Source organism: Paenibacillus sp. MMS18-CY102, assembly GCF_009789195.1.
Taxonomy (GTDB): Bacteria; Bacillota; Bacilli; order Paenibacillales; family Paenibacillaceae; genus Paenibacillus_T.
Genome location: NZ_WSTC01000037.1, coordinates 1 through 54,530, shown reverse-complemented (window position 1 = coordinate 54,530; position 54,530 = coordinate 1). Strand labels below are relative to the sequence as shown.

The window sequence follows — 54,530 nt, the reverse complement described above, 5'->3', positions numbered from 1 at the left end:
CCTTCTTTCCCGATTCCCTCATGCGAGAAAATCGCGTATCCGGTATTAGCATTCGTTTCCGAATGTTATCCCAGTCTTACGGGCAGGTTGCCTACGTGTTACTCACCCGTCCGCCGCTAAGCATCAGGAGTGCAAGCACTCCATCAACTCCGCTCGACTTGCATGTATTAGGCACGCCGCCAGCGTTCGTCCTGAGCCAGGATCAAACTCTCCATAAAAGTTAAGTTTGTAGCTCATTTCGTTACTAGCTTTAAAAACATATCGCTCATTGTTCAGTTTTCAAGGAACAAATCTTCTTTTGTTGCCCCGTCGTTTGCGACAGGATCTATAATATATCACATGTTACTTTCGAGTGTCAAACACTTTTTTTAATTTATGTATTTGAGCTTTCTCGTGATTGTTTACCGTTTTGGCGGCGAGATACATCTTATCATGCATCTCTTATAATAATCAACAACTAATTTTATCCAATTTGTTTTATTCCTTCGTTACTGGACAAGCCATGTGCTATGCATTAGTAAAATACACATGCTGGTTTCTAAACTTATAAAGAAGGTCCGCGCGAAACTTTATGCAGACGCCGAAGAATGCGGACAACTAAACGATCGGTTACTGCTTACCCGACGAACTATACCTCTATATAGATTATTGCCAATACTCACTTCCCGCTTTCCCACTCCAACCCGAATTGTTTCAAATATTGCTCCATAAACGCATGCCTTTCCTCAGCAATCTCCCTTGCAGAAGATGTATTTATTCGATCCTTAAGCTTTAGCAGCTTCTCATAGAAGTGATTGATCGCTGTACTCTTTTCCTTGCGATATTCCACCGCACTCATCGAGTGGCGTGGCGCTATGCCAGGGTCATGGATCGGTTGGCCAATCCAGCCTGCATATACAAACGTTCTAGCAATCGCTATTGCCCCTATAGCATCAAGGCGATCCGCATCTTGGACGACTTTGCCCTCAATTGTACGCATAGGCGGATTCGTTCCCGCATTGTATGACATGGTCGAAATGATTTCAATAATGTGCTCGCGCTCTTCATCATCAAGCGGCTGGCGTTCAAGCCAATCACTGACTTTTTTTAATCCGCTCTCCTTAGAATCGTTGAGCTTCTCATCTGCTACATCATGAAGCAAAGCAGCAACCCTACAAATAAAAACGTTCGCGCCCTCGTTTGCAGCTAATCGTTCTGCCATTCGCACAACCCGATAGACATGCCACCAATCATGGCCCGTAGAGTCATTTTCTAACTCTGATTTCGCAAATTGTTCCGCTGCACTTATGATGGTTTCCTTGTTTGATTCCATAACTAATTCGAACCTTCTTCCTAATTGCGCACTGGTCTTATTCACTCATAAAAAATACAGAGCAACGGAATCCGCTCGCCGTGCTCTGTATTAAACTTCCTAAACCTTTGCCTCTACTCAAGGAAGTTGAACGATCTTGGCCTTGTAATACCACTTGCCTGTTGAATCAATGTAACCATTGTCTGTTGCTGTAGCGACCCAAGCAAACTTATTGGCATACGGCCGAACCTCAACAAAGTTAAATGATGTCACCAATCTGCCCGAACTGTTGATTATCGCCCAAAAACCGTTTTTCTTCACACTGGCTAAGCCCTCTTGAAAAGGAACTGCATCTTCATATTGAGGAGATACCGCCACCTTGCCTTCAAGATTGATATAGCCCCACTTTCCTTTTATTTTTACAGGGGCCAATAGGGTATTTGAAAATGCTTTTGCATCCTCATACTGAGGTTTTATCACCCAAGCTCCAGTCTTATTGAGATAGCCCCATTTACCGTTCTGGCTGACTGCAGCCACTTGTCCCGTAAAGTCTCCTACGGTTGTGTATGCCGCCTTAATGGCGACCTTTCCTTTCGCATCGATAAATCCCCATTTCCCATTCACTTTCACAGCCGCCTGGCCATTGGAGAACGACTTTGCCGATGAAAACTGTGGAGCAATCACCATTTTTCCAGATAGATCAATATAGCCCCATTTCTGGCCGACTAACACGGGAGCAAGCCCATTGGCAAAGTTGTCTGCGTTCAAATAGCGATTCTGGCCAATAAATTCACCCTTTGTATTGATGAATTGCCAGCCCTTCTGATCCTTAACTGCCGCCCTGCCTTGATGAAAATCTTTGACGACCGTATATTTACCCGAAAATGCCGGCTCACCGTTAACCGTAATAAAAGCCCATAAATTATCATAGGCCCGATGAACAGCTGCGAATCCTTCCGAGAAAGGTTTTGTTCGATAATAAGTTTGACTGTCTTTTACGACCGAACCCTTATCATCCAAATAAGTCCATGCATAAGTCCAATCATTGGGATGCCAAGGAATTGGCAATGCGTAATTTACAACTTGGCGAGCCATAGGAACCGGGGTAGGAGGCATTACATATGCGGATTCGCTAGAAATTTGCCCATTATCGTTATTTCCCCACTCATATAGCTTGCCATCTCGCGTAAGGGCAACCGTAACTTCCTCTCCGCTCGTAATAGCTGCGACGTTGTCAATTTTGCTCAATATAATAGGGCTTGGCCGAGTTTCCGTCGTTCCATCGCCTACTTGGCCATAGGTGTTTGGTCCCCATGACCACACATGCCCATCTTTTGTCACCGCACGCGTTTTCGAAACCTGAACAATATCTGTTAGGGCAGACAATGGGGTTGGATTCGGAAAGTAACCAAAATCCATCGTTCCAGTTCCGAGACTGCCTAGGTAATTAATGCCCCATTTTACAACAGTGCCATCTTGCAGAAGCGCTATACCATCCGATAGGGATTTTACGCCACTTAAACCCTCAAACCGAACAGGCGTTTTTTCGATTTCCTTCTTACATGTAGTCCCGCTGCATTTAAACACTGCACCCCATCTCCATACCTGCCCATCCGAAGTAACGGCGAAACTTTCTTCGAAAGAAGCTGAGATTGCAGTAACTTTAGACAGTGATTGCACTTGAACCGGTAATGCTACGTTATCGCCGTTTTGACTGTTCCCCAGCTGGCCGACAGTATTTCTTCCCCAACCCCATACCGTGCCGTCCTTGCGTAGAGCCAAAGTGTAGTAGGCGCTGTCTGCTATATCGATTACTTCCGTTATTCCATTCACTTCTCTAGGCTGTGAGTCTCCCGCGCTCCATACCCACACTGTGCCGTCTTGTTTGACAACGGTTGAGTGATCATACCCCGCATCAATAAGCTTAACGTTCTCGAATCCTTTGATCCGTACGGGTACGGCATGATAGCCACTGTTGCCTTCGCCAAGTTGGCCTGCAATATTATTCCCCCAACCCCACACGTTTCCCTTATCGTCTAAAGCCAAGAAGTGATAATACTCACCTGCAACGTCTGTGAATGTCACGTTCTGGCTGCTCGCGGCAGCTGTGGAAACCCCAGCATAAGACGACGCACATAACAGCAAGCTGCAGATAACAAGCAGATAAAATCTAAACTTAGAATATACGGATTGCATTTGAATATCTCCTCACAGTCTAGGAATAGTAATTAGAATCAAATTTCGGCAAAGTGGGTGGAATTCCCTTCAGTAATATCCAAGTCTAAACCGCCCAGTAGCAAACCCGCCTTTGTCCAAATAAAAATAGCCGATTTTATTTGCCCATTGAATAAGCGCAAACGGCTCAGCCTGCAACTGAGGAGAAGCCAAGCCAGGACGAGCCGTCCAAATCGAATGAAGCCGGGACAAAAATATTCAAGGATTGGACAGGACATGAAGTGGAGGTCCCTGTCGCACCTAAACGGGTTATTTTTCACGGGGAGACCACAGGGGATTTGCTTGCTCTGGGTGTTAAGCCCAAAGGAAAAATTCAATTGCGCGAAACGGCAACCGTGTTACTCTACCATCGCGGGCGCCGTTTATTCATCATGGGGACAGGCGGTCTAGCCGGATTGCTCTATCATGCCTCCCTATTCGGGACTACCGCTGCTGTTCGCCAAATGCTGGAGCAAGGCGAATCGTACCGCGAAATGACGGCGAAGCCATCATAATTAGAGAGATTTTACTGCCCAGTTAACCCCCCAGTCACGCATTCGTACAAGTACCTCGCTATACGCCATTCCGCTCTCCGTTAGTGAATATTCGACGGTTACCGGCACGGTTGGAAACACTTTACGAGAAACAATGCCGTGTTGCTCCAAATGGCGAAGCGTGTCAGTCAGCGACTTGATGCTAATGCCAACTAAACTGCGATGAAGTTGATTGAACCGTTGTGCCCCTTGGCATAGCTGAGAAATAACAGAATATGACCACTTACCGCTAATCACTTCGATTGCGGCGACAATTGCTGGATAGCAATGTTGCTGACTAAGCTCAGTCATGGCAATCCCTCCTTACAAAACATTAGTTGAACTAGAAAAGTAGAGTATGGCAAAAAAAATTGCGTTCTTTTCGAGAGAACAGTGCCTAGTTTATGCTCTTTCCAGGGTTCCTAAAACTACCCTAGGAGGCGGAGAATGCAAATGAAAATCGGAATTATTGGGGCCGGCAACGCCGGTAAGACGTTAGGATCTGCTTTAGCGAGGCAAGGCCATTCTGGATGTGTCTTTGCCAATTGATTTTACAGAAGGGCGAATGAAGCTATTTACGTCGACCGGGGAGTCGCTAGGCGAACGCATTCAATCAGCATTTCCTGAAGCTAAAGTGGTCAAAGCAATGAACTATATCGCCGCCGGAGTAATGGTGAATCCCAATATGGTCGCTCGCGGGGATCATGATCTATTTATGTGTGGAAACGATGGCGCAGCCAAGCAAACCATCTCTGGCCTGCTTAAACATGCGTTTGGTTGGCAACGGATATATGGTCTTGGTGATATCTCCGCTGCGCAAGCGACAGAAGGGCTAGCCTCGCTGGATTCTCGTGTCGCTTCTGTCCTTGGACATGGAATGATAAACTTTAAAGTCTCGCACTAGGCCTGACTTCACTATATAATAATTGGCTCAATATAGAAAATGCAGGGCAACGGCGTGCAGCCTTGCCCTGCTCTGTATAATGCTGTGCACGTTATTAAAATAAACTGTTCGATCCACTTACCCTGGAACGCCAATCCTCCCAACTCATTTCCATGCCAGCCACCCCGCCTACACGGCCATCCTCACGGGCAAGATGCTGGAATGCGGAAGCCAGGCTATCTACAAATTTCAATTGAATTGACCCATGCCGCTGAACCTGTCTAGCAGCTGCAGTCTCTTTGATGGCCTCGGGCAGCACGACAACAATCCATCGTAAATGTGCATGTTCGAGGATCGGCAGAGCTTTCAACATCGAATCCAGAGTGGCGACCGTATTTTCGGCGATATTGCGATTATCAATCAAAAGGTGAAAGGGCTGCGTAGCCTCTTGCAAAGCCATCCGCGCATCCGTAGCGATATTTCGGAAATCCTCCATCGTTACAATTGGTTCAAAATGCGTCAGCGCCAAAATATGATTTTGCACCAGCCAGCCTGCTTTATAACGCATGAATAATCCCCCTCAGTTATGTGGTCAGATATGTTGCCGGCTATATGCCCATAGCGCCTCGGCTTCTTGGCCTTCAGGCAAGGAATCGCGGAAACGCATCGGACGGTCCCGCTTCCAATGCACCCCCGAATGCTTCTCCAAGATAAGACGGCCTAGATACGAGCTGCCTTTGGCTATTGGCTGGCCGAATAGTCGAGACAACAATCGGAACAGCAGTGGCGCCTCTTGGAACAGATTCGTTCGAACCATTCCCGGATAGCAGGCATGCACGCGCAATTGCGGATACCGTTTGGCTAGATCGGCAGCATAGAGATCGACAGCAAGCGCCGCCTTCATCGCTGCCTGTAGACCTGCATGAGGTGCCGTCCAATTCGTTGAAACATTCTTATGGGCGCCATTGCCTCCCACCATCGCGATGCATCCACCGGATACGATTTTGTTCTGCTGAAGCAGCATCTCTGATAACGTAAATTTACTCAAATAGTTTGTTGCAAATGTCGTCTCCAGCCCTTCACTCGTCAGCCGCACCTCTTTGCCGGTATAAACGCCTCCCGCACACAGCGCTAATGCATGAATAGGTTCTTCGAGCTGTTCCACTAATCGGCGTACATCCGACATGAGGGACAGGTCTGCATAGAGGTAATTCACCCCCAGCTCGGCGGCAATCTTTGCTCCTTGGGTTCGATTGCGGCCGATGATCGTTACCTCCCAACCGCGTTCCACGGCTAAACACGCCACCCCGTAACCAATTCCGCTTGTTCCTCCTGTAACTATGATTCGCATGATATTCACCTCAAATTAATTAGGATCCTAGCTATATGACAACCTTTATGAATGTTCCTCCCTATAGATGTACCACTGCACTCACCCCCTCATATCGTTAGGATGCTAGCTATATGTGAAGGCTGAAAGCCCCTATTAATAATATTCCTTATCCCCTAGATTTTTGGCTACTCGCTGCAGCCACTGTCCCAGCAAATCTCTCTCGGCTTGCGTGAACCCTTTAAGCATTTCGTTCTCGAATTCCAAAATAAGATCCACCAGCTTACCGAACACCTCGTTGCCCTGCGGTGTAAGCGTCACAATATTAGCCCTTCCGTCGGTATGGCTAGGCTTACGGGTAATGTATGACCGGGCCTCTAGCTTATCTAATATGCCGGTCAACGTCGCGGATGTAATTCCGCTGTGATGCTGGAGCTTCTGCTGCTCCAATCCTCCGGATTGAGCCAGATAGCCCAAAATCTCGAATTGCGAAGTCGTCAGGTTGAAGGCGCTCAATCGCACGTCCAGCTCTTTGCGCATAATAATATAGGTTCTTTTCAAATAAAGGACAGATTGGGACATGTGGTATGGCTCCATTCAACAATTTAACTAGCATCCTAATTATATGTCGGGCGTTTCCAGGGTGTCAATTGGCTTTGCTTTATCTTTAATTCAACAATTCGATCCTTTGAAAGATACGATCTGCGTTCTCGGTTGATATCCATTCTGTTTCTATAGGATCAAACTCTCCAATAATTCCAATAACCATAAAAATTCTCCACTCCTCAACGTGCACTCAGGCGGACTTCCACCCATAAAACTTACACAAAAAACAGAGCCGCGGCACCTAACTCGCCGTGCTCTGTATTCATCTTCATATGCTAACATCTGCCTGCTAACTGTAATCCTCAATTACCGATATTTTTCCTTCTTGAAACTCAAATACAGACTTCCCCTTAAGCTGAAGCTGATCTCCTTGTTTTAATCCATTAGGCAAATCTTCCGACAAGATGGCTTTATAATCAACTTGGATCTCGGCTTTATTGGCAATAGCGCTATAGCTAGTAATCGTTTGGCACCGGCTGGAGAAAATTTTTGCAGACTTTTCCGCTAACCCTCTAAATTGTTGTATTCCCCTGGTCTCTGCATTCACTTCTCCATTGGAATAATTCCTGAACAGAACATCTTGATGCAAGAGGCTAAGCATGCCTTCAATATCAAATGAATTGTAGGCCCCAATATAATGTTCAATGATACCTTTGTTGTTCTCGCTCATTATTCAATGTCCTCCTATCGACAAGATGTAGGCACTGCATTATATTCAACAAAACCCCTTATTCACCTTCTATTGCAGTGCTCACATCTTATTCTAATAAGCTCAAACGGATTCTTTCATGCTTCTGAGGCCCTGTACGATCCGCTCCTTGCGAGTCTCCCGCAAAGCGTAAGTAACCGGTGCCGAAGGGATGTCGAATTTCAGATGGGAGTGGGGAATTTCCGTGAGTAGGGTGCCACTCGGGTTGCCTTGCTTATCATGAATGACGTTCCAGAATATTCTCGACCTGTTGTCTTCTGAGCCCCATTTTTCAAGGGAGTTGCGGAAAATCAAGCGCTGGGCGATCACAAAATCACTTTCTTCGAGCTGCTCCATCGTGCTAAATCCAGCATCCTCTAGGTGCACGAATATAACCGGCATAAGCTGATCCAAATAAAGGCCGTAGGCTGCATCTTCGATTTCAGCAAAAGCAGCCGTCAATTGTTCATGCATGGATTCGTACAGGGGCCTCCACTCAGACTCAATATAACCGTTGGCCACCTCACTAATCTCTTCGATCAACATGTCTTGCCGGAAAATCGGAAATCCTTTCTCCACTAGCAAACGCCTCCTTATCTTCATTTCAACTCCATTGTACAACTTACAAGCCAATTGGAAGGTTGAACAAATATTTAGAAGGAAAACCGCCTCATTTTACAGAAAACCTTATAATAAAGTTTAACCTTTATCTATTGTCATGAGGAGAGCGATGCCGAGTTGACGAACCCCAAAAAAATGGCGGCCGCATTCAATATTAGTGCCAGCACGATAAGGAATTACGAAGCTAAAGGCCTAATCCCTCCCGCTGAACGTTCAGCAACTGGCTACCGTATCTATACGGACCTGCATGATGCCTATCTATCGTGTATTCAAGCCATGGCCCCAGCATTCGGAATGGAAGTAACCACCGAGGCACTGCGTTGTCTCCATCAGGACCAACCGCAGGATGCAATGTGGATCATAAGGGAAAAGGAAGTCGCTTTGTACGAGGAAAAAGTGAAGTTAGAGGAGTTAATTCAGGATATTCGGATATATGCTAATGACAATAAATCTCCCTATGCCGAGGGGCCATTCACCATCAACGAAGCCTCCACACTGACGCAGGTTCCCAAATCGGCGATCCGCTACTGGGAGCAAGCAGGATATGTAACGGCGGATCGCCATCCTGACAACCAATATCGTCAATACAGTGGCGCCCATTTGCTCAAAATCAGGTTGGTTCAAATGCTGCAAAGCTCCGTCTATTCGGAAGATACCGTGAATTTTAAACGATCTATCGCCGAGGCCGCACATACGGATCTGCAGGGGATTTTGCATGTGGCTGAGCATGTTAGGGCTTATTTGGATGAGATTATTGAGACGCAGATGTGTGGGGTGGCTTGTTTGTATCGGTTGATGACACTTATAAAGAATGAAACAATAAACTCTCTTCGCTTTGATAATTTTTAAAACATATCTCCATGGAGAGGATTCCTATGAGAAAAATAATAAAGTTAACAGCCTTAGCATTACTATTGGCTGGTTGTTCAAACGCTACTAGCCAGGGAGAGCAGCAAGTAAAAGTTGAAACAAATGCTGCCATAAATAACTGGGATTATAACAACGGTTTTGTGATAGCAAAATCATCAGGCAATAAGGTTATTATTGTTCGAGACAAAGTGGCTAATCTGCATGCTCCGCTTCAAGATATAATGAGCGAAGCAAGTCCATATATCTTAGAGCTTACAGTCGTAGATCAAGCAGAGTATGAGCGTGTACGTGTAGGGGATCAAGTAAAAATAACGATTCCTGGAACGGTAAACTTCTCAGTTCCAGCTACAGCACAAGGGCATGTGATTAGAACTGCAGAATAGTTATTTTATGTAGCAATCCAAAGAGGGCTGTACTGCATCTGTTCCCGACACGGCCTCCTATTTCCCTAAACCTCGCCACCACATTCTCCCCTTCGTGCGACCCCCACCATGAAAAAAGCACCTCCAAAGGGTGCTTGCCGATTAAAACGACTTTTTGCGTCAAATAAACGATGGAAGGGTGTCCATAAACAATAACGCAAAGATAGCCGCTACAATAACAACCAATAATATTAACCTTGGAATAACGTGCCACATGGAGGATCGCCACTGATTCGCAGAAGGATCGAACCGGGCTTGAAGTTTGCCGGAAATAGAATTGTTATCTGGTTTGCGAGTATTGTAGACGATTTCCACGCCATTTCTGTTCTTAAGGCCAACAGCATACATAAGAAACTTCGAGTATCTGCGATCATTCAACATGAAACTATAACGGTACAGAGATACCTTACCCGTGAGACCTGAAGTCATGTCATAGCTTTCTTCAGTTTGCTTAACAACCACCACTTTGCGGAACTCCCCATATCTTAAGAGCGCTAAACGTTTCATTGCCCGATACCCCGCCCATAGTGCGAGCATGCCTACAATGGCCATGAAATTGTTGCTGCCTGATTTGTCGGCATCATCTAATTGTTTGAGATCGTAAAGCGTTGTTACGATACCGAAAAGCCACAGCAATAGCCAAAACGAACAAGCCACTCCAACTACTGCCGACCAATGTAGACTTCGTTTAACCGTTATCATCTACTCCCTCCATTCGGAATGGTTATCTTCATAGAGTTTAAAACTATTTTAATCTTGTTGGCAATCACTGTACTTAACAATGTAGCGCTTATTGGCTTTCTCCAATAAAAAATACAGAGCAGCGACAGCTTTCCTGCCGTGCTCTGTATTGAACTTCAATACTTCTATGCACATTTCCGCCACTTGCTCAGTTGTTCTTCATCCCCGATAGCTATAGGATTCTCCCATAACTAATCCAATCACTCCAACTGTCTACGTATCTAACATTCGGAAGTATAGTCCACTAGAAAAGAGATCGCTGCTTGGCTTGTTGTATTGTATATTGCCTTGCTACTATATAACCAAGCTAATCTACATTATACAACTATCGGATCCAGCATATTATTTAAGCTATCATTTTTAATAAACATAGAAGGTACAATTATGTCTACCTGTCCCCCCACAATAGGTACTAGTTTAGATTTCACACATCCAACAACTTTTTTCCCATGCCTATAACGGTCTTTATTACTAAAGTAAAGTTGATGAGCTTCGGTAGCTATCCTACCAGGATTTATATTGTTGGGACCGACTCTTGCAATTTCTAACTTAGTCCTTGAATTAATAAATTTCTCTAGTGTTTTATCTTCGACTTCAGCTGTTGCCTGCTCGAGGATTATTGCTGCCTGTTCTTCGGAAATTTGAGAATATATACTATTTATATGTTTAGCATTTAAAAAATGGGATTCCATATCAGTTCCATCAGTAATAAAACAATTCATGCCCGCATTTTCTATTTTCTGTTTATAATTAAATATTTCATCATCATTAAGGTAATCTCTATCCCGATGTAAAATCACTTTAGTATTAGGTGCATGTTTTCTTATAAATGCATTTAATACATGAGCGGTATCTACCTTAGCACAGCCTTCATATGACCAAATATCAACTTCTTCAATATTGAAGCCTGAAGCAATCAATAATACTCGAACACCATCTATATTGGAATCCTCTGTTAAAAATACATATTTTATAGTATCTCTGAGAACCCGTTCTCCCTTATCAAGAGCACCAATATCCGTTAATATCCGGACGGTATCATAATCATCCTCAACATTAATTTTACCATCTTGTATCCAATGCATTTTACTACTTTCCATTAGCTCGTCAATTAAATGGCGAGAATGAGTAGATAACAATATTTGAAGATCGCGTTCCTCAGTTAGTGAGCGTAGAACTGTTGCAAGTTTCCTTTGATTATTCGGATGTAAATGTGAGTCCGGTTCATCCAATATAAGCATTTTGGGTTTATACAAATTAACATAACTTAATATTTGAATTGCTTGTAAAACCCCAGTGCCCGCAGAATCAATTGGTAGTTCGTAATCGTTAAATCTAGCTGTGGCATTTATATGCTCGTCCCTGTCTGGAACGAACGTTACATTTAATTTCAAGTTTGAAAATACTTTTTTCAGATCCGAAGTAAACCTATTCCAACTTTCCTCATTTTGCTTTAATAGCCACAGAATATTTCTAAATACATTATTCGCATCACCACGGGCTGCGGCCTTCCTGACAATTCCGGGTGTTTTGTACTCTTCAACTGCCGGTATACCAGCCAAGCCAGGAACAAATATACTATAAGGTTCATTAATGTTCTGAAGCCTTTCTCCTAAGCTTTGACCCGAAATTCTAACAGTTAAGTTCTTATTTCTTCCCTTTCCAACAAGAACACTAGTTTCAGCATCACTTCCGTCTTCAATAAATGTTACGCTAATCCCCTCACCTCGAGGTTCTCTGAGAATTCCACCTGGCGCAAGAGCATAAACATCTCTTAGTGGGGTATACACAAGTTGATTAGGAGAAACCGAAGTGTTTAACGCTTCTCCAATCCACCTGGTGTTTGGCTCAAGTGTAGTAGTCTGAGCAGCCGATATTGCAAACTGTACAGCTTGAAGTATGCTGCTTTTCCCTGCATTGTTTGAACCAACGAATACATTCATATTTCCTAATTCAATATTAATATCAACTAAATGCTTAAACCGCTCAATCGCAATACTTCTTATCATTATCAATTTACCTCTATAAAATTATTTTTCTGTAATAAGTATTATTGTAATAGAGTCGTAAAAAATTTTCCACCAACTCCTTCCTTAAATTGAACAACTCGTATGATATGGAACAGAGCTGAAAACTTTCGTAGCACTTGTTGATTCTTCGTTGATTAATCCAATTATGTTTTCCGTTGTTGATTCAACTGATAACTTTATGCTAATCATTTAGAATGTACTAGAAACTAAGATATTAGACTCATAATTTAGCCAATTGTTGACTCCGTGTTGACTTTAAGATAAAAAAATACAGAACGCCAGCATCCTTCACGCCGTGCTCTGTATTCCAATTCATTTTACTGCTATTCTCCTTTAGGCGCTGCTTCCTCCCCCACAGCAACCGCATTCCCCCCATAACTAATCCAATCACTCCAACTCCCAGCATACAACCGCACCTTCTCAAACCCAGCTTCCTGCAGCGCCAGCACGTTCGGGCAAGCCGTCACGCCAGACCCACAGTACACAATCGTCTGCTTCGCACGATCCAGCCCTTCGAACCGCGCCGCCTGCTCGTCCGCGCTCTTCCACTTGCCGTCCGCGCCGCGGCCTTCTGCCCAGAAGCGGTTGATCGCGCCGGGGATATGCCCCGCTACACGATCGATCGGCTCAACCTCGCCGCGATAGCGCGGCGCTTCGCGGGAATCGATCAGCGTGATGCTTTCATTGCCGAGGTTCTCGCGCACTTCGTCAACTTCAACGAGCATGCTGTGCTGAACCGTTGCGTAGAACGGCGCTAGAATGCTAACCGATGGCTCATTGGACACCGGATAGCCCGCCTTTTCCCATGCCGCGAAGCCTTCATCCAGTACATACACTTCTTCATGCCCGAGGTATTTCAAGAGCCACCACAAGCGCGATGCCATTGCACCGCCTTGGTCATCATACGCAACAACTCGTGTGGCATTGCCAATGCCGGCACGGCTTAAAGTTCCCGTCAGCTGTGCGATGTCCGGCAGCGGATGGCGTCCGCCATTCTCCTCAACCGGCGAGGACAGGTCCTTCTCCAGATCGAGATAAACAGCCCCCGTAATATGCGATGCTTCATACGCTTCGCGGCCAGCATCCGGCTCGCTCAGTTGGAATCGGCAATCGACGATAGCGACATCTGCGTCTTCCTTATGATCAAGCAGCCATTGCAACGATACGATATTTTTCATTCATTTCATCCGCCTCTCTAAACTTGTCCTTATAGCAGAATTATACAACATTCCAGGTGCTAGTTTGCAAAAAAAGGACGGCCAAACATTGGCGTCTGGCCGTCCTTCCGATCTCATAATTTTAAACATCCCTATACATAAGCCGTTATTATGCAGCCGTCGCTTCCGCCAGCTTACGCGTCTTCCGCGACGCGATTATTGCCCAGGCAATGACTGCCAGCATTGCGATAGCGAAGCCAACGAACAACCAACGCATGTCAGCGACGCCATTACGGTCAATGAACCAGCCCGTCAGCTTCGGCATGAATGCCCCGCCGACGCCCCCGAACATCATCAGGAAGCTGATCGTTTTCTCGTTCGAGCCCGGCAATGCCCGGCTGGAGAACACTATTGCAATCGAATACATTCCCGACATGACCAATCCCATGCCGAATGCGAGAGCGAACATGCCGCCGGTGCTTTCGGTTATGCCTAGAATCAGGAATAGAACCGCACAAGCCGAACACGTTACCAACATATACGGCGCACCGCCCCAACGGTCCGCGATATGGCCAGACACGAGGCGTCCAAGCACCATCGCACCCCAATATACGCTAAGCGACAACGACGCAGATGCATCACTCAAACCATTCTTAACGAGCAACGACGGAAAGTAATGCACAAGGCTAATCTCGAACCCGACATATACAGCGATGAAAAGCCCACATGCGATCATAATAATATTTCTGCGCGACCGGCTGATGCTGGCTTGTGCCTGCGCGCTCTTAATTTCAGCTTCCTTCGCTTCTTCTTTCGATTGATCGAGCTCGCGCGGCCAGAACAACAGCCATAGAACAAGCGTAACGATGGCAAGCACACTTACAACAGCGAAGCCGGTCATCCAATTGCCGCTAGATATAAGCGGCGCTCCTGCAAACGGCATGAGCAGCGCGCCTACGCCGAACGAAACCTCGACCCGGCTCATCGCAACGTTGGCGTTATTGCCTGCGGTTAGAATAATAAACGAAGCTACAACCGCTTCAGTCGTTCCAAAGCCAAAGCCTGCGATCGGTCCCGTAATGAGCATCATCAGCCATGGCGGCTGGAACGCATAAATGCCTTCAGCAAGCACCATGCAAGCAAGTGCCGTTAACAGCAGCTTCTTTTTGCCCAATAACTTCATCAGCCACGGCGCTAACAAAACGCCCGCTACGCCTCCGAGAAACTGGTTCATGACGAGCTGCCCGCCATCCCCATACTGTACGCCATATGCGTGAACCATCGGTTCCATCACGGTGCCGACGACGAGTTGTCCAAGCCCAACGACCAAGAATGCAATACAACCCAAGATGACTAGTCTGGTCATCACCTTTACCCCTTCCGCTTGTCTGCGCCTAGAATAGATAACTAACAACCACCCTATCCTAACACACTTCTTTCACGCTAGGGTCGTATGCGGCAACATCACCAACGAAGGAGTAGTATACGCCAAAATCGCACAATTCATCGCCGCCGCATCTCCCACCTACTGGGATTTTAGCCACAAAAGCATAAAAACCGGCATCCCTCACTCCCGAGAGATACCGGCTTTCTATTGGCCTTCGCCCTATCTGTAAAATGAAGCTTTTAGCTCGCCTTCAAACGCTTGCCCGCCAAGACCATCAGCAAGAACACGGCAACCATGAACACAGCCATGCATGCAATCGACCACATCGTCGCTGTCGTGCCGTAGCTATCCATAAGCCAGCCCGAAATCCGAGGGAATAAGGCCCCGCCGATTCCGCCTGCTGCGACCATCAAGCTCGTCGTTCTTTCCGTCATCCCGGCCGTCGATCGGCTGTTCACATACACAAGCCCCACAGCGAACATGCCTGACATCGTTAATCCCGCTAGGCAAGTCCAGATGACAAGCCCGCTGAAAGACATCGTCAGTGCCGACACAGCCAATACGGCCACCGTGCTTGCCGCCGACAAGATCAAGTACACAGGGAAACCGATCCGATCCGCAATTCGCCCAACGAACAGCCGCCCAATGACCATGAATAGCCAGAATACGCTCAGAATAGACGCCGCGCTCGTCTCCTCTGCTCCCGTGCGCTGCATGAGGAAGGAAGGTAAATAGTTGGAGAAACTCATCTCCATCCCTACATAAGCCAGGAAGAACAGCATGCCGAACAACAAGAACGGGTAAACCTTACGGTCATATTTGCGTTTTTCCCCATGTGCCAGCGCCTGCTTGCTTGATCCAAGCGCCGACTCGGACTCGGATTGTTTCGCCGGCTCTGCCGAAGCTTCCGTGCGCGATTGCCATCCGATCTGGTCATCTGCCTTGCCGAACGACAGCGTTAGCCACAGCAGCATCGTAATGCCAGAGATGGCCGTCAGGACAGGGAACGTTACCTGCCACACGCCCATATGGATCAAATAAGCCGCGCCAATCGGCATAATGAGTGCGCCCACGCCGAAAAATACTTCAAGCGTCGCCATGTTCGAAGCTTTCTTATTCTCTTCGCTCAGCTCAATGATCGTCGCTCCGACGATGGCCTCAGCAGCACCGAAGCCAATCCCGGCAAGCGGCGCGATAACGAGCATCAGGCTCCACGGAAGCAACATGCTGTACGCAGCCTCAGCTACGGTTAAACAGCCAAACGCAATGACAAGCGTGCTGCGTTTGCCAATCCTAGAAGTGAGCAGCGGCGCGGCTAATACACCGATCATATAACCGACGAATTGATCCGTAATCCACAAGCTTCCCATTTTATAATCAAGCCCATAGTGGGCAATTACCGGCTCCAGCACGGCACCAGTCAAAACCATCGCCAATCCGATTAATAGGTAGGACAAACTGCCGATGGCTATCAGTTTACGCATAAGGGCTCCTTAATCAATGCTCGTTAATGAAGCATGGTATCTTCCCATCATATCATGACGCGTAAGGCTTTGTTATAATGGGTGCGAATGTTTCGTGACAATTTCCAATCTCCCAGTGCTGGGAAAAGACAGGAGCATCCTAATGGGCCAAAATCCGATGAAACCAGCCATTCCCGCCTCCTGGCATTTCCAAATCTTAAGCCGCGAGCACGCACAGGAGCTATGCCGCTGGCGTTACGAATCACCGTTCGACCTGTATGGCTGGTCGGACTGGGACCGCATGGCGGCCGAAGGCCTCGAATTCGGCGACGATGCCATTCGTATCGCCCAATACGCTGCTGCCCTTGACGAACAAGGCACAATGATTGGCTTCGCACAATTTTTCCCGCTGCTTGGCGTCACGCGGCTCGGCCTTGGCCTTCGCCCCGATCTTTGCGGCTTCGGGCTTGGTCCTGCCTTCGCACGCTCCGCAGCAGAAGAGGCGCGCAAGCGCGCGCCCCATGATGAAATCGACCTCGAAGTGCTTGCTTGGAACACGCGTGCAATCCGCGCCTATGCCAAAGCAGGCTTCGCCGTCACCGACACCTATGAGCGCCAGACGCCGGCTGGACCTGCAACATTTTATTGTATGGTGTACGAGGAAGGATCAGCGTAGCAGCTAGGGGTTAATTGGCAGATCCGACATGACAAGAATCCGACCCTCACCCGCGCCCCGGTCGCTCCGGATTAGATCAAGCGCACAACCTGCGTTACGTTGCCGCCCTGCACAACCTCGATGACATGATGCTTCGCCGCATAGATAACCGCTCCGTCACCTACTCGAATGTCAGGCTGTCGGCCGAGCCCGTAAAATACATCATCGGCCAGCGTCTCCATCGCTTCAGCGCGCTCTTCGTCGCTGAGCTCCTCCCACTCCTCCTTCGTCATTTCGAAGAAAGTAAAGTTGTTCGGAATCGCGCTTACCGCCTCCGTCAAATCCCGCAATATATCAACATATTCACGTGCGTGTTTAACGCCCATAAGTGATCCGCCCTCTCATGCTGATGATGCCCCTCTGTATGCCGAATTCATCTTTCAATCCGCTCGCGGCGCTTGCCGCCGGGGTCCCTCCATTTTACACCAAATCGTGCCCGCTTTCACCGCTGGCAAGCCTTATAACCCTGAATCGCAATAAAAGATGAGACTTTTCGACGCTATCCCGACAAAAAGGGCTAAAATCTCTAATTTCTCCCGCCTCTTTTGACGATATAAATAGAAATGGAGCGCTTCGCGCATCACAGGAAACTAGGGAAAGCTTCGATACTTTCTACTATCTGGACGGGGTGTATTATGGAGAAATCAACTGGAATCGGTATTGGACTTGGGCTAGTCGCCATCGTAGTCGGTATGTATCTCAAGGGAGCGCCGATTATCAACTTGGTGAATAACCCAGCAGCGTACATCATTATTCTAGTCGGTACGGCTGCATCATTATTCGTCGGCTTCCCAATGTCGGAAATCAAGAAGTTCCCGACTTTGATCAAAATCATCTTCTCCGCTCAAAATCTGCCAGCTCGCCAAGACCTGATTCGCCTGTTCATGGAATGGGCAACGATTACGCGTCGTGAAGGCCTGCTCGCACTCGAAGCAAAAGTTGATGAAATCGAGGACGCGTTCCTTCGCAACGGCATGCGCATGATTATCGATGGTAACGACCAGGACTTCGTCCGCGACGTTCTGCTTGAAGATATTTCGGCAACAGAAGACCGCCACAAGTCCGGCGCGCTAATCTTCTCCCAAGCCGGCATGTACGCTCCTACGCTCGGGGTTCTCGGCGCCGTTATCGGCCTGATCGCGGCACTCGCCGACATGAGCGACATGGAAAAACTTTCGCACGCCATTGCAGCTGCCTTCATCGCAACACTGCTCGGTATTTTTACCGGTTACGTGCTCTGGCATCCAATCTCCAACAAGCTCAAACGCCTCTCGAAGCGTGAAACGGAAATCCGCCTCATGATGGTTGAAGGCTTGCTATCGATTCAAACAGGTGTATCGACAGTCGCAATCAACCAAAAGCTGTCGGTTTACCTGACGCCTACAGAGCGTGCTAACATGCTAGCGAAGGAGGAGGCGAACGGTGAGCAGAAGGCGTAAACACGAAGAACATGAGGAACATGCTGACGAATCGTGGCTGATTCCTTATGCAGACTTAATGACCCTATTGCTGGCCTTGTTTATCGTTTTGTTCTCCATGAGCTCGGTGGACGCCAAACGGTTCGATGAAATGAGCCGTGCGTTCAACATGGCGCTCGATGGCGGCGTTGGCGTTCTGCCAGAATTCCGTTCCGTTGCGACGGGCAAAGACCTGAATGACGAGAAAGAAAAGGAAAAAACGAAAACAGAACAGCAAACCGTCACGAAAGAACAACAAGAAAAACAGAAGCAACAAGATGACCTCGAGAAGCTCCGCAAGAAAGAGCAAGAGGATCTCGAGAAGCTTAAGAAACAGCTGGACCAATATATCAAATCAATGGGCTTGACCACACAGCTCGATACGAAGCTAAATCAGTCCCAGTTGCTTATCACCATCAGCGACAATGCACTTTACGCTTCGGGCAGCGCGGCTGTTAAGGCGGAATCCCGCAAGCTTGGCCAAGCTATCGCGAAGATGCTGAAGCAATACCCAGGCTATGAGATCATTGTTGCCGGCCATACGGATAACCAACCTATCTCGAACAGCGATTTCCGCGATAACTGGGATTTGAGCTCCGATCGCGCACTGAACTTCATGCAGATTCTGCTCTCAAGTGCACAGCTCGATCCACGGCTGATCAGTTCGACAGGTTATGGCGAATTCCGTCCGCTTGCTTCGAATGCTACGGAAGCTGGCCGTTCGAAAAACCGCCGCGTCGAAGTATCGCTCATGCGCAAATACAGCGACCCGAGCAAAGCAGCAACAGCAGCTGCTAAATAATTAAATCAAATACGTTTCACAACGATAAGGGGTGTCCCAAAAGCCATAACGGCTGAAGGGACATCCCCTTTTTCTTGCTCCGTAACGATTGGTGTTGCGTTTACGCGCGGACTACCGTGTACACTATTATTCAAATGCAGCAGTCTGCTCATTGCAGCTCATACAATGGAACCCACGCAGGCGTGAAAGCCGGGAGGCGTCATTGCATATTGTGCAACAAGAAAAGCAGCTTTTCTATGTTTCGGGCATCTGTCGCCCATCAAGCCCGTATCTCATTGCTTGAACTACAATGGGAACCCTCGGGACAGGCCGTTCAGGCCGTTCTTGTTGTACAAACTGCAATGGCACGGCGAAGAGATAGGCGCAAGCTATTTGGGACAAAATAAAAAAGCCGCCCAAAAGTCTAATCGCAACGACTTTTGGAACAGCCCTGTTATCCATTCGATTTAATTTAACCATCCTGCGGCTTGTAGCGCAGCGTTTGGAACAGCTCGTCAAGCTCATCCTGATGCAGGTCCCGCCAACGTCCGTTCGCGAGATCCCCGAGATGGATGTTCATGATCCGCACGCGGCGCAGCCGTACGACACGAAAACCGAACACTTCGCACATTCGGCGAATTTGGCGGTTTTTCCCTTCGGTCAGCACGATCTTGAATACCCGCTCTGCAATCCTCGTAACCTTGCACGGCAGCGTCATCGTCCCGAGAATGCGTACGCCTTCGCTCATCCCCTTAACGAACATCGGCGTAACCGGACGGTCCACTGTTACGATATATTCCTTCTCATGCTTGCCTTCCGCCCGCAAAATCCGATTCACGATATCGCCATCGTTCGTCATCAGAATAAGCCCTTCGGAATCCTTATCCAGGCGGCCAATCGGGAAAATCCGCTCCGAATGGCCCACGAAATCGACAATGTTGCCCTTAATTTGCGACTCTGTCGTACTTGTAATGCCGACCGGCTTATTCAGCGCGATATATACATGCCGTCTCGACGTGCCGATTCGCTTGCCGTTAATGCGTACATCATCGCCTTGCTCCGCTTGGCTGCCGAGCTGCGCGATAATGCCATTAATCGTCACACGGCCTTCGTCGACCAGCTTATCGGCTTCGCGGCGCGAGCAGAAGCCCGTTTCGCTTATAAATTTATTAATTCTCACCTGTCTTCACCCCATCATGCCGCTGTCCGTACTTTCGTTATCATCGTCATTGTCACCTGTGCCCAGTTTCGCCGTATCGAAGGAGTTATACACATAGACGCCTTCCGCCGTCACCCGCATGCCTGCCCGCAGCATCGCTTCAGCTACGGTATCGCCGCTAATTGGCCGATATCTGCGGAGCCCTCCTAGCATAAGAGGCCGCATCGCAATGGCTGCCCATGCCCCGAATAGCTCTGCCAGCCGAATCTCTTGCCGCTTGCCCAGCAGCAGCGAAGGGCGGAAGAGATGCAACTCTGGCAGCCGCAGCTCCGCAAGCTCCTCTTCCAACTCACCCTTCACCCGGCTGTAAAAAAACGGCGAAGTCGTCGAGGCGCCCATCGCCGTTACGGCTACGTATTTGCGAGCGTGATGCCGCTTCGCCCACTCCCCAAGCGCCAGCGGATAGTCGAAATCTACTTTACGGAACGCATCCTTGGACTTCGCTTTCCGAATCGTCGTCCCGAGCGCACAGTACACCACATCGGCCTCGACATCGGACAATGCTTCGCCCAGCCGATCGAAATCCGCAACGATAACACGCAGCTTCGCCCCATTGGCTTCTGCCGCCATGACAATCCTTGCAGATGCGCCATCTAATGGGCGCCGCGTCAATACAGTCAGCTCTCGGCAAGCCTTGTGGGCTAACAGCTTTCGCAGCAGCGAGCTGCCGACCAGCCCCGTCGCGCCGGCAAGCAGCGCACGATATTCAGTTGACGGAGCAGGTTGAACCGATCCTGATTGATGCCGTTCCACGTCGCGATCCCATCCTTCTTCCCACATATTCGCTGATGCGATCTGTAACGTCTATTGTACCTGATTTTGGACCGCCAATCGAGACTCCCCTGCATCCGTTTAAAGAGTTGGCTGCATAGCACCCTGTTCACCTGATATTTCCGCAAGCTCCTCCTCCGCTACATTGCCAGGCAACGTAATCGTAACGGTCGTCCCTACATCGACTTGGCTGACGATATCCATCGTGCCGCGATGGCTCTGAATAATGCGCTGGCTTACCATAATGCCCAGCCCAGTGCCAGCCTCCTTGCCCGTAACGAATGGATCGCCAAGCTGAGGAATCATCTCATCTGGGATGCCGCAGCCTTCGTCCGTTATTGTAATAATTGATTCCCCCCACTTGCTCTTCTCAACTGCAATATTAATGGTTCCTCCTTTAGGCATCGCTTCCATTGCATTCTTCAATAGATTAATGAACACTTGCTTCAACTGGTTTTCTTCACATGCGATATAACAGGTATCCGAACTGAATTGGCTATCAAAAATAATGCCGCACAAATGAGCCTGGCTATCCAGCAGCGACATCACATCTCCGAGGACAAAGCGAACATCCTTCACCTCATATTTGGTCGCTTGCGGCTTAGCCAGAATAAGAAATTCGCTAACGATTAGATTAATGCGGTCCAATTCACCCAGCATCATGTCGACGTGGCGAACGTTCAGCTTATTCGTCTGCTGCTGCAGCTGGAGAAATCCGCGAAGCGTGGTAAGCGGATTGCGAATTTCATGTGCAACGCCTGCCGCCAGCTGCCCGACTGTGGTCAGCTTCTCGGAGCGGCGCAGCAGCTCCTCCATTTTGTTGCGGCTTGTCATATCTCGGGTGATGCTGGCAATCGCACGAACAGCCCCATTGCCGTCATGAATTGGCGAAGAGGTGACGCTTACCGATATCCAATCCCCATTCTTCGTCTCGCGCATCGTCTCCAGCGGCGGCTGCAGCTTCCCTGCGATCACAGCATCAATCGCCTTCTTCTCTTCTGTCAGCCACTGAGGCGGAACAAGCGATAGCTTATGCCCAATCGCTTCATGCTCCTCATAACCAAACATCTGCGTAAAAGCGCGGTTAATCGATGAAATTTTCCCATCCAGATCGACCACATGAATTGCATCCGTCGTGTGATTAATGAAGGATTCCAGGTAATCCTTCATGGATCGGTTCTCCTCAAATGCATGCTTCAACTTGCTCATATAGATGTTAATATTTTTGGACATATTATTCATCTGTAAGGCAAGCTGCCCGAACTCATCTCGGCTTTTGGTCTCAATCATGTCGTCGAATTGGCCATGTGCCACCTTATGGACCTTCCAGACGATCGTATCCAGTGGACGGAAAATGCGCCCCAACAACAAATAAGCAATGCACGTCAACACAACCAACAAGATCGCCGAAACGACAAGCTCTTCACGGATCTGATTATTCACGAGCTGATCCACATGCTCTAGATCAAGCACAACACGCACCACAAACGGAGCCGGCTGATTAATCTGCACATACCGGACCAAGGCGTGCGTTCCATCATCTAGCCGAATATCTTCTATTGAAGCTTCTCCTTGCTCAGCCCGCTGAATCGGCTTCAACTCGTCTGACAGTTTGCCGAATTCATAGGTCCCATAAGCCAATGAGGGCTGGTGATCGACCATTTTGAATGCAGTCATCTCCAGCACGCCATCGACTACGAAACCGTTTCCGGTATTCATGGCACTCATGCTGTCTGGCAATGAACGGCCGTCCGATAGCTTGTCGGTAACGTCTGTCAAATAAAGCCCTGCTTGCCGCTCGAGGTTCGTATTCGACATCGTCCATTGATGCATCAAATTAGCCGCTAGCAGGACGAATATAATGCCCGCTATAACTAGGGTCAGCTTCTGTTTGACCGACACAATACGTCACACCCTTTATTTACGGTTTTTCGCTCTATTTCGCTATTTTATTCTAATAGAATCATACCATAATTACCATGAAATGAAAGCGATCCAAAAGTATCATCTCCTCCTATGTGATCCTTTGGATTTGGGTACAAGTTGATCGGATTCACAAAGTTATCCCACAAATTATGTGGATAAAATGTGAGTTATTCTATTGTTGCTCACATTTTGCGCACACTGTACACATTAGTTACACACAGTTATGGATAATCTGTTGATAGAATTGTGGATAACTATCAACAATATCCACATAACTATGCACAACCTGTTAACAACGAATGTTTGTTCGCGGCATAATTCGTGCTTGTTCGACATCCTTTAAGCGTCGAATTACGCGACAGCCATCGTTCAAACCATATGATGGCCAGCGCTCGTCAACAGCGTCCAAACAAGATACAATAGACGCGAGGTGAATCGTAATTGTGAGTACGGAAGAACGTTTTGAGAGAGAAGAGGACCGCCGGTGGATGGCGGAAGCGATCGAGGAAGCCCGCAAAGCGGAAGCGATCGGAGAAGTTCCTATCGGAGCAGTTATTGTACGTAATGGTGAAGTGATTGGAAGGGGCTATAACCTGCGGGAAACGGATCACGATGCAACGGCGCATGCCGAAATCATCGCTATTCGGGAGGCAAGCAAGCATATCGAGGCATGGCGGCTGCTGGACAGCACATTGTATGTAACGCTAGAGCCTTGTCCGATGTGTGCGGGGGCCATTGTACAATCGCGCGTAAAGCGCGTTGTCTATGGGACACATGATCCTAAGGCGGGGTGTGCAGGAACATTAATGAACCTACTGCAAGAGCCCCGTTTCAATCACGAAACGGAGCTCACAAGTGGCGTGATGCAAGAGGAATGTGCCTCATTATTAACAACCTTCTTCCGCCGTCTTCGCCGCAAACCGGCAAGCAATTCGTAGGGACAGGTTCATCGTGAGGCTTTTCCTTTCACTTGCATCTGCTGCAGTACAATTATGACGCGGTCAGCTTCCTCGCTGATCGCCAATACATCCGGGTCTGTCAAGTTACCTCGCGCTTCAGCCATCTCATGAAGCTTCTGACGGAGCGCTTGTAGTTGGGTGAGCAGTTCATTCTTATCCATGACACACGCTCTAGGCTCGCTCCTATCATGACGTAAACTCTTGTGGTATAACCACTATTATACGCAATGACAGAGTGAGAGTCTGTTGGAATATGTCGAATATTTCGGGATTTACCATCATATTTTTCGACATTCTTCCATTGTATCTAGGTCTAAATACCTGATTATTTTACATTTAATGACGACGGTGATTGGCTATTGCCAGCATAGACAAGATAATCACAATTGGAATGGCGAGGGCAAACCATGCGCCAGGATGGGAGAAATCTAACGTCCAACCAAGACCCGAGGATTTACGCACAAAAATCCCCTGATCCGCAAATAAGGAAATCCCCACCACGATAATGATCGGAACTAAGAAAATCACCCATGCAAGTGGCTTGGCTGCATTGATTGTCCAACCAATCCCGGCCCGCTTCTCCACCATAATTGCCGGATCTTCTGGATTCCAGTAGATACTCCCCAGCTTCCAGTGCCGATCCTGTCCCCGTGAAGGAATATCGAACGAATCCCGGTTCTTGCCCACACGCATCATATAGAAAATCGAAACGCCTGCGAAAAGCATCGGAAGAACAGCAATAAAGAGCGCTTCGCCCCCCATCGAACCTCGGTAAAGCGCAACAGCTTGCACCCAGCCAAGCAACAGGACGATAAAGAAGCATAACGTGATAATAGATAAGGAAATGCCACGGCGATACTTGCGCTCAGCTACAGCCGACTGTTCTGGGCGATTCGGATCCAGCCGCACACTGGACGAGCCAATTGCCTTATTCGTAAAAGCTAGCAGCCCGATCATGCCAAGCTGAATCATATTCAGCTGCAGAACAATTCCCCAAGATTTAGCATGGGTAGTTATTGCTTCTCCGTTCCAATCGAACTTCGTCGGAATGATCGCAGGCAGCGTATCATACGACATGATGGCAATAATCGCGCATATCACCGTTACAAGCAGCGACGGAAGAAACCATACGATGCCATACGTGCTCGGCTCATTGCGGAACGAGAGCATAGTCGCGGCTTGCTGCGGCTGCACTTGCTGCCAACCTTGCTGCTCTTTGAGCGTGAGCATCCGGCGGTGAAAAGCGATGTATAAGGCGAAGCCGGCCAGCAAGAGGCCAAACGTTCCTACTATGCCTAGCATGGGGGCAGACGCTTCATCCGCACCTGCTGCTGCCGTCGGGATGCCTCCAACTCCGCTCACGTCGAGAAGGCCAACGAGCCCTGCTATAACCACAGCTATGATGAGCAACAAGAACGTGTGCTGTCTGCGCATACGGGATATTTCCCCGTGCTGCCTTGCCCCGCTTGGTACACTCACGCCAAATGGCGTACGAAGCGATATATAAGGCACAGCGGCTAGCGCCAGCAGAACGACCAAGTAAGGAATTAACATCGTCAACCACATGTTTAACGTGCTCATTGAATAGCCCCTCCTTCACGTCTTGCATTCAACTGTCCAAAAGCTTGGCGGCACAATGCCAGCCACCGCTCCTCTTCCATGCCCCGCCCAATCGCTTCAGCAGCCATTGGCCGCAGCTCGCGCTCCAGCCGCTCCTCGAACGCCGGGTCTGCCGGCGGCATGCCGCCATTTTGCACAACTGCGCCTTTTTGCCGATGGATCTGAACGAAACCGCTGTCTTTTAAAATCGAATAAGCTTTGTTCACCGTATGCAAGTTAATGCCGAGATCTGACGCCAAAGCGCGTACCGAAGGCAATGCCTGCCCAGGCTTTAGCTCCCCCGTCGCAATGCCCTCCATGATTTGATTCGTGAGCTGTGTATAGATCGGAATATCCGATTCGAGATCGATGCGTATAATCATATCCGCACCTCCGTTCTGGCGATGAATACTGTTATACATGTAATATAACAGTATCGAGAGCAGAAAGCAAAGGGCAATCTCACCATACCATTGAACACCAAAAAGCCCCTCCCTCTATATTGCATAAGGGAAAGGCTTTTCGTAACGGAGGTCAATAGCCGTTAGGGCACTATTGGCATTGGCGGTATTGGTGGAACACATGGACCACCTGGTAGAAACGGTGGAACACATGGACCACCTGGCAGAATCGGCGGAAACATCATGACTGTGTAGTTTTCGCTCATAATTTCGCTGTCGAATGCACCGGGCTTAACGGCGATAGCTTTAATTGTAACTGGGCTAATAACAGAAATCGCCGCGCTATAAATCGGGCTGCTCGTTGTTGGTGTACTGCCGTCTATCGTGTAGTAGATGACAGCATCAGGAGTCGCCGTGCTAAGTGTTACTGGCGTTCCTAACATCACTTCCCCACCAGTAATGCTCGCCACTGGTTTTGCAACGAATTCAAGCACAGGCGGGCTAATTGTGTAGCTTTCGCTCATTACTTCACTATTCGTTGCGCCGAGCTTAACAGCGATAGCTTTAATTGTAACTGGGCTCTCGATGCAGATCGCTGTGCTATAAACGGGGCTGCTCTCAGTCGGCGTACTGCCGTCTGTCGTGTAGTGAATTTCTGCATTAGGAGTCGCTGTATTCAGCGTTACTAAAGTTCCTGCCGCTACCTCGCCGCCCGCTTGGCTCGCAGTCGGCTTTGCCACGACATCAAGCACAGGCTGAATGACGGTGTAGCTTTCGCTCATAATCTCGCTGTCCGTTGCGCCAGACTTAACAGCAATCGCCTTGATTGTAACTGGGCTTGTGATGGAAATTGCTGTGCTGTACACCGCACTGCTAACCGTCGGCGTGCTGCCGTCCGTCGTGTAGTGAATAACGGCATCTACAGTCGCCGTGCTCAGCGATACAGCTGTTCCTGCTGCTACCTCACCGCCGACAGGGTTAGCTGCCGGTTTTGCGACGGTAACCGTTGCAGGCAACGTGCGCGACGGCGTTGACGTTTCCGGCTTCGGATCTGGCTTTGTTTCCGGTTTTACAGGCGGCACATATTGTTGCTTAGCTTCGTATGCACCAAGTACCAACAAATCGCGCGTTGCGTTTGATTGGCCACCGAATTTGCCGTCTGCGCCATTAGCCAGCAATTTTAATTCCAAAGCAAGCGCAACGTAGCCTTTAGCCCAATCGGATACCGTGCTGTCGTTGACGCCTGGAGTGTCCTTCGCATCCTCTTTTTTGCCTAATCCGCGAATCAGGAAAGTTGCCAGCTGCTCCTTAGTCACTTTTCCTGCTGGATTAAAGACGCCATTCCCATATCCATCAGTAATGCCAGCGGCTTTAACTGCTTCAATATAAGGCAGTGCATAGCCGTTAGCGGCGTCATCGGATTTTACGTCTTTGAAACTGGAAGTCTTCTGGTCCCCATCTACTTTCAGGTCAAAAATCAATGCTGCAACCTTAGCAAACTGAGCGCGATTCATCTCTTCCTTTAATCCGAATTTGTCTTCCCCCACGCCATTAAATACACCTGCGGCAATCAAGGCATCAAACTTGGCTTTTGTCGCCGCGTCCAAATCCTTCAGATCGGTGAAATCCGCCGAAGTCTTCGCAGCCGCGTTCGCAACAACGCCGGGCAAGCATAAAATTAGTGCTAATAGCAAGCCTAACACTCGTTTGTTCATCTGTTACCGGGCCTCCTTATAAAATAATAAAAAAACATTTTGCATGATTCTGGTTTAAATAAAACCAAATCCCTCTTGTTTTTTCGACAACATCCTCCAAAATACCTGCTTCTACTATATATTTTTTAGCAATATAAGCGTGAATTTGATTGTTTCATGAGAAATTAGAGAGATCAACAAGAGACGAGCAGGCGCTAGCTTTCAGCTATTTGTATAGCTATGGAAGTTGCACCACGCGAATATTCCATGGTAAAATAATCTTCACCGCGCGCCCGTAGCTCAGCAGGATAGAGCGACAGTTTCCTAAACTGCAGGTCGTACGTTCGAATCGTATCGGGCGCGCCATATGTAAAAGATCGAGAACCGCACTGTTGTGCGGTTCTTTTTTTGGCGAAAAAAGCGTGGTGGGGAAGCTCCGTGCAGAGCCGCGGGGACAGGCCCCAAGCGTTACTGCTTCAACAACGATTGCCGGTTATCCAGCTTATCATCGATAAATTGCAAAATACGCTGAAGATCGGCTATCTGCGCCGTTATTTTCTGCCTGTACTGTTGAAACGTCGCCAGCATTTCGGCATTGGAGCCGATTGCGTCCTTGAAAGGAAAATGAACGTAGCTCTTCATCTCCTCTAAGGTCATCCCCGTTTTCTTCAGGCACGTAATCAGCTCCATCACCTCCAGATCAGCGGCGGCGAAGGCCCGGTGGCCGTTCGCTTTTCGTCGGATAGGGGGGAGCAGCCCGATTTTCTCATAGTGCCGGATGGCATCCTCGGTCAGTCCAGTTTTACTGGAAGCTTCCTGTATGGAATACGTCTCCTCCACCGTTTTCACCCGCTTTCATTGATTCCGATTGAAATTCCCCTTCGTAAACGGCCGCAATCTTACGGAGAACCTCCGCACTGCGTTCAGCGAAAGGCAACGCTGTCGCTTTGCCCTTGTTCAAGAAAACCCCCGTGCGCTCCCGTCCTTCGCCGAACGCGGCGTTGTACACACGGGCTGCCCCTTTGCTCGGGTGGCTGAAAAAGAGCTGGCGAATCGGGCGCAAATAAATCGGCATAGCCGCATTCGCCGTCATTGCGGTCTTGTTCCCGCCGGGGCAAACGCTGCGGATTCGAATCCCCTCCGACAGCAGCGATGCCGCCAGCTCCCGGGTCCATAACGATAAGGCCAGCTTGCTGGACGCGTAGGGCCCGAATAGCGCCTTGAACGCCTGCGGCCTCTCCAGCTCACCAGTCTCGAAGCCTCGTTTATATAATAGGGCGTTGGAGGACGTATTCACAACGGTTTTCAGGCGGCCTTGCCGCAATTGAGGCAGTAGCTCCATCAGTACGATGTAGGGCACAACCGCATTGACCTCGTAGTGAATTTCACGGCCTTGCTTGGAAATTTTCATGTCCGCGAGCGATACGCCTGCGTTGTTAAACAACACATCGATCCGCGGCTCCTTGCTCTTAATGAGCTGCAGAGCTTCCCGAAGCTGTGCAAAGTCCGCCAAATCCGCCCTGTAGATTCGCAATCGCCCGGCTTGCCGCGCTTCGGCAATTACCGGCTCATCGTCGGGAAACGGCGAACGGACCAGCGCGGCGACCTCCCAGCCTTCGGACAACATTCTTTTCGTCAATTCGAGCCCTACGCCCGAATTTGCCCCCGTAATTAACGCGACCATGACGCTTTCCGGTTTGTTCACTTTAAATCTCCTCCTGCTCCTGTTGGATGAACCCCATGTTACAACCTGGTGTTTACACCAAGTCAAGAGGGAGCTGTGAAAAACCGCCGAGCGATACCGCAGCGTACACGCTGTCTCCGAACTTTACGTATACGTTCTCAATCCTCAACAATTCTTACAGTAAATACTGGCTCGTCATTACCGCTAACGGCGGGGCTTACTCCACCCCCGTGGCGGAAGTCCAGATGTACGAGTAAAGCAGCCAAGTGCCACTCAAGTATTCTAACGACTGAATAACTCTCCATTATTAAGCGCAGCATGCGCTCAACATGCGACTCTCCTACGGATTAAGCGTAGGAGAGTTTTTTGTGCTGCCGGAAAGATCCGCATGCTCTGAATAAGGCGTCAACAGCGATAGCTGCTTGGCAAGATATTGGGGCGTGTACGGCATATCATTTCGAAGCCAGCACACAATAGTACCAATGACGGCAGAGGATCCGTGCCAAATCGCAATGTCCATGGGCACACTCACCGCTGAGGATGGCATGAATACTTTCCGCTGCTCGAGCCGACTGGTGATGACATCCGACAACAGTTTTTGAAGCCGTTCCGTAAATGCCGGTACGCGTTTGGACGCGAGGACAACTTTATAGAAATTCGCATGTTCCGCAATATGCTCCAGAAGCTCGACTAGCTTTTCCCAGCTGCTCCTTAATTGGGGCGGGCTCTCCTCTATTTGCAAAATCATTCGCAGATTGTGCACCATCTCATCTGCCATTTTCTCCATTAAATCTGGAATGTCCTTATAGTGGAGATAAAACGTAACGCGGTTAATGGTAGCCCGCTCCGCTATGCGATTAACCGTTATTTTCTCAAGCTCGATCTCCTGTAACAGATCAATAAAAGCATCCCGGATCAGCTGCCGCGTTCGAACGACGCGGGGATCCGTAATCGATGGCTTGGTTGGCATATGCATTCGTTCCCTTCTTCAATAGGCACAATGGTGGACGACAGTTGCTTGCCTGTTTGTAGATTTTGTCCCCTGTCGGCGACACATTCTGTTCATCTGTAAACTAATTTACACTTTTGAATTTACTGTTGCTTGTGAAGGATGAGCTGGCTGTTTATAATTCTTTTACACCAGTCAATTATACAACATGTTGTAAATTAGTTCACGAAGAAACAGAAAGGATTGAAACAGAATGGATACTTTATCAATTAAAAAAGGGCCTCTATTGTTTGTCATGATTCTAGGCGCATTCATTGCGGTGTTGAATCAAACGATAATGAGTGTCGCTCTGCCGGAGCTCATGGGCGATTTTAATATCGAAGCTTCCACGGCACAGTGGCTGACAACTGGCTATATGCTAGTGAACGGGGTACTTATCCCGATTACTGCCTTTCTCATGATGCGATTTACGACCCGCGAGCTGTTCCAGAGCTCTATGCTCATATTCTTAGTGGGAACCATCGTCTCGGCAATAGCGCCGAACTTTGATATGCTGCTGGTCGGCCGCCTCGTTCAAGCTGCCGGTGCAGGCATTATTATGCCGCTGCTCATGAACGTCATCCTGACCGTTTTCCCTCCCGACAAGCGCGGAGCGGCAATGGGCATGGTTGGCTTGGCGATTATTTTCGCTCCTGCCGTCGGTCCTGCAATCGCCGGCTATGTGTTGGAGCATTATGCTTGGCGTACGCTGTTCTACGGCATGATTCCATTCGCGGTTCTCGTCATTGGCGTAGCATGGGTTTATCTTAAAAATGTTGCGGAACGCACGTATCCCAAGATTGATGTGTGGAGCGTACTGATTTCAACCATCGGCTTCGGCACGCTGCTTTACGGCTTCTCCAGCGCGGGCAGCAAAGGCTGGTCCGACTTCATCGTAATTGGATCGGTTGTCGTTGGCGCTGTCTCCTTGGCTTTATTCACATGGCGGCAGCTGGTCAGCAGCAGTCCGCTGCTTGACCTTCGGGCATTCAAGTACAGCATGTTCTCCTTGACGACGGTCATCAACATCGCAGTAACGATGGTGATGTACGCCGACATGATGCTGCTCCCGTTGTATTTGCAAAATGCGCGTGGATTCACAGCTTTGGAATCCGGCATGCTCATGCTTCCTGGCGCACTGCTCATGGGCCTTATGATGCCGATCACAGGCAAGCTGTTCGATAAATTCGGAGCGAAGTGGCTGTCCGTTATCGGGATGGCCATCACGATCCTGACTACGATTGGCTTCGTAAATTTGACGGATTCCACTAGTTATACTTACTTGGTGCTGATGTCTACGGGACGCCGGTTCGGTATGGCGATGTTCCTCATGCCGATCACAACCGCAGGCTTGAACCAGCTTCCTGCACGCTTGAATGCGCATGGTACGGCAATTTCTAACACAATCAAGCAGGTGGCTGGCGCAATCGGCACCTCGCTGCTCGTCACGGTTATGTCGACCCAAACGAAATCGCATCTTAAAGATATGGCCGCGTCCGGTGCAGCCGGCACGAAGGAGCATATGATCATGGAGGCGACGATCCAGGGGATCAATGATGCATATCTCGTTATTATCGGAATCGGCGTCATCGGCCTTGTCCTATCGTTCTTCATTAAACGCGTTGGGCAGGCTGAAGCTGAGGAAGATGCTGGCGTGGTGCTAGCGAAGCAGCCGAAGGTTAGCAAATCGTAATATATTAGACAGAGCCCCCCGCAACTTTCAATCGCGGGGGGGCTCTTCTATATAAATAAAGCTCCGCCGCAGCGGAGCTAATATACCGATCAAATTATGAGTCCAAATCCCGTTTAAAAATCCGGCTGTATATCTTATTCGCAAGCTTTATTCCGTTATAATCCACATACTTATACATGAAGTAAGAAATAATCAGCATTATCGGAAGCGTCAGCAACCCACTTAGGAAAACTGCAGTGCTATAGCCCACATATCCCGCCATGTGAATAAACACAAAGCTTGTCAACGAGCCAATGACGATAACATGAATTAAATATAAAGAAAATGAAATCTTTCCTAAAAACACAAATAGCCTGGTCGATAATAGATGTTGAATTTTAGTTGTATTCAACAGTGCCACTAGAATCAGAAATGCACCAGCTATGTGATATAGCACGATATCCTCGATGGCATTGGCCTCAATAAAGCCGTATACCGAACCTTTAACAATGCTTCCTGAGGGGTATGATCCTAAGAATAAACCGACACACGCTAAAACCACATTTACAAACGGGTTTCGGAAAAACGCATGCTTAAATCCATTGTTATTGTGAAAATCACTAATCATCATCCCCAAAACAAACGCTACGTAATAGGTTTTAAACAACAACAAAATCGCGGCAATATAGAACAGGTATCGTTTCTTCACTCTCCCAAATATCGCTGCGAGACCAAAAACCAACAACGATCCATACATTTCGTAGGTCATTGTCCATAAGACCGTATTGTAGTCTGCATTACTATTAAAAAATACGCCGTAAAACGCATTATTAATGACATGCCCTAACGTCATATCGAAGTTCCAAAACGATCCCAGCCACCAAGTTGAAAAGCTCGTAACACTTGCCTCATTATTATAAAATAAAGCAAGTTTAGATAATATCACAACAAGAGCAATCGAGGCTAAAACAGGAATCATTAAACGAAAATATCGTTTAACTGCGCTTTCAACGAGCACTTCATTATCTTTTGTTTGAAAAAATTTATAACTTAGTACGAAACCACTCAAAACAAAAAAAATACATACTGCAAAATTGCCATTGTAAAGTAAATTGAGTGGACTTTTCGTAATACTAAGCTCAATGGCACTTGCGGTATGTACTTGTTCACGAGCACCGTTGTACATTGCTGGATAGAACGCTACCACAAAGTGACTAAGTACAACAATCAGTGCGGCCAATCCCCTTAGTCCATCAAGATACTTTATCTTCTGCATATTCACACTCCCTGTACTATGTGCTATTATGCCGTATTGCTCATTAGAAAACAATACAATAGCCACACTTCGCGCATCGACAGAATTAAGCTGATTTACACCACTTGTCCCCTTCATTCACCATCTTTTTTTCATGCCTACTTTGGCGAGCCCCGCATATAGTTAAGTTGTACACGCTGCATTAGCCGTAGCCTTGTGTGTACCTCGATTAAAGGAGGCACCGCTGTGAGAAAACTTATCGCTTTATGCTTGCTGTGCGGGCTACTGCTGTTAACATCCTCCTGCTCCTCGTCTTCTTCGACGGAAGACTCGCCGAGCGCACCGCCGGCACCCAGCAATTCGAACAGCCCTTCCACCGGACCAACCACTGCCCCAACGCCCGATAAAACGAGTAAACCTACTGATGGTCCCGACAACACAACAGCACCTAAACCTAAACCTGATCCAAAGCCCGCTCCACCCCCGGCTTTTGCATCGCCGTATGTATTCGAATACCCCGATGCGGTACGCGGCATTTATGTAACGGGCTGGTCCGCCGGCGGCGAGAAAATGAAGACGCTGCTGAAGCTCCTAGACGATACCGAACTGAATGCCATGGTCATCGATATTAAGGATGATGACGGCTATATCACCTTCAAACCGGAAGGCAAGCTGGCGGAATTCGGGCAGCCTTACATACGTGACCCTAAAGCGTTGATGAAGACGCTGGAAGCCCATCACATCTATCCAATAGCCCGAATCGTCGCTTTCAAAGATACGGTCCTCGCTAAGAAGCAGCCCGAGTTGTCCTACGTGCTTAACGGAAAGGTATGGCGCAACGGCAATGGCGACGGCTTTATCAATCCATTCTTGAAGTCGAATTGGCAGCACAATGTGGACGCGGCCATTCTCGCTGCTAAGCTTGGTTTTCAAGAAATTCAGTTCGATTATGTCCGGTTCCCCGAAGGGTTCGAGCGGAAAGATAAAGTGCTGGCTTACTCGATGGGCGAGTATAAAGACAAGAAACCAACCAAGTTCGTTGAGCAAGAAAAAGCGTATGCGCAAGCAACCGCCGCCTATCAAGCAGGGCTCACCCCTCTGCAAGCTGCTTATGCTTCAGCAACGACGGCCTATAACGGCAATAAAACCGATGACAACAAAAAAGCGCTCAACGACGCCCAGAAGGCGCTTAGTGCATTTAAGAAAACCGAACCAGCAAAGCCGGACTTCAGTGAAAAAGCCCGCTATACACAGCTGCGCGTGGATGCGATTACGGACTTCGTGCACTATGCGAGGGAGCAATTAAAGCCATACGGGGTCAAAGTGTCGGTCGATATATTCGGCTATTCCGCCACGCTCCCAGAGGCTCCGGGCATTGGGCAAAACTTCAGCCGCATTTCGGAAAATGTCGATGTCATCTCGTCGATGATCTATCCGAGCCACTGGAGCGACGGCTACTTTGGCATTAAACACCCTGACACCGAGCCCTATCGGCTCGTGCAGGAATATGCCAAGCGGGAGAAAGAGAAACTCAGTGCACTTTCCAAACCGCCTATCTCACGCCCATGGATTCAAGATTTCACTGCATCTTGGCTGGCCAAAGGCAGCTACATCCATTACGGCAAAGCGCAAGTGGATGCACAAATAAAAGCACTCAAGGATGCTGGCATCCCGGAGTACCTCATCTGGAACGCCAACAATAGGTACACGGCGAATGTGAATTACACGCCTTGATGGAGAGGCATTTTCAGGGTAAAAAAGGGGTATCCCGGCAGCCATGGCGGCTGGGATACCCCTTTCCACGTTAATAGCCCGTACTACACGTACGCTAACACGGCTCTGCCGTTTGGCTACTGGTCCTTCCAACGTGCGACTGAAACGTTAACGGTCTGGGCTCCGCCTGACGTCGTCAACGTTCGGTTGCCGATTGCAGCTCCGCTGCTGCTCACTTCCTCGGTCGCCCACGTTCCTTTTGTAAACTTGTATTCAATAGCCGTTCCTGCGGTTACGCTCACAGTAATGCTATACGTTCCGTTCGAATTTTTCGTTAGCTTATAATTCGCATCCCCCGGGTTCCAGCTGCCAATATTGGACGCCAAATAAATGCTCGCATTGGAAGGCGTATTAGATGGCACTGTAACCACGAACGTAATGCTGTCGGGCTGCGGCGTGCCGGATGTGATTGTGCCCCCGATGATCGTGAACGTTCCAGCGGCGAATCGGTAATTTTGCCCGTTATTGTTATCCCATGTCCCAGTGCCATTGTTGAATGCGGCCGTAAGGCCTGCGGCTGATCCTAAGTTAATCGTGATTTTGCTGTAGCCCGCGATCTCAGAATTCGCCATTGCGGTACCGGGAGCCACCGTCCAAGAACCACCGTCTACTTGATAGTGGATGTAAGGCGTGGCGAAGCCCCGTTTGTAATAAATCGTTGCTGATTGAGTGGACGCATTCGTCGTCGACGTAACGGAGCCGCTCGCACCCGATACATTCCCCGCAGTATCGACAGCCTTAACGAAGAACGTGTACGCCGTTGCTTCGCTTAGTCCGCTAACGATATAGGTGGTGCCGGATGAAGCCGTCCCGACCTTCACGTTATCACGATAAATATCGTATCCGGCCACGTTTAAGTTATCCGTAGACGGTGTCCATGACAAGGTGATGCTTGTCGCCGTTTTGCCCGCTACCGTAAGCCCAGCCGGTACGGATGGCGCATCATGGTCCAACGAAATTTGGTACTCATTCCATAACGTGTTCACATCGGCTCCAGCTAACGTCGAGAATACGTTTGCCGTCCACGTTGATCCGTCAAATGAGGATAAGCTTGCGTTAATATCCCTTAAGAAACCAGGACGCTTGTGTTCATCGATCCAACGGATGAAATTGCCCGTCTTGCCGTAGCCATCTTGCCATGTGCCCCCTACCTGCTCACTATAACGGTCATGATACCCCACCTCAAACCGAACGGCATCCGCGATGCCTTCGATCATATAGCCCGGCGCGGCCCCATTGTCGTTATCCTGATATACATGTGTTAATTCATGGTACAGAATGCCGATGATTTCCTCACGTATCGGCTTGCCGCCGTTGTATACGTTATTCAGATGCTGCGAGCTAATAAATATATCGGCATCGCTACGATCGCCCCCAGCGGAAGCGACGCCCGGCGAGTCTTCTACCCGAATGTGGATCGTTTTTGGCCCGAAATGCGCTTCACCAGGATTTGCATAGAAGAGCGAATTGATTTTCCGAACGATTTCCGTCACTTCTTGCTCCGCATCCGGGAAAGCTTGATTGATCAGGGTCCCCTTATAAGTCGTATCCGTATTGTGATAATCGATTACTGGCGCAATCTCATGCCACATATCCCCCTGATAGGAAAACTCGATCTCCCCAATCTGCAACATGTTTCCGCTATGATTAGTAAAATTGAATTGATAATAACGGTATGCCGTCTGGTTGCCGGCTATTGCGTAATCTTTTCGCTGGTGCCGATTGTAGAAATTCTCATTGCTTCTGCTGTCGATAGCCGTCCACGAGACGCCGTCGTTGGAGGCTTGCAGCGTCCAGCTTTTCGGGTCGCGCTCGCTGGCGTCATTCGCAGACGTTATTGCATAACCATCAAGTGCAATCGTTTGCGCAAAATCGAAACGAACATACCCGCTGGCCTGTGCCGCCAGCCACTTCGTCGTGCTCGTGCCATCATAGAGCTTCGCTACGCCTTCGTTGGGCGCATTCTCCGCACTTGCCGTAATCGTTGGCGTCAACGGAGCGTATGATTTCGAAGCGCCATCGAACAATTCGATCTCCGCAAGCTGCAAAATCGAGCCGCTGTGATTTGTAAATTCGAAGCGATAATAGCTATAAAGGCTTGTATTCGCTATTTGGTATGACTTGGCCTCATTACGGTTAGTGAAATTTTGACTTTGCTGCGTGTCCAACAGCGTCCAGCTCGTGCCATCATTCGATCCCTTCAGCGTCCAGCTTGCCGGATCACGTTCAGGGTAATCGTTGGCGGAGCGAATTGTATACGCATTGATCGCATATTGGCCACTATTAGCAAATTGATATTGAATCCACCCTGTGTTGTTAAAAATGAGCCATTTGGTCAAATCATTGCTGTCAAAAGCGCTGCTCTTGTCTTGGCCAGCGGGGCTGTTTCCTTCACTAACCGTCACCGTTCCGCCTTCGGACCGATCGATTGGGTACACTCCTGCCGCTTGGGAAGCACCTTGCCCTGACAAGAACAAGCCTACGAACACAATAATTGCAATCATCACGCCAAAAAATCTTTTCATTACGCTTTCTCTCCCATTGTTTATTTTTAGCTCTCTTTAGGTAACGCTGGCTTGCCGCCGAAAGTATCAGCTTCCCTCCTCTAACGCTAATTTGGCTTTATCTTCCTGCCACTTTTTAATTATACCAACCCATTTTTATAAAAATATTAAAAATTAGCGCTTTTTATATAAATTTACTGCTGTAATACGGATGCACTTTCGCAGGAAGCACAAAGTGGCTGCCATTGTATTTGGTACAATGGCAGCCACTCGATCAAGCCCGCTCCAGCATCCAACAATGCAAATGGCGGTATTCAGCCGGCGTGCAGCCCGCATAATTACGGAAGCTCCGTATAAAATGAGCGTCATCGCTCAACCCGATTCGGGATACAATCTCCTCAGTAGGCAACAGCGTATTGCGCAGCAACGACGCCGCGATTTGCATGCGAATGCCCCCTAGATAGGCCATGACCGATTGGCCGGTGCACGCACGGAATCGATGGTTTAACGTCGTTTTGTTCGTATGAAACTGTGCGGTTAGATGCTCTAGCTTAATTTTGTCCCTATAGTAGGTATGTAAGTGCGAAATAATGGGCTGCAGGCTCGCATCCACCGAAGGCATTGACAGCTCGGATGGAGCGATGGCCTGCTTGCAAATGCGGCTAAGAAGGAATAATAGCTCCATTAGATACGAACGGCTGCGGCAAGGCCACTGGTTATCGGGCTGCATCTCTAGCATGTCGGCCATTTGATCCATCATTATTGATAAGTGGCGGGCTGTTGCTGTGTCGAGCGGAATGCAGCCATAATAACCGTCGGCATGCTCGCGGAACGGCTTTAAGCACCATAAATCATCGTAATCGCTGCCTTCAAGCGCATCGGGCTGGGACAGCCGGTCGAATGTGAACCGATGGTTAATCACACCCGGATGAAAATAGACGGCCTTCACGCGCAGCGCAGCACACTCATCCATCTCGATCGTTGACGACTCGTCCACACAGTAAATCGCTGGAGATGTAAGCGGGTAAGCACGGCCGTTCACCTGCACGAGACCTGTCCCTTGTGATACAAGTATAATTTGGTACCGCGTTTTTACGCCATGCGGCCCCATCTGCACCAGCTCTGTCCCGCAACACATTGCATGGCATAAGCCAGGAAAATAACGCTGCCCTAGCGTAATCAGTTCCATACCAAAACTTACCCCTCCCTGAACCCATAACTTTATGCAATAATTAACAACATATGGGCATTATCGCATACCGGCATGCCGGGGGAAAGACCCTAAAGACAGGCGAAGGGGACCAAAAACATGTCCAATCCTATGTTCAAGCAAGAGAAACGAAAACGCAGGGAATACGTTCCCTGGTGGGCTGAAATTGCCGGCGAGCTTGCCGTACCCGTTATTCGCCTGATTGCACGCATCATTAGGGGAATATTCAATTAGAAAATCATGCTACCGTGCACGCAGCCGCGTCGCCTCCACGAACCGATAAGCCAAGCTAGGCATGGCTCGCCCAAGCCTAAGCAGCACGGGGGATAGGCCGCGAATGCCTAACCCCGCCTGAAGCAAGCCGCCCCACCATAACGGTCCAGCAAAATCCCGGGTTAGCGCTACATTATACGCAGCCCGCCAGCCTCCAACCGTCAATGTCCCGCGCAAATAGCGGTCCACCATCGGCGCGCACACCGTTACTGCGTGCAAGCCCATCGCCATCCCGTCACCGCAAAGCGGTGGAATAACCGCTGCCGCATCACCAATATGCGGCACAATGCCCCACGCAAGTGGGCGACGGTCCAGCTCCACCGGCGCTGCGGCAGCAGTTCCTACAACTGGCTCCGCGCCCAGCAGCCGCTTGTTCAGTGCAGGCACTACCCGTGCAGCCTCGGCAATTACGCCCGCTGCCGATTGGCCGCAGCGGCGGAATGCTTCTGGCGTCACAAGCGCAGCTGCATTCGCCAGCCCTGCCTCATTGCCGCTAGGAACAAGCCCAACGTAACCGCCAGGGAAAAAGTAGAGCTCGACCGCCGCTTCAGCTGGCACGCCTGACAGCTCGGTTCGAAGGCCCATGAAAAGCTTGCTCCGCTCAACCGCTTGATTAGACAACCCCGCTGGTGCCGTCCGTCCCCACGCCCCAATAACCGCACGCGCTTCCAACGTATAGCTTCCCTGATCCCGGGATCGCACAGTGACCTGCCAACCGCCCAGTGTCTGGGAAATGGCCGTTACAGTCGAGCCTGTCCGCACTTGAGCGCCTCGCGCATGCGCCTCCGTCTGCAAAGCAAGGTCTAGCGCATAGCGGCTAACGCTCTGAGCCGGAATAGGCAGCGTTAGCTTCAGCGGTGCACCCTGGGCTGCTGCTATCCGAATCTCCCCAATTGGAATAGGAGCTGGCTGCAGCTCACCTAATACAGCATCCAGCCCAAGCTCCGTTAACGATTGGCGCGACTCTGGCGATAAAAACGCTCCACACACTTTATGCCGTGGGAAAGCATGTCGATCAAGCAGCAGCGTGTCCCACCCTTGGCCAGCCAATGCACAGGCCATGCTTGCACCTGCAACACCCGCTCCAATAATAATGGCATCATGCATCGCCATTGCCTCCTTCGGCTGCCTGAGGGCGTTTGGCCCAACAGGCATATCGGAACAAAGGCCGCCACGCATACGCCAAGTGCATTTCAGGATGTGAGCGCCTTAGAGACACCTGCATGCGGCGCCAATCGGCGGCACGAAACCCTTTTGCCACTGATAACGGGCCATCATGCCGAATGTACCGATTGCGCGACACGAGCCGCGCAGCCAACCACACTGCTGCCCACGCAATCGGATGCCGATGAATGTCGCCCACAACTACGCCTAGCCGCGCCCCCTGTAGCATTGCCCCGAACGCCTTAGCCACATCACCTTCGCCAAAATGATGCAGCACCTGCGAAGCCACCACAATATCCGCCGTCCCCGCAGGAAGCTGGAACAGGTCAAGCTGCTCTACCTTCACGCGCGGATCGCCTTGAAACTGCTCGCGCGCTTCAGCACAGGCTTCTGCCGTAATATCCGCCAATGTTAGCTCCAACTTTATGCCCTCTTGCTTCGCCCACCGGAGCAGCGCCCGGTTCACATCGCCTGCCCCGCAGCCAATATCAAGGATCGCCAGCTCCCGCGGACGGCCCGCTTCCTTCCACACCTGCTTGACGCCATACAGGATAGGGCCAGCCGCCGCGAACAACCGATTCAAGCGCCCCAAATGCTGCAACGCTTGGCGCAGAGGCGCGCCGCCATCGTTGCAATCGTCCATTAACTCCGGCTGCTTCGCCCGCCACCGAAGCTGTAGATTAGCCATCGTACGCCACCGCTCCGGCTGCCTTCCCGAACTCCTTTACCTCATCGCCGCCTCCGAACGTGCCTTCGCCAACACTGCCAACCATGGCAGGCACATAAGCCATGCGCAACAGCTCAGCAGTCAGCCCCGGCCCAAACGCCACTGCCAGCCCTTTGCTTAAGCCGCCTCCTCTCGCCCGAAGCTGCTCTCTCATGCCGTGCAGCACATACAGGATCGTTGCCGATGACATGTTGCCATAATTGCGCAGCACCTCACGGCTTGCATGCGTGTCCGCATCGCTTAGCTGGAATATTTTCTGCATGGCATCAACGATGCCTCGCCCGCCGGGATGAATCGCCCACCAATCCGGCTTATAGCCGGGTGCATAGCGTTCCACCATGCTAGGCACATGCTGCCCCAGCAGCTCCGGTACCCGAGGGGACAGAAACAGGTCGAACCCGAGATCGCCTACGGTCCAAGTCATCGCATCCGCCGCTTCTGGTGCAAGCTCGGACACGCCAACATCGAGCAAGAAGCAGTCGCCAGCTTGCCGCTGTCGCGCTCCCCCCGCGTGCCCAATGACACAAGCCGATGCCCCATCCCCGAAAAATGCAGCAGCATACAGCGACTCCCGATCCCCTGAAGGCTGGATATGCAGCGTGCATAACTCTACACAAACGATTAGCGCCACCGCATTCGCATCGTTTGCAACCAGCTCCTGCGCCGTCCGCATCGCCGTCATTCCCGCGGCACAGCCGAGGAATGTCAGCGGCAGCCTGCGCAGGCCGCACAGCAGCCCCAGGCGTTCTGCCAGCTCTGCATCCAGACCTGGCAGATACATGCCCGTGCAGCTGACGGTAATCACATGCGTCACCTCAGTCGCATCCACGCCGCTATCGCGCAGCGCCTCCTTCGCAGCCCGTTCGGCCAGTACTGGCGCATGCTCACGATACAGCGCCATCCGTTCTGACGTTCGCGGAGCCCGCTCCTGTGGAGTGCCCGGGGCATAATGGCTCTCCGATGCCGGTCCCGCCAAGCTTGGCACTACGGTATGCCGCGTCTCAACCCCGCTCTGATGGAAAATCCGCTTCGCCCATCTTGCCTGATCGCGCTGGCCCACTTCCTCTAGCCCCCGCGCTAAACGTGCGACGGTATCACGTTGGTCCAGGCGGCATTCCGGAACAGCCCTTCCTATGCCCAGTAGGGCGATAAGCTTTCCCGCCGCCGGTTCCCTGCGCACATTTGAACTTGCATCTATACGATCCTCAATCGGCACGTTCCACTCCTCCTCTATTAACCAAACCATGACTGCTAGGACAAACTGTTCCTATTGTATTCGCAGCCCGCTAGGTGTAGAACGAGGCCTCGCCACCGATCCCGTACAAAACAACAAAAGCCATGCCCCACAGCTTCCGCTGCTTCGGGCACGGCTACGCCACTCCTCACTATTGGCTCAACTCACAGCTCGCTAGATTGCTAGAAGCCCGTTCATCACCAGCTAGGAACCATCACTAACCTACCCTTCATCCCCATCAGAAACATGATGCTTTAACACAAGCCCGAATAAACCAGCGAATACTGAGGCCTGCTCACGCCCAATAATACAACCTTGCAAATCCGCAATGCCCACGCCCAGCCCCGTAAATTCGCATACTTTGCCATTCCAGCTCGGGCAGTTGCTTTGGCAGCTTGGGTGGCTCTAGCTTAGGTTTGGCCTTCGGTTTCTTCTGCTGCTTCGCTCCCAACGTTCATCCCCCTCCCTTGCTGCTTCTCTCCCCCAATTATAGCCGACCGCCCTCCCATATAAAAAGGCGCGCAGCCCGTAAGCTGCGCACCCCCTCATTCCGATCAAAACTAACCCTTATTTCTTATACTTCAGCGCGCCAGGCTCAATCATCTCTTCGATGCTTTCGACCATCTGATCGTTATCGATCATGTCGATTCGCATCGCTTGAATTTCGCCAACCTCATCACTCGCATGTGGCACATCGCCTGATACAGACATCTCGAAAGCGATAACCGTCTTGCTATCCTTATAAACAACGTAGCTTCCGCCATCTTCGCTCGAGTTGTGCAGCTTGCCCTTGCCGTACGCTTTGATGATATCGTTCAACGTCGACTCCCCGCTCGTGATGCCGTTTTCCAGCTCATAATCATCTTCATCGAGATAAATGCCGACGACCTTACCGTCCTTCACCATGAATTGGGGATTATTCTCGTACTCATATAGCTTTACGCCGTTCTCATTCATATCATCGTTTATTTCCTTAGCAGGCCCCAGCTTATCCTTTAGTGTCTCCAGCTCATCGCCAAGTGACACGCCTTTATAAGCCACCTCTGTACTGCCTTTGCCCAAAATAATGTACGCCGCAATCACGATAATTGCAATTGCCGCTATGCCCATTATCATCTTCTTGCGCGAACCAGGCACCGGCGCCACTTGCTGGCCGCTGGACGCGTTAGCAGGCGCTGTCGATTGCTGAGCGGATGAATCCGCTAATGCTATACTCGGCTGTTCAGCAGCCGCAGCAATGTAGCGATTTGGACCCTGACCCTCCGCTGCCTTACTTTCAACTGGCGCTCCGCAGGATGCGCAGAACTTAACTGCCGAATCATTGTGGGCACCGCATGAACTACAATACACTGTTCATCCTCCTCGATTCCTGATCCTGCCGTTTACCGCATTACATCACAATAGCAGACAATAACGCTACAAGCGCAAGATACAGCGCAACACTCAACCCTACAACCGTTAGCTTGCGGTCCTCACGAACTTGCCATAGGGCAATAGCATGCATAACAGTCGTCACAAGCGCCGTTAACAAGTTCACCGACAAAACGATAAACGCAATGCGAAGGTTAATAAAGCTGCACAGCCCTGCAAGGACGAAGCCTGCACCGAATGTATACTGGGCTGCGCCCAAGTGTGTAACGGCATCCTTGAACGTAAGCTTACGCTCGCCTTTCCAGTTGCCAAGCGCCCACAATGAACCGATCAATGCAATCAACGAAATAATAGCCAAGACAATCAGCTTGCCCGTAATAGCAGAACCAATAGACGAGCCGCCCGAGTAATCCGTCAGGTCTTCAAAGTCCGACAATCCGCCGAATAGGCCACCGAACATATCGCCCAGCAGGCTATCGATTTTTTTGCCAATAATCCAAGCCCAGATCATGAAACCAAGCAGCGATGCAACGATGCCCAGCACACCGTAGATCAAATCTTTTGCCGGCTGAAGCTGGAGCGACTTTTGTGGATTTTTCAACAGATCCACGATCACATTCGTGTCGATCTGCTTAGTCAGGTCTGTTACCGCTTGAAAGCCGCCTTGATTCGAGCCGCGAGGGGCGCCAGCTGCGCCACCCGATCCGTTCCACGCGTTCTCCGAGCCAGCAGCTGTCTGCTGGCACGCATGTGCTTCCCCTTCTACAATTCTCATGCCACACTGTGTACAAAATGACATTAATAAATCCTCCCAAACTGGATTTTTATAATAAATTTGCGCCTGTATACAAAGGCTTCACCATTAATAATAATCATTTAACCATATGTATAAATTTAACTTTATGCGGACGCAACTCATATCATAGCAGATAATGCTGTCGGAGTGTGTCGAAAGTTGTAGTTCATAGTCCAAAATTCTTATAAAAAATAAAGGAAAAGGATCCCAATAGTCCCTAATCGGACTTCTGGAATCCTTTTCCCCAAAGCTTAAAACTCTAAATCTTCAGAACCGCCGCCAAACATCTGCATAGCTTCTTCCATCGTAATTACATCAGTCGGAATTTCCTGTTTGAACTTTTGCTTCTTGTTGATATCTTTGTATTCGCTGCGGACATACATGTCGATTTTTGCTTCATCTTCGCTGCCGTCAGGCTTTACAACAATGTTCGCGTCTATGCCTTGATACGTCATGTAGTCATCCTTCACGCCGCCCGTGATCGCGAACTCATTAATTTTAACCGCTTTTTTCAACGTATCGATTGCATCTGGGCCACCCTCAGCCAATTGCTTCTTCGCTTCGTCGAGATCTTCCTTCGTGATGTCAGCCAGTTCCAAGTATGCTTCGTCTTTTGCAAGCAGGTCAATTACTGCAGGCGCAATTTTGTTCACGATTACTTCAAGTGCTGGAGCGAACGTTTCGTTCGTAATTTTGAACTGAACGATTTGATCGTATTTGCCGCCTTCCGGCAGCCCTTGCACTTCTTCCGCTTTTGGTTCGAAGAAGTAGTCCTTCTCGTCGAATGAAGTAATAACCGTATTCATAATATCCGTGCCGAGCTTCGCTTGCTTATCAAGATCATCGAATGGCAGCTTCGTTCCTTGCTCTTCAGCCAACTGCTTCAGGTCAATTTTGATAAACTTGCTCGTCAATTCTTCTGGAATAGGCACGCCAGGAATCGTCGGGATTTTCACGTACAGCTCGTTCTTGTTCATCAGAATCGGAACCTCGAAGGAAGTTGCGCTTCCATCGCCCTTCACTTCAAGCTTCAGGTTCAAGTCCATCCGGTAAGGCTCTTTCTCATATTGGCCCTCGAACGTGAGCTTAGCGCCCTTCAGAATGCTCGTTACCATCGAAACGCCAAGTGCATCCGCTTCTTCTGCTGGGAAGTCTACATCATCAAAGCCGACCGTACCTGTAAAGCCATATGATTTCATTTCCGACATTTTCGTCATTGAAGCCTCGAGTACTTCCTTCGGCGGTTTGCTGCTGCTGCAGCCCGCGGCTACGAGCAACATAGCTGCCATAACGATAATGGCACAACGCTGGATCCATTTCACGAATAAGTTCCCCCTACATGTATAATGTGTTTTTATGCAACCCATCCATCATACGCGATTTGAACCGTGATTAACAGTTAAAAAACAAAAAATCCCGTTTCCAACATTTCTGGAAACGGGATTGTTCTATTCGGTGAAAGCGTTGTATTAGCCCTCGCCATTGTTATGGCGGGAATGGTTTTGTTGCTTGGTTTTTTTCGATCCGGACAACGGCTTTTGCGGTGAATTCCCGCTCCTGTCGCGGGATTGGCTGCGATGGCTATCCGACTCTGGGGTCGGTACTGGCACGCTATCTGGCTTGCTCATCGGGACCCACTCACTCCTTTTCAACTTCCAATTTTGGTTCAAATCTTTAACAAAATTTAATCTAAAATTTTACATAGATTCGTGTCGAAATATGTTATTTTAGGTCTCTGGCGTAGACAAGTCTGTTGGATGGTCATGATTCATCGCCGCCTGATTGCGCCTGTCATTCGCATCCTGCTGCAGCTGTTGCGCATGGTGGCTATTCACCGGATTGCGGTCAAGCTGGTCAACCACATTGGATAAATTTTTGTCGGCCGAGCCCTTTGCTTTCGTCACTTCCGCTCCACTCCTTCATCAGTTCAAGTGCCGATAACCATATGAACCGGATATCCTAATGATGCGTAATCGACTGCACGGCCTGCGCACATTCATGAATATGCCGTTTGTAGTCAAGCGCCAGCTGTTGAATAATATCAGTACGTTCATCGACCGATTGGCCAGCCTTCTCGACGTCGATCAATTCAACAAGTACCTCACGGCTGTCGACATATCCTACTTTAAAATCGAACGAATAATCCTGATGCCCTGCCGTGTGAATCGTTACGCGCAATGCACTTGGATCGCCCTCATCTGGCCAAACTTCTGCTTGATCTGCTTGATTAATCGTCGTCGGCAACGTGCTTGCCCAGGCATTGGCCAACACCTGCTGATCGATACCCAAAAAATCGCTATGTCCCATCGCTATCCACCTCCACAACCTTTAAGATGCGAAGCTTGAATGCATTTTATGCGATGGCTCTATGCTTCTAAAGAAAACAAAAAAAGGATCACGCGATAAGCGCAATCCTTCGAATGTTGATGTTAGAAAATAACTGGCGGAGAGGGTGGGACTCGAACCCACGTGAGCTTGCACTCTAACGGTTTTCAAGACCGCCCCGTTATGACCGCTTCGGTACCTCTCCACAAAAGTTGAACATTAAGATTGTACCACAAATGAAAATGAACAAGCAACTAAAAAAGAGCCCCGAAGGGCTCCAAATGCTTTATTTTTTCGCAATAACTTCAATTCCGCCCATATATGGACGCAATGCTTCCGGCACGATGACCGAGCCATCCGCTTGTTGATAGTTCTCAAGAATCGCAGCGAGTGTACGGCCGACTGCCAATCCCGAGCCATTCAGCGTATGCACAAACTCTGGCTTGCTCTTCGCTTCGCGGCGGAAACGAATGCCTGCACGGCGCGCCTGGAAGTCCTCTACATTCGAGCAAGACGAAATCTCACGGTAAGTGTCAGCACTTGGCAGCCACACTTCGAGGTCATAGGTCTTCGCTGCCGAGAAGCCGATATCGCCCGTACAGAGCTCCAGCACACGGTAAGGAAGGCCGAGCAACTGCAGCACTTTTTCCGCATTCGCCGTCATCTTCTCCAGCTCTTCGTACGAGGTCTCCGGCTTAACCAGCTTAAGCAATTCCACCTTGTTGAATTGGTGCTGGCGAATCAATCCGCGCGTGTCGCGCCCTGCTGAGCCTGCCTCCGAACGGAAGCATGCGCTGTACGCCACGAAATATTTAGGAAGCTCCTCGCCGCCCAAAATCTCATCGCGCGCAATGTTCGTAACCGGCACTTCTGCCGTCGGAATCAAGTAATAATCTGAATCCGCGATTTTGAACAGGTCCTCTTCGAATTTCGGCAGTTGCCCCGTTCCGAACAGGCTGTCGCGATTAACGATATAAGGAGGCAATATTTCTTCATAGCCGTGCTTGTCGCTATGTAAGTCCATCATAAAGTTGATTAATGCACGCTCAAGCCGTGCGCCCAATCCACGGTAGAACACGAACCGCGAGCCGGTTACTTTCGCTGCGCGTTCGAAGTCGAGGATGCCGAGCTCTTGTGCGATATCCCAGTGCGGTTTTGGCTCAAAATCAAACGGTGCCACTTCGCCTACACGGCGCAGCTCCACGTTCTCTTCTTCCGACGCACCCAGTGGGACAGTCTCGCTTGGCATATTAGGCAGTGCCATCATCAGCTCATCGATTTGGGCTTCTAATTCGCGCACCTCATCGTCGATCTCCTTGATGCGGTCGCCTACTTCACGCATTTCAACAATAAGCGCTTCAGCGTCACCGCCTGTGCGTTTCAGCTGGGCAACCTCTTGCGATACCGTATTACGGCGATTTTTGAGCTGCTCCGTTTCTTGCAAAATCTCACGGCGGCGCGTATCGAGCGCTGGGAATCCAGCTACCAGCTCCTCCGATTTGCCGCGATTGACGAGCGCTTGCACGACTTTGTCGTAATCATTTCTTAGCCATTTCACGTCTAACACACGTCATTCTCCTCTCATAGTAAGCACGAATTATCCGTTCATTGCCTTAGCCGCGGCCAGCTGCTGCTTCACGTGCCATATCCACAAAATAAGCATGCAACCGGTAATCATCCGTAAGCTCCGGATGGAACGAGCAAGCGAGCAAATGGTTTTGCCGCGCAGCCACGATCTCATCCTTGTAAGTAGAGATTACCTCTACTCCTTCTCCAACCTCCGCAATAAGCGGCGCACGAATGAAGACAGCACGGATCGGTTCGTTTATGCCGGTAACGTCCAGATCGGTCTCAAAGCTTTCCCGTTGGCGCCCGAACGCATTACGCTGTACCTTCATGTTCATGAGCTCCAGATGCGCTTCATCTTGCCCATCAATTTGGTTCGCCAATACGATCAACCCTGCGCATGTGCCGAATACAGCTTTGCCTTCCGCAGAAAATTCGCGAATCGCTTCGATAAAACCGTATTTCCGCATCAGCTTGCCGATCGTTGTGCTCTCACCGCCAGGAACGACCAAACCGTCGAGATCCGCTAGCTCCTCAACACGTTTGATAGCCACGGCTTCCGCCCCAGCCAATTCCAAGCTTCGAATATGTTCTGCAACCGCGCCTTGCAGCGCTAGTACGCCTATTTTCATATCTATCCCTGCCTTCCGCCCATTCCATTGCTCAATTCATTTAGGCTCATATGCCCCTGCATTGCGGAAAAGCCCCTGTATAAGGGGCTTTTCTCTCCGCTATTCGTTAAGTTGCCAAGCGATAAGCTATTGCTTATACGCTGCGGTCTTGCATACGATCGAAGCCTTGCAGCGTTTTGATGTCGATGCCTTTCATCGGCGTACCGAGGTTTTTCGATACTTCCGTGATCAGGCGGTAGTCCGTGTAGTGCGTCGTAGCTTCTACGATTGCACGAGCGAACTTCTCTGGGTTGTCCGATTTGAAGATACCGGAGCCTACGAATACGCCGTCAGCGCCCAGGTGCATCATCAGAGCTGCGTCAGCTGGCGTTGCTACGCCGCCTGCAGCGAAGTTTACAACTGGCAGCTTGCCAGCTTCAGCTACTTGAAGCAGCAGGTCGTAAGGCACGCCTAGAAGCTTCGCTTCATGGAACAGCTCGTCCTTCGACAGGTTAGATACTTTACGAATTTGGCCATGAATGAGACGAAGGTGGCGAACAGCCTCAACTACGTTGCCCGTTCCTGGCTCGCCTTTCGTACGGATCATCGATGCGCCTTCTTGAATGCGGCGGAGTGCTTCGCCCAAATCTTTAGCGCCGCATACGAATGGAATCGTGAATTCATTTTTGTTGATATGGAATACTTCGTCAGCCGGCGTAAGAACTTCGCTCTCGTCGATGTAGTCAACGCCCATTGATTCCAATACTTTTGCTTCAACATAGTGGCCGATACGAGCTTTCGCCATAACCGGAATCGAAACAACTTTCGTTACTTCTTCCACGATTGTTGGGTCAGCCATACGGGCTACGCCGCCTGCTGCACGAATGTCGGATGGTACGCGCTCAAGCGCCATTACCGCAACAGCACCTGCTGCTTCTGCGATTTTTGCTTGCTCAGCGTTCATGACGTCCATAATGACGCCACCTTTTTGCATTTCAGCCATACCGCGTTTTACGCGCGAAGTTCCCGTTTCCATCTCCTGAATTCCTCCTATTTATATGCGGATACAATGCTTCTTCCGAATGTAACTCTAACCACTAATTTTACATGAAGTGCAGCCAATCGACAACCCTGTAGCTGCCGATTGCTGCATCATTTTGTATGAATTAACCGAATAGGTTCGCAATTCCGCTGAACAGGCTCGAGAAGAAATGTCCAATGCTGCGGAACAGCAACGTGAACCAGCCTGCTTTCTTCACTTCCTTCGACGCGATCAGGTCAACGGTCTTCGTAAGCGACTGCCCATTATCCGGATTTTTGTACTCATACGTTACTGTACCGACCTTTTGCCCTTGCTTAATTGGAGCCACAAGCTGTTTATCCGGCAGCAGCTCTGTTTTTAGTACAGTCGCCTTAGCGTCTGTTCCCTTTTTCACGAGGAAGCTTACATCCGTTCCTGTAATAACAGGCACTGATTTGGACTTGCCCTTCGTTATTTTAACCGTCTTTACTGATTCTACGACGGATTTTGGCGCTACAATCGTTTTCTTTTCAAAACTAGCGTAACCAAAATCGTAAAGCTTCTTCGTCTCGCGGAAGCGTGCCTGCTTCGTCTTCGTATTCATGACAACACTTACGTAACGCAAGCCGTTTACTTCAACCGTACCGGTGAAGCAGTAGCCCGCTGCGCCGATATAACCTGTTTTCATGCCATCTACGCCAGGATAAGCAAATGATTTCAATTCTTCCGAATCCTTATTCGAACCGAGCATCCAGTTGTAATTGATCAGTTCGCCTTTGTCTCGCGCGCGGAACTTATAACGGGGAATGCTGGAATACGTCAAAAATTCCGGATCATTTCTAATAATGGTTGATGCCAGCTTCGCCATATCGCGAGCCGAGATCACTGTCGTATCTTCCAAACCGGAAGGACCGGTAAAGTGTGCGGATGTCAGTCCAAGCTTTTGTGCCGTTTCATTCATTTTATCAACAAATCCTGCTGTAGAGCCTCCCACTTGCACCGCAAGTGCAATCGTCGCATCGCTGGCAGAACCGACCGCCATGGCAATGTAAAGCTCTTTCACCGTATGCTGCTCGCCTTCAGCCAAATATACTTGGGAGCCGTCCGGTGGAACCGTAGCAGCTTCAGATGAAGTAGATACAATCGTATCCCACGTCAACCGGCCTGCCTTGATCTCTTCCAACACGATGTATTCCGTCATCATCTTCGTCATGCTTGCAGGTGGCAAAGCCTCATCTGCGTTAAGCTCATACAACACTTGACCAGTTGTTGGCTCCATAAGAATGGCTGCTTTCGCATTAATGCCCAGCGGGTTGCCTGTGCCTGCGGAAGCCGTTGCGTCCGCCGCTTTCTTTTCTGCAAACGCAGCTGTGGAGCCTAACGCCAACATAAACATCCATACCGCTAATCCTGCTGCTGTTATCGCGCGCAGGCGCCCCAGCTTGAAACTCAATTTCAACGTCTTCTCCCCATTTCCCCATAAGCTATGTCCGTTCATTATTGTAACATAGTAAGCAGGGTATAAAAAAGCCAGACGCGGGAGATTGCGCATACCGCTTTCTCCCTGTCTGGCTATAACACCTTACGTCGCTTATAGCGAATAGTTAGGTGCTTCTTTTGTAATTTGAACGTCATGTGGATGGCTCTCGCGCAAGCCTGCACCCGTAATGCGGATGAATTGCGTATCGTTCTTCAATTCTTCAATCGAGCTCGTTCCACAGTAGCCCATGCCGGAACGAAGTCCGCCGATCAATTGGTGAACCGTATCTGCCATTGCGCCCTTATAAGGAACGCGGCCTTCGATCCCTTCTGGAACAAGCTTGTTCTCGTTCTCTTGGAAGTAACGGTCCTTGCTGCCTTCTTTCATCGCGCCAAGCGATCCCATGCCACGATATACTTTGAAGCGGCGGCCCTGATAGATCTCTTGCTCGCCTGGGCTCTCTTCCGTGCCAGCCAACAAGCTGCCCACCATAATTGCGCTAGCGCCCGCTGCAATTGCCTTCACAATGTCACCGGAGTACTTGATGCCGCCGTCCGCAATAATTGGAACATTGTACTCGCGTGCCACAGATGCACAATCGTAGATCGCCGTAACTTGTGGTACGCCGATGCCTGCGATAATACGGGTTGTACAGATCGAGCCTGGTCCAATGCCGACCTTAACGACAGAAGCGCCTGCTTCGATCAGATCACGCGTGCCTTCACCTGTTGCTACATTGCCCGCAATAATCGTCAATGTTGGATACTTCTCGCGCAGTTTTGCAACTGCGTTGAGAATGTTGCGGTGATGCCCGTGCGCTGAGTCAACAACGATTGCATCCACGCCTGCATTCACAAGCGCTTCTGCGCGTTCGAATGTATCTTTGGAAATGCCAATCGCTGCGCCACATGCGAGACGCCCATGGTGGTCCTTAGCCGCGTTCGGGAATTGAATAGCTTTCTCGATATCTTTAATCGTAATAAGCCCTTTGAGTGTATTGTTCTCATCCACCAAAGGAAGTTTCTCGATTTTATGCTTTTGAAGGATGCCTTCCGCCTGCTCAAGCGTCGTGCCTACTGGTGCCGTTACTAGCTCTTCGCGCGTCATCACTTCATTGATTTTCATGGAGTAGTCATGTACAAAACGCAAGTCGCGGTTTGTCAAAATACCGACCAGCTTGCCAGCATCATCCACAATCGGCACGCCGGAAATACGGTATTTGCCCATCAATGCTTCTGCATCATACACATGATGCTCAGGCGTAAGCGAGAACGGATTCGTAATAACGCCGCTTTCCGAACGTTTCACGCGATCAACTTCCTCCGCTTGCTGAGCAATCGACATGTTTTTATGAATAATGCCTAAGCCGCCCTCACGAGCTATTGCAATCGCCATCGCCGCTTCCGTGACGGTGTCCATGCCTGCGCTGATGATTGGAATATTCAGCTTAACATTAGCGCTAAGTACGGTTCCAACCGAAACTTCACGCGGCAGCACTTCCGATTTGCGCGGAACGAGCAACACGTCATCAAACGTTAGTCCCTCTTTGGCGAATTTTGTTTCCCACACGAGTATGTTCCTCCCTTTATTTCGTCCCTGTACGAACCTTGCTCACGTATATTATTGCATATCTTATCAGAGGGGTTATAGGCTGTCAAGCTTGTAAACACGCCATTTCAAGGCGTTTTCATTACCATTTTCATTCTTGTCAATCCACTGTCGTGACTAATTTCGCCCGCTCTAAAATGTACAATTTAACGAACTTTGTTCCCTATAAATTGTATTTGCATGACGCATTCCAAAGGAGGTAGTCCTCAACGCCCTGATCATGCAATGCTTTAATCTGCTGGTCAATCTCCCGCTGCCCATAACTAAGGTGCGGATGCACCCAAGTAGCAGTAAAGCTCTGCAGCCATGGCCGAATCACCGCAGGCTTTAACCCGCTTTGGCTCAGATGGCCATTCCTGCGTTTGGCATCAGCCATCGCATGGCTTACAACTGCGTATGGCTGCATATCCGGGTGGGCGATTCCGTACATGCCGTCACTATAGTGGGATGGATACACCATAGGGGATATCGCATCAACCTCGGTACTTACAGCCCGCCAGCTCTGGCCAATGCCCATATCATCGGAAGTTGAAGTCACAAGGCCGAACACATCCGCAGATACTTTCACTCCAAGACGATGAAGCGGCTGCTTGGCTGTATGCAAGAAACGATGAATCGCTTCAGCGCGGCTCCAGCCTTCGCTATTGGCGAACTTTACTGGCTTCGTACGAATGCCCTCCGGGAACCGAACATAATCAAACTGAATTTCATCAAAACCTAAAGAAGCCGCTTCCTTAGCAACATTAATATTATAGTTCCAAACCTCCGTACGATAAGGATCAACCCAAGGCCGCCCGTGCCCATCCTTCCATACTGAGCCATTCTTATTATAAATCGCCCAACTGGCCTGTTTTTGGGCCAAATAAGGATCCTTAAATACAACAACTCGACCAATCGTATAAATTCCTTCATGATGCAGCTTGCTCAATACATGCTTCATATTTGTAACGGCTGGCCGCCGATCTGAACCCATTCGTTTAATCGCTGGAACATTAGAACGATACGTTAGCCGGCCAAAATCATCTTTTACATCAATAACAACCGCATTAAGTTTTGTTCTTCGCAACAACCGGCTAAGTTGATTCATTCGGGCAGGGCTGCCCGCCACCCAACCTGATATATAAATGCCCCTCACATGCTTATCCTTTTGGGCTGCTGAGGCAACACCCGTTGATCCTTTAATCTGGCCCACACCGGCTAATAATGTGGCAACGATAAACAACTTCAAGGCAATTCGGTAACAACCAGTATGCATCTTCAATAAGACCTCCCCCTTTTGTTCATGCATGTAGTATGAACGGAAAGTGGTCCACGGTTGAGAAGGAGTTTTATCCATTGCGTCCTTAAAACACAAAAAAACCACCGTCCGTAGACAGTGGTTCATCGTGCTTGGCGTCTTCCTACTCTTCCAGGACCCTGCGGTCCAAGTACCATCGGCGTTGGAGGACTTAACGGTCGTGTTCGGGATGGGTACGCGTGGAACCCCTCCGCCATCGACACCAAACGTGCA

At 49.5% G+C, this 54,530-nt stretch carries 56 protein-coding genes, 2 tRNA genes and 2 rRNA genes; 14 read left to right on the top strand and 46 right to left on the bottom strand.

Annotation, left to right across the window (positions count from 1 at the left end):
* The 3 genes from GON22_RS21810 to GON22_RS21800 form a co-directional block, all read right to left on the bottom strand.
* Nucleotides 1-218: ribosomal RNA gene (locus GON22_RS21810) — 16S ribosomal RNA — on the bottom strand; the annotation flags it as partial.
* A gap of 440 nt (nt 219-658) precedes the next feature.
* A complete protein-coding gene (locus GON22_RS21805; protein ID WP_160398230.1) occupies nt 659-1,312 on the bottom strand; it encodes an HD domain-containing protein in 654 nt (217 codons plus the stop codon).
* 117 nt (nt 1,313-1,429) lie between these two features.
* Complete coding sequence (locus GON22_RS21800) at nt 1,430-3,487, bottom strand: WG repeat-containing protein (RefSeq protein ID WP_160398229.1); 2,058 nt, start codon at nt 3,485-3,487, stop codon at nt 1,430-1,432.
* 317 nt (nt 3,488-3,804) lie between these two features.
* Between GON22_RS21800 and GON22_RS26255 the strand changes: the two genes are divergently transcribed.
* Nucleotides 3,805-4,020 (top strand): hypothetical protein, encoded by a 216-nt coding sequence (locus tag GON22_RS26255; protein ID WP_237179292.1) that lies wholly within the window; start codon nt 3,805-3,807, stop codon nt 4,018-4,020.
* On the opposite strand, the gene GON22_RS21790 is transcribed toward GON22_RS26255, so the two are convergent.
* Nucleotides 4,021-4,350, bottom strand: a complete 330-nt coding sequence (locus GON22_RS21790) for a winged helix-turn-helix transcriptional regulator (RefSeq protein ID WP_160398228.1) — start codon at nt 4,348-4,350, stop codon at nt 4,021-4,023. It abuts the gene before it with no gap.
* Between the two features lie 135 nt (nt 4,351-4,485).
* Here GON22_RS21790 and GON22_RS26810 point away from each other — a divergent pair, with 135 nt between their 5' ends.
* Both GON22_RS26810 and GON22_RS21780 read left to right on the top strand, forming a co-directional pair.
* Nucleotides 4,486-4,587: an NAD(P)-binding domain-containing protein gene (locus tag GON22_RS26810; RefSeq protein WP_442954397.1), complete on the top strand. Its 102-nt coding sequence runs from the start codon at nt 4,486-4,488 to the stop codon at nt 4,585-4,587.
* A 16-nt stretch (nt 4,588-4,603) separates the two neighbouring features.
* Nucleotides 4,604-4,942 carry a hypothetical protein gene (locus tag GON22_RS21780; protein WP_160398226.1) on the top strand — a complete coding sequence of 113 codons (339 nt, stop codon included), beginning with the start codon at nt 4,604-4,606 and terminating at the stop codon, nt 4,940-4,942.
* Between the two features lie 94 nt (nt 4,943-5,036).
* On the opposite strand, the gene GON22_RS21775 is transcribed toward GON22_RS21780, so the two are convergent.
* The 5 genes from GON22_RS21775 to GON22_RS21755 all read right to left on the bottom strand — a co-directional run bounded on the left by GON22_RS21775 (nt 5,037) and on the right by GON22_RS21755 (nt 8,124).
* Nucleotides 5,037-5,489 carry a hypothetical protein gene (locus tag GON22_RS21775; RefSeq protein ID WP_160398225.1) on the bottom strand — a complete coding sequence of 151 codons (453 nt, stop codon included), beginning with the start codon at nt 5,487-5,489 and terminating at the stop codon, nt 5,037-5,039.
* 24 nt (nt 5,490-5,513) lie between these two features.
* Nucleotides 5,514-6,272 (bottom strand): SDR family NAD(P)-dependent oxidoreductase, encoded by a 759-nt coding sequence (locus tag GON22_RS21770; protein WP_160398224.1) that lies wholly within the window; start codon nt 6,270-6,272, stop codon nt 5,514-5,516.
* A 135-nt stretch (nt 6,273-6,407) separates the two neighbouring features.
* Nucleotides 6,408-6,833 carry a MarR family winged helix-turn-helix transcriptional regulator gene (locus tag GON22_RS21765; protein ID WP_160398223.1) on the bottom strand — a complete coding sequence of 142 codons (426 nt, stop codon included), beginning with the start codon at nt 6,831-6,833 and terminating at the stop codon, nt 6,408-6,410.
* A gap of 313 nt (nt 6,834-7,146) precedes the next feature.
* Entirely contained in the window at nt 7,147-7,530 is a 384-nt protein-coding gene (locus GON22_RS21760; protein ID WP_336604354.1) for a nuclear transport factor 2 family protein, read from the bottom strand.
* 99 nt (nt 7,531-7,629) lie between these two features.
* Nucleotides 7,630-8,124, bottom strand: a complete 495-nt coding sequence (locus tag GON22_RS21755; RefSeq protein WP_160398221.1) for a DUF6022 family protein — start codon at nt 8,122-8,124, stop codon at nt 7,630-7,632.
* A 159-nt stretch (nt 8,125-8,283) separates the two neighbouring features.
* Between GON22_RS21755 and GON22_RS21750 the strand changes: the two genes are divergently transcribed.
* Both GON22_RS21750 and GON22_RS21745 read left to right on the top strand, forming a co-directional pair.
* A complete protein-coding gene (locus GON22_RS21750; RefSeq protein ID WP_160398220.1) occupies nt 8,284-9,015 on the top strand; it encodes a MerR family DNA-binding transcriptional regulator in 732 nt (243 codons plus the stop codon).
* Nucleotides 9,016-9,041: 26 nt separating this feature from the next.
* On the top strand, nt 9,042-9,419 hold the full coding sequence (locus GON22_RS21745; RefSeq protein WP_160398219.1) for a DUF3221 domain-containing protein: 378 nt from the start codon (nt 9,042-9,044) through the stop codon (nt 9,417-9,419).
* A 159-nt stretch (nt 9,420-9,578) separates the two neighbouring features.
* Here GON22_RS21745 and GON22_RS21740 read toward each other — a convergent pair whose 3' ends face one another.
* From GON22_RS21740 to GON22_RS21720, 5 genes are all read right to left on the bottom strand, one after another.
* The gene (locus GON22_RS21740; protein WP_160398218.1) at nt 9,579-10,160 is read right to left on the bottom strand and encodes a hypothetical protein; all 582 of its coding nucleotides are present in this window, start codon (nt 10,158-10,160) and stop codon (nt 9,579-9,581) included.
* Nucleotides 10,161-10,516: 356 nt separating this feature from the next.
* On the bottom strand, nt 10,517-12,208 hold the full coding sequence (locus GON22_RS21735) for an AAA family ATPase (protein ID WP_160398217.1): 1,692 nt from the start codon (nt 12,206-12,208) through the stop codon (nt 10,517-10,519).
* A 344-nt stretch (nt 12,209-12,552) separates the two neighbouring features.
* Nucleotides 12,553-13,407, bottom strand: a complete 855-nt coding sequence (locus tag GON22_RS21730) for a sulfurtransferase (protein ID WP_160398216.1) — start codon at nt 13,405-13,407, stop codon at nt 12,553-12,555.
* 148 nt (nt 13,408-13,555) lie between these two features.
* Entirely contained in the window at nt 13,556-14,752 is a 1,197-nt protein-coding gene (locus GON22_RS21725) for an MFS transporter (protein WP_202113436.1), read from the bottom strand.
* 260 nt (nt 14,753-15,012) lie between these two features.
* Nucleotides 15,013-16,257: an MFS transporter gene (locus GON22_RS21720; protein WP_160398214.1), complete on the bottom strand. Its 1,245-nt coding sequence runs from the start codon at nt 16,255-16,257 to the stop codon at nt 15,013-15,015.
* Nucleotides 16,258-16,399: 142 nt separating this feature from the next.
* Between GON22_RS21720 and GON22_RS21715 the strand changes: the two genes are divergently transcribed.
* Entirely contained in the window at nt 16,400-16,912 is a 513-nt protein-coding gene (locus tag GON22_RS21715; RefSeq protein WP_160398213.1) for a GNAT family N-acetyltransferase, read from the top strand.
* Nucleotides 16,913-16,983: 71 nt separating this feature from the next.
* Here GON22_RS21715 and GON22_RS21710 read toward each other — a convergent pair whose 3' ends face one another.
* Nucleotides 16,984-17,277, bottom strand: a complete 294-nt coding sequence (locus GON22_RS21710) for a hypothetical protein (RefSeq protein WP_160398212.1) — start codon at nt 17,275-17,277, stop codon at nt 16,984-16,986.
* A 309-nt stretch (nt 17,278-17,586) separates the two neighbouring features.
* Between GON22_RS21710 and motA the strand changes: the two genes are divergently transcribed.
* A complete protein-coding gene (gene motA / locus GON22_RS21705) occupies nt 17,587-18,390 on the top strand; it encodes a flagellar motor stator protein MotA (protein ID WP_160398211.1) in 804 nt (267 codons plus the stop codon).
* Nucleotides 18,374-19,210 (top strand): flagellar motor protein MotB, encoded by an 837-nt coding sequence (gene motB, locus GON22_RS21700; RefSeq protein ID WP_160398210.1) that lies wholly within the window; start codon nt 18,374-18,376, stop codon nt 19,208-19,210. The genes motA and motB overlap by 17 nt, the downstream gene beginning before the upstream one ends.
* Before the next feature lie 451 nt (nt 19,211-19,661).
* Here motB and rluF read toward each other — a convergent pair whose 3' ends face one another.
* The 3 genes from rluF to GON22_RS21685 form a co-directional block, all read right to left on the bottom strand.
* Nucleotides 19,662-20,369, bottom strand: coding sequence for a 23S rRNA pseudouridine(2604) synthase RluF (gene rluF / locus GON22_RS21695; protein ID WP_160398209.1), 708 nt, complete (start codon nt 20,367-20,369; stop codon nt 19,662-19,664).
* Between the two features lie 6 nt (nt 20,370-20,375).
* Nucleotides 20,376-21,161, bottom strand: coding sequence for an NAD-dependent epimerase/dehydratase family protein (locus GON22_RS21690; protein ID WP_160398208.1), 786 nt, complete (start codon nt 21,159-21,161; stop codon nt 20,376-20,378).
* Nucleotides 21,162-21,260: 99 nt separating this feature from the next.
* Complete coding sequence (locus GON22_RS21685) at nt 21,261-23,081, bottom strand: ATP-binding protein (protein ID WP_160398207.1); 1,821 nt, start codon at nt 23,079-23,081, stop codon at nt 21,261-21,263.
* 467 nt (nt 23,082-23,548) lie between these two features.
* On the opposite strand from GON22_RS21685, the gene tadA reads away from it, so the two are divergent.
* Nucleotides 23,549-24,043 carry a tRNA adenosine(34) deaminase TadA gene (gene tadA, locus GON22_RS21680; protein ID WP_336604352.1) on the top strand — a complete coding sequence of 165 codons (495 nt, stop codon included), beginning with the start codon at nt 23,549-23,551 and terminating at the stop codon, nt 24,041-24,043.
* A gap of 8 nt (nt 24,044-24,051) precedes the next feature.
* On the opposite strand, the gene GON22_RS21675 is transcribed toward tadA, so the two are convergent.
* From GON22_RS21675 to GON22_RS26250, 4 genes are all read right to left on the bottom strand, one after another.
* Nucleotides 24,052-24,225, bottom strand: coding sequence for a Spo0E family sporulation regulatory protein-aspartic acid phosphatase (locus GON22_RS21675; protein ID WP_160398206.1), 174 nt, complete (start codon nt 24,223-24,225; stop codon nt 24,052-24,054).
* A 175-nt stretch (nt 24,226-24,400) separates the two neighbouring features.
* On the bottom strand, nt 24,401-25,645 hold the full coding sequence (locus GON22_RS21670; RefSeq protein WP_160398205.1) for a DUF1648 domain-containing protein: 1,245 nt from the start codon (nt 25,643-25,645) through the stop codon (nt 24,401-24,403).
* Entirely contained in the window at nt 25,642-26,046 is a 405-nt protein-coding gene (locus tag GON22_RS21665) for a GntR family transcriptional regulator (protein WP_160398204.1), read from the bottom strand. Before GON22_RS21665 ends, GON22_RS21670 begins: the two co-directional genes overlap by 4 nt.
* 161 nt (nt 26,047-26,207) lie before the next feature.
* Complete coding sequence (locus tag GON22_RS26250) at nt 26,208-27,779, bottom strand: chitobiase/beta-hexosaminidase C-terminal domain-containing protein (protein ID WP_160398203.1); 1,572 nt, start codon at nt 27,777-27,779, stop codon at nt 26,208-26,210.
* Between the two features lie 268 nt (nt 27,780-28,047).
* Here GON22_RS26250 and GON22_RS21655 point away from each other — a divergent pair.
* Nucleotides 28,048-28,124 (top strand) — tRNA-Arg (locus tag GON22_RS21655).
* Nucleotides 28,125-28,226: 102 nt separating this feature from the next.
* Here the strand turns inward: GON22_RS21655 and GON22_RS21650 are convergent.
* Nucleotides 28,227-28,598: a MerR family transcriptional regulator gene (locus GON22_RS21650; protein ID WP_160398202.1), complete on the bottom strand. Its 372-nt coding sequence runs from the start codon at nt 28,596-28,598 to the stop codon at nt 28,227-28,229.
* Complete coding sequence (locus GON22_RS21645) at nt 28,561-29,463, bottom strand: SDR family NAD(P)-dependent oxidoreductase (RefSeq protein ID WP_336604351.1); 903 nt, start codon at nt 29,461-29,463, stop codon at nt 28,561-28,563. The genes GON22_RS21650 and GON22_RS21645 overlap by 38 nt, the downstream gene beginning before the upstream one ends.
* A gap of 35 nt (nt 29,464-29,498) precedes the next feature.
* Between GON22_RS21645 and GON22_RS21640 the strand changes: the two genes are divergently transcribed.
* Nucleotides 29,499-29,699: a hypothetical protein gene (locus tag GON22_RS21640; protein WP_160398201.1), complete on the top strand. Its 201-nt coding sequence runs from the start codon at nt 29,499-29,501 to the stop codon at nt 29,697-29,699.
* A gap of 83 nt (nt 29,700-29,782) precedes the next feature.
* Here GON22_RS21640 and GON22_RS21635 read toward each other — a convergent pair whose 3' ends face one another.
* A complete protein-coding gene (locus GON22_RS21635; protein WP_160398200.1) occupies nt 29,783-30,418 on the bottom strand; it encodes a TetR/AcrR family transcriptional regulator in 636 nt (211 codons plus the stop codon).
* Nucleotides 30,419-30,644: 226 nt separating this feature from the next.
* Between GON22_RS21635 and GON22_RS21630 the strand changes: the two genes are divergently transcribed.
* The gene (locus GON22_RS21630) at nt 30,645-32,123 is read left to right on the top strand and encodes a DHA2 family efflux MFS transporter permease subunit (RefSeq protein WP_160398199.1); all 1,479 of its coding nucleotides are present in this window, start codon (nt 30,645-30,647) and stop codon (nt 32,121-32,123) included.
* Nucleotides 32,124-32,217: 94 nt separating this feature from the next.
* Here the strand turns inward: GON22_RS21630 and GON22_RS21625 are convergent, their stop codons facing one another.
* Complete coding sequence (locus tag GON22_RS21625) at nt 32,218-33,495, bottom strand: acyltransferase family protein (RefSeq protein ID WP_160398198.1); 1,278 nt, start codon at nt 33,493-33,495, stop codon at nt 32,218-32,220.
* A gap of 108 nt (nt 33,496-33,603) precedes the next feature.
* Between GON22_RS21625 and GON22_RS21620 the strand changes: the two genes are divergently transcribed.
* Nucleotides 33,604-35,091 (top strand): putative glycoside hydrolase, encoded by a 1,488-nt coding sequence (locus tag GON22_RS21620; protein WP_160398197.1) that lies wholly within the window; start codon nt 33,604-33,606, stop codon nt 35,089-35,091.
* Nucleotides 35,092-35,207: 116 nt separating this feature from the next.
* On the opposite strand, the gene GON22_RS21615 is transcribed toward GON22_RS21620, so the two are convergent.
* Both GON22_RS21615 and GON22_RS21610 read right to left on the bottom strand, forming a co-directional pair.
* Nucleotides 35,208-37,655 carry a basic secretory protein-like protein gene (locus GON22_RS21615; RefSeq protein WP_160398196.1) on the bottom strand — a complete coding sequence of 816 codons (2,448 nt, stop codon included), beginning with the start codon at nt 37,653-37,655 and terminating at the stop codon, nt 35,208-35,210.
* A 253-nt stretch (nt 37,656-37,908) separates the two neighbouring features.
* Entirely contained in the window at nt 37,909-38,823 is a 915-nt protein-coding gene (locus GON22_RS21610; RefSeq protein ID WP_160398195.1) for a helix-turn-helix transcriptional regulator, read from the bottom strand.
* A gap of 120 nt (nt 38,824-38,943) precedes the next feature.
* On the opposite strand from GON22_RS21610, the gene GON22_RS26475 reads away from it, so the two are divergent.
* A complete protein-coding gene (locus tag GON22_RS26475) occupies nt 38,944-39,078 on the top strand; it encodes a hypothetical protein (RefSeq protein WP_272898820.1) in 135 nt (44 codons plus the stop codon).
* 9 nt (nt 39,079-39,087) lie between these two features.
* Here GON22_RS26475 and GON22_RS21605 read toward each other — a convergent pair whose 3' ends face one another.
* The 18 genes from GON22_RS21605 to rrf form a co-directional block, all read right to left on the bottom strand.
* Nucleotides 39,088-40,224 (bottom strand): NAD(P)/FAD-dependent oxidoreductase, encoded by a 1,137-nt coding sequence (locus tag GON22_RS21605; RefSeq protein ID WP_160398194.1) that lies wholly within the window; start codon nt 40,222-40,224, stop codon nt 39,088-39,090.
* The gene (locus tag GON22_RS21600) at nt 40,217-40,969 is read right to left on the bottom strand and encodes a methyltransferase domain-containing protein (protein WP_160398193.1); all 753 of its coding nucleotides are present in this window, start codon (nt 40,967-40,969) and stop codon (nt 40,217-40,219) included. The genes GON22_RS21605 and GON22_RS21600 overlap by 8 nt, the downstream gene beginning before the upstream one ends.
* Nucleotides 40,962-42,224, bottom strand: a complete 1,263-nt coding sequence (locus GON22_RS21595; protein WP_336604350.1) for a type III polyketide synthase — start codon at nt 42,222-42,224, stop codon at nt 40,962-40,964. The genes GON22_RS21600 and GON22_RS21595 overlap by 8 nt, the downstream gene beginning before the upstream one ends.
* Nucleotides 42,225-42,537: 313 nt before the next feature.
* The gene (locus tag GON22_RS21590) at nt 42,538-42,693 is read right to left on the bottom strand and encodes a hypothetical protein (protein ID WP_160398191.1); all 156 of its coding nucleotides are present in this window, start codon (nt 42,691-42,693) and stop codon (nt 42,538-42,540) included.
* 116 nt (nt 42,694-42,809) lie between these two features.
* Nucleotides 42,810-43,592 carry a zinc-ribbon domain-containing protein gene (locus tag GON22_RS21585; RefSeq protein WP_160398190.1) on the bottom strand — a complete coding sequence of 261 codons (783 nt, stop codon included), beginning with the start codon at nt 43,590-43,592 and terminating at the stop codon, nt 42,810-42,812.
* Between the two features lie 40 nt (nt 43,593-43,632).
* A complete protein-coding gene (locus GON22_RS21580; RefSeq protein WP_160398189.1) occupies nt 43,633-44,412 on the bottom strand; it encodes a hypothetical protein in 780 nt (259 codons plus the stop codon).
* A 248-nt stretch (nt 44,413-44,660) separates the two neighbouring features.
* Nucleotides 44,661-45,731, bottom strand: coding sequence for a hypothetical protein (locus GON22_RS21575; RefSeq protein WP_160398188.1), 1,071 nt, complete (start codon nt 45,729-45,731; stop codon nt 44,661-44,663).
* Nucleotides 45,732-45,878: 147 nt separating this feature from the next.
* Nucleotides 45,879-46,037: a small acid-soluble spore protein P gene (locus GON22_RS21570; RefSeq protein ID WP_160398187.1), complete on the bottom strand. Its 159-nt coding sequence runs from the start codon at nt 46,035-46,037 to the stop codon at nt 45,879-45,881.
* Nucleotides 46,038-46,136: 99 nt separating this feature from the next.
* On the bottom strand, nt 46,137-46,313 hold the full coding sequence (locus GON22_RS25820) for a hypothetical protein (RefSeq protein WP_336604349.1): 177 nt from the start codon (nt 46,311-46,313) through the stop codon (nt 46,137-46,139).
* 55 nt (nt 46,314-46,368) lie between these two features.
* On the bottom strand, nt 46,369-46,716 hold the full coding sequence (locus GON22_RS21565; RefSeq protein ID WP_160398186.1) for a hypothetical protein: 348 nt from the start codon (nt 46,714-46,716) through the stop codon (nt 46,369-46,371).
* Between the two features lie 134 nt (nt 46,717-46,850).
* A tRNA-Ser gene (locus GON22_RS21560) sits at nt 46,851-46,939 on the bottom strand.
* Between the two features lie 81 nt (nt 46,940-47,020).
* Nucleotides 47,021-48,301, bottom strand: a complete 1,281-nt coding sequence (gene serS / locus GON22_RS21555; protein ID WP_160398185.1) for a serine--tRNA ligase — start codon at nt 48,299-48,301, stop codon at nt 47,021-47,023.
* Between the two features lie 46 nt (nt 48,302-48,347).
* Nucleotides 48,348-48,932 (bottom strand): pyridoxal 5'-phosphate synthase glutaminase subunit PdxT, encoded by a 585-nt coding sequence (gene pdxT, locus GON22_RS21550; protein WP_160398184.1) that lies wholly within the window; start codon nt 48,930-48,932, stop codon nt 48,348-48,350.
* A gap of 133 nt (nt 48,933-49,065) precedes the next feature.
* Nucleotides 49,066-49,947 (bottom strand): pyridoxal 5'-phosphate synthase lyase subunit PdxS, encoded by an 882-nt coding sequence (gene pdxS, locus GON22_RS21545; protein ID WP_160398183.1) that lies wholly within the window; start codon nt 49,945-49,947, stop codon nt 49,066-49,068.
* Nucleotides 49,948-50,077: 130 nt separating this feature from the next.
* Nucleotides 50,078-51,385 (bottom strand): D-alanyl-D-alanine carboxypeptidase family protein, encoded by a 1,308-nt coding sequence (locus GON22_RS21540; protein WP_237179291.1) that lies wholly within the window; start codon nt 51,383-51,385, stop codon nt 50,078-50,080.
* Between the two features lie 138 nt (nt 51,386-51,523).
* Complete coding sequence (gene guaB, locus GON22_RS21535; RefSeq protein ID WP_160398181.1) at nt 51,524-52,981, bottom strand: IMP dehydrogenase; 1,458 nt, start codon at nt 52,979-52,981, stop codon at nt 51,524-51,526.
* 202 nt (nt 52,982-53,183) lie between these two features.
* The gene (locus tag GON22_RS21530) at nt 53,184-54,275 is read right to left on the bottom strand and encodes a putative glycoside hydrolase (RefSeq protein WP_160398231.1); all 1,092 of its coding nucleotides are present in this window, start codon (nt 54,273-54,275) and stop codon (nt 53,184-53,186) included.
* Nucleotides 54,276-54,407: 132 nt separating this feature from the next.
* A 5S ribosomal RNA gene (rrf, locus tag GON22_RS21525) occupies nt 54,408-54,524 on the bottom strand.
* Between the last annotated feature and the right edge of the window lie 6 nt (nt 54,525-54,530).

Bases quoted from the DNA above. Each gene is read 5' to 3' on its own strand.
- GON22_RS26810 (WP_442954397.1), top strand. From the start codon at position 4,486: ATGCAAATGAAAATCGGAATTATTGGGGCCGGCAACGCCGGTAAGACG.
- GON22_RS21800 (WP_160398229.1), bottom strand. From the start codon at position 3,487: ATGCAATCCGTATATTCTAAGTTTAGATTTTATCTGCTTGTTATCTGC.
- GON22_RS26250 (WP_160398203.1), bottom strand. From the start codon at position 27,779: ATGAACAAACGAGTGTTAGGCTTGCTATTAGCACTAATTTTATGCTTG.
- pdxT (WP_160398184.1), bottom strand. From the start codon at position 48,932: ATGAAAATAGGCGTACTAGCGCTGCAAGGCGCGGTTGCAGAACATATT.
- GON22_RS21805 (WP_160398230.1), bottom strand. From the start codon at position 1,312: ATGGAATCAAACAAGGAAACCATCATAAGTGCAGCGGAACAATTTGCG.
- GON22_RS21765 (WP_160398223.1), bottom strand. From the start codon at position 6,833: ATGTCCCAATCTGTCCTTTATTTGAAAAGAACCTATATTATTATGCGC.
- GON22_RS21745 (WP_160398219.1), top strand. From the start codon at position 9,042: ATGAGAAAAATAATAAAGTTAACAGCCTTAGCATTACTATTGGCTGGT.
- GON22_RS21610 (WP_160398195.1), bottom strand. From the start codon at position 38,823: ATGGAACTGATTACGCTAGGGCAGCGTTATTTTCCTGGCTTATGCCAT.
- GON22_RS21735 (WP_160398217.1), bottom strand. From the start codon at position 12,208: ATGATAAGAAGTATTGCGATTGAGCGGTTTAAGCATTTAGTTGATATT.
- GON22_RS21580 (WP_160398189.1), bottom strand. From the start codon at position 44,412: ATGTCATTTTGTACACAGTGTGGCATGAGAATTGTAGAAGGGGAAGCA.
- GON22_RS21710 (WP_160398212.1), bottom strand. From the start codon at position 17,277: ATGGGCGTTAAACACGCACGTGAATATGTTGATATATTGCGGGATTTG.
- GON22_RS26475 (WP_272898820.1), top strand. From the start codon at position 38,944: ATGTCCAATCCTATGTTCAAGCAAGAGAAACGAAAACGCAGGGAATAC.
- GON22_RS21720 (WP_160398214.1), bottom strand. From the start codon at position 16,257: ATGCGTAAACTGATAGCCATCGGCAGTTTGTCCTACCTATTAATCGGA.
- GON22_RS21640 (WP_160398201.1), top strand. From the start codon at position 29,499: ATGTTACAACCTGGTGTTTACACCAAGTCAAGAGGGAGCTGTGAAAAA.
- GON22_RS21670 (WP_160398205.1), bottom strand. From the start codon at position 25,645: ATGAGCACGTTAAACATGTGGTTGACGATGTTAATTCCTTACTTGGTC.
- GON22_RS21675 (WP_160398206.1), bottom strand. From the start codon at position 24,225: ATGGATAAGAATGAACTGCTCACCCAACTACAAGCGCTCCGTCAGAAG.
- GON22_RS21570 (WP_160398187.1), bottom strand. From the start codon at position 46,037: ATGAGCAAGCCAGATAGCGTGCCAGTACCGACCCCAGAGTCGGATAGC.
- GON22_RS21715 (WP_160398213.1), top strand. From the start codon at position 16,400: ATGGGCCAAAATCCGATGAAACCAGCCATTCCCGCCTCCTGGCATTTC.
- GON22_RS21770 (WP_160398224.1), bottom strand. From the start codon at position 6,272: ATGCGAATCATAGTTACAGGAGGAACAAGCGGAATTGGTTACGGGGTG.
- GON22_RS21600 (WP_160398193.1), bottom strand. From the start codon at position 40,969: ATGGCTAATCTACAGCTTCGGTGGCGGGCGAAGCAGCCGGAGTTAATG.
- GON22_RS21665 (WP_160398204.1), bottom strand. From the start codon at position 26,046: ATGATTATACGCATCGATCTCGAATCGGATATTCCGATCTATACACAG.
- GON22_RS21565 (WP_160398186.1), bottom strand. From the start codon at position 46,716: ATGGGACATAGCGATTTTTTGGGTATCGATCAGCAGGTGTTGGCCAAT.
- GON22_RS21605 (WP_160398194.1), bottom strand. From the start codon at position 40,224: ATGCATGATGCCATTATTATTGGAGCGGGTGTTGCAGGTGCAAGCATG.
- GON22_RS21630 (WP_160398199.1), top strand. From the start codon at position 30,645: ATGGATACTTTATCAATTAAAAAAGGGCCTCTATTGTTTGTCATGATT.
- GON22_RS21615 (WP_160398196.1), bottom strand. From the start codon at position 37,655: ATGAAAAGATTTTTTGGCGTGATGATTGCAATTATTGTGTTCGTAGGC.
- GON22_RS21780 (WP_160398226.1), top strand. From the start codon at position 4,604: ATGAAGCTATTTACGTCGACCGGGGAGTCGCTAGGCGAACGCATTCAA.
- GON22_RS21775 (WP_160398225.1), bottom strand. From the start codon at position 5,489: ATGCGTTATAAAGCAGGCTGGCTGGTGCAAAATCATATTTTGGCGCTG.
- GON22_RS21530 (WP_160398231.1), bottom strand. From the start codon at position 54,275: ATGCATACTGGTTGTTACCGAATTGCCTTGAAGTTGTTTATCGTTGCC.
- motA (WP_160398211.1), top strand. From the start codon at position 17,587: ATGGAGAAATCAACTGGAATCGGTATTGGACTTGGGCTAGTCGCCATC.
- pdxS (WP_160398183.1), bottom strand. From the start codon at position 49,947: ATGGAAACGGGAACTTCGCGCGTAAAACGCGGTATGGCTGAAATGCAA.
- GON22_RS21790 (WP_160398228.1), bottom strand. From the start codon at position 4,350: ATGACTGAGCTTAGTCAGCAACATTGCTATCCAGCAATTGTCGCCGCA.
- GON22_RS21740 (WP_160398218.1), bottom strand. From the start codon at position 10,160: ATGATAACGGTTAAACGAAGTCTACATTGGTCGGCAGTAGTTGGAGTG.
- GON22_RS21625 (WP_160398198.1), bottom strand. From the start codon at position 33,495: ATGAAGGGGACAAGTGGTGTAAATCAGCTTAATTCTGTCGATGCGCGA.
- GON22_RS21725 (WP_202113436.1), bottom strand. From the start codon at position 14,752: ATGACCAGACTAGTCATCTTGGGTTGTATTGCATTCTTGGTCGTTGGG.
- GON22_RS21730 (WP_160398216.1), bottom strand. From the start codon at position 13,407: ATGAAAAATATCGTATCGTTGCAATGGCTGCTTGATCATAAGGAAGAC.
- GON22_RS21635 (WP_160398200.1), bottom strand. From the start codon at position 30,418: ATGCATATGCCAACCAAGCCATCGATTACGGATCCCCGCGTCGTTCGA.